The 44805-nt window shown below is 71.0% G+C and carries 44 protein-coding genes, 1 tRNA gene and 1 pseudogene; 11 read left to right on the forward strand and 35 right to left on the reverse strand.

The window, feature by feature from the left end; all coding sequences use genetic code 11:
• The 4 genes from JAO81_RS22180 to JAO81_RS22195 all read right to left on the reverse strand — a co-directional run.
• The coding region (locus JAO81_RS22180) for a hypothetical protein (RefSeq protein WP_199549655.1) at positions 1 to 278 on the reverse strand (278 nt) is incomplete at its 3' end.
• A 25-nt stretch (positions 279 to 303) separates the two neighbouring features.
• Positions 304 to 1539 carry an exo-alpha-sialidase gene (locus JAO81_RS22185; protein WP_199549656.1) on the reverse strand — a complete coding sequence of 412 codons (1236 nt, stop codon included), beginning with the start codon at positions 1537 to 1539 and terminating at the stop codon, positions 304 to 306.
• 137 nt (positions 1540 to 1676) lie between these two features.
• The gene (locus tag JAO81_RS22190; protein ID WP_199549657.1) at positions 1677 to 2522 is read right to left on the reverse strand and encodes an ABC transporter permease; all 846 of its coding nucleotides are present in this window, start codon (positions 2520 to 2522) and stop codon (positions 1677 to 1679) included.
• Complete coding sequence (locus tag JAO81_RS22195) at positions 2519 to 3559, reverse strand: ATP-binding cassette domain-containing protein (RefSeq protein ID WP_199549658.1); 1041 nt, start codon at positions 3557 to 3559, stop codon at positions 2519 to 2521. The genes JAO81_RS22190 and JAO81_RS22195 overlap by 4 nt, the downstream gene beginning before the upstream one ends.
• Before the next feature lie 319 nt (positions 3560 to 3878).
• Between JAO81_RS22195 and JAO81_RS22200 the strand changes: the two genes are divergently transcribed.
• Positions 3879 to 5834 (forward strand): WD40 repeat domain-containing protein, encoded by a 1956-nt coding sequence (locus JAO81_RS22200; protein ID WP_199549659.1) that lies wholly within the window; start codon positions 3879 to 3881, stop codon positions 5832 to 5834.
• A gap of 71 nt (positions 5835 to 5905) precedes the next feature.
• Here the strand turns inward: JAO81_RS22200 and JAO81_RS22205 are convergent, their stop codons facing one another.
• Positions 5906 to 6556: a PadR family transcriptional regulator gene (locus JAO81_RS22205; RefSeq protein WP_199549660.1), complete on the reverse strand. Its 651-nt coding sequence runs from the start codon at positions 6554 to 6556 to the stop codon at positions 5906 to 5908.
• Between the two features lie 126 nt (positions 6557 to 6682).
• On the opposite strand from JAO81_RS22205, the gene JAO81_RS22210 reads away from it, so the two are divergent.
• The gene (locus tag JAO81_RS22210) at positions 6683 to 7429 is read left to right on the forward strand and encodes a VOC family protein (protein ID WP_199549661.1); all 747 of its coding nucleotides are present in this window, start codon (positions 6683 to 6685) and stop codon (positions 7427 to 7429) included.
• Here JAO81_RS22210 and JAO81_RS22215 read toward each other — a convergent pair.
• The 3 genes from JAO81_RS22215 to JAO81_RS22225 form a co-directional block, all read right to left on the reverse strand.
• On the reverse strand, positions 7426 to 7974 hold the full coding sequence (locus JAO81_RS22215; RefSeq protein ID WP_199549662.1) for a DinB family protein: 549 nt from the start codon (positions 7972 to 7974) through the stop codon (positions 7426 to 7428). The genes JAO81_RS22210 and JAO81_RS22215 overlap by 4 nt on opposite strands.
• A 191-nt stretch (positions 7975 to 8165) precedes the next feature.
• Positions 8166 to 9623 carry an aldehyde dehydrogenase family protein gene (locus tag JAO81_RS22220; RefSeq protein WP_199549663.1) on the reverse strand — a complete coding sequence of 486 codons (1458 nt, stop codon included), beginning with the start codon at positions 9621 to 9623 and terminating at the stop codon, positions 8166 to 8168.
• An 82-nt stretch (positions 9624 to 9705) separates the two neighbouring features.
• Positions 9706 to 10569, reverse strand: coding sequence for a helix-turn-helix transcriptional regulator (locus tag JAO81_RS22225; RefSeq protein WP_199549664.1), 864 nt, complete (start codon positions 10567 to 10569; stop codon positions 9706 to 9708).
• A 276-nt stretch (positions 10570 to 10845) separates the two neighbouring features.
• Between JAO81_RS22225 and JAO81_RS22230 the strand changes: the two genes are divergently transcribed.
• Positions 10846 to 11346 (forward strand): ATP-binding protein, encoded by a 501-nt coding sequence (locus JAO81_RS22230; RefSeq protein ID WP_199549665.1) that lies wholly within the window; start codon positions 10846 to 10848, stop codon positions 11344 to 11346.
• Between the two features lie 59 nt (positions 11347 to 11405).
• Here the strand turns inward: JAO81_RS22230 and JAO81_RS22235 are convergent, their stop codons facing one another.
• From JAO81_RS22235 to JAO81_RS42645, 7 genes are all read right to left on the reverse strand, one after another.
• Entirely contained in the window at positions 11406 to 11627 is a 222-nt protein-coding gene (locus JAO81_RS22235) for a DUF397 domain-containing protein (protein ID WP_165335632.1), read from the reverse strand.
• A gap of 190 nt (positions 11628 to 11817) precedes the next feature.
• Entirely contained in the window at positions 11818 to 12300 is a 483-nt protein-coding gene (locus JAO81_RS22240; protein ID WP_199549667.1) for an SRPBCC domain-containing protein, read from the reverse strand.
• Between the two features lie 100 nt (positions 12301 to 12400).
• The gene (locus JAO81_RS22245) at positions 12401 to 12745 is read right to left on the reverse strand and encodes a helix-turn-helix transcriptional regulator (protein ID WP_199549668.1); all 345 of its coding nucleotides are present in this window, start codon (positions 12743 to 12745) and stop codon (positions 12401 to 12403) included.
• A gap of 17 nt (positions 12746 to 12762) precedes the next feature.
• The gene (locus JAO81_RS22250; protein WP_199549669.1) at positions 12763 to 13149 is read right to left on the reverse strand and encodes a VOC family protein; all 387 of its coding nucleotides are present in this window, start codon (positions 13147 to 13149) and stop codon (positions 12763 to 12765) included.
• Between the two features lie 75 nt (positions 13150 to 13224).
• The gene (locus JAO81_RS22255; RefSeq protein ID WP_199549670.1) at positions 13225 to 15402 is read right to left on the reverse strand and encodes an FUSC family protein; all 2178 of its coding nucleotides are present in this window, start codon (positions 15400 to 15402) and stop codon (positions 13225 to 13227) included.
• A 159-nt stretch (positions 15403 to 15561) separates the two neighbouring features.
• Entirely contained in the window at positions 15562 to 16695 is a 1134-nt protein-coding gene (locus JAO81_RS22260) for a DUF2786 domain-containing protein (RefSeq protein ID WP_307813551.1), read from the reverse strand.
• Positions 16692 to 17057 carry a helix-turn-helix domain-containing protein gene (locus JAO81_RS42645; RefSeq protein WP_307813552.1) on the reverse strand — a complete coding sequence of 122 codons (366 nt, stop codon included), beginning with the start codon at positions 17055 to 17057 and terminating at the stop codon, positions 16692 to 16694. The genes JAO81_RS22260 and JAO81_RS42645 overlap by 4 nt, the downstream gene beginning before the upstream one ends.
• A gap of 240 nt (positions 17058 to 17297) precedes the next feature.
• Between JAO81_RS42645 and JAO81_RS22270 the strand changes: the two genes are divergently transcribed.
• Positions 17298 to 18116 (forward strand): NAD(P)H-binding protein, encoded by an 819-nt coding sequence (locus tag JAO81_RS22270; protein ID WP_199549672.1) that lies wholly within the window; start codon positions 17298 to 17300, stop codon positions 18114 to 18116.
• Between the two features lie 104 nt (positions 18117 to 18220).
• Here the strand turns inward: JAO81_RS22270 and JAO81_RS22275 are convergent, their stop codons facing one another.
• Entirely contained in the window at positions 18221 to 19060 is an 840-nt protein-coding gene (locus JAO81_RS22275; RefSeq protein WP_199549673.1) for a nitrilase-related carbon-nitrogen hydrolase, read from the reverse strand.
• 254 nt (positions 19061 to 19314) lie between these two features.
• On the opposite strand from JAO81_RS22275, the gene JAO81_RS22280 reads away from it, so the two are divergent.
• Positions 19315 to 21012: a bifunctional 3'-5' exonuclease/DNA polymerase gene (locus JAO81_RS22280; protein ID WP_199549674.1), complete on the forward strand. Its 1698-nt coding sequence runs from the start codon at positions 19315 to 19317 to the stop codon at positions 21010 to 21012.
• A 67-nt stretch (positions 21013 to 21079) separates the two neighbouring features.
• On the opposite strand, the gene JAO81_RS22285 is transcribed toward JAO81_RS22280, so the two are convergent.
• Together JAO81_RS22285 and JAO81_RS22290 are read right to left on the reverse strand one after the other, a co-directional pair.
• Positions 21080 to 22477 carry a hypothetical protein gene (locus JAO81_RS22285; protein ID WP_199549675.1) on the reverse strand — a complete coding sequence of 466 codons (1398 nt, stop codon included), beginning with the start codon at positions 22475 to 22477 and terminating at the stop codon, positions 21080 to 21082.
• Between the two features lie 148 nt (positions 22478 to 22625).
• A complete protein-coding gene (locus JAO81_RS22290; RefSeq protein ID WP_199549676.1) occupies positions 22626 to 23141 on the reverse strand; it encodes a SigE family RNA polymerase sigma factor in 516 nt (171 codons plus the stop codon).
• A 243-nt stretch (positions 23142 to 23384) separates the two neighbouring features.
• Between JAO81_RS22290 and JAO81_RS22295 the strand changes: the two genes are divergently transcribed.
• A tRNA-Thr gene (locus JAO81_RS22295) sits at positions 23385 to 23458 on the forward strand.
• Between the two features lie 160 nt (positions 23459 to 23618).
• Complete coding sequence (locus tag JAO81_RS22300; RefSeq protein ID WP_199549677.1) at positions 23619 to 24170, forward strand: pyridoxamine 5'-phosphate oxidase family protein; 552 nt, start codon at positions 23619 to 23621, stop codon at positions 24168 to 24170.
• Between the two features lie 75 nt (positions 24171 to 24245).
• Here the strand turns inward: JAO81_RS22300 and JAO81_RS22305 are convergent, their stop codons facing one another.
• Complete coding sequence (locus JAO81_RS22305; protein WP_199549678.1) at positions 24246 to 25754, reverse strand: Ig-like domain-containing protein; 1509 nt, start codon at positions 25752 to 25754, stop codon at positions 24246 to 24248.
• 348 nt (positions 25755 to 26102) lie between these two features.
• On the opposite strand from JAO81_RS22305, the gene JAO81_RS22310 reads away from it, so the two are divergent.
• Entirely contained in the window at positions 26103 to 26819 is a 717-nt protein-coding gene (locus tag JAO81_RS22310; RefSeq protein WP_307813555.1) for a L,D-transpeptidase, read from the forward strand.
• A 32-nt stretch (positions 26820 to 26851) separates the two neighbouring features.
• Here JAO81_RS22310 and JAO81_RS22315 read toward each other — a convergent pair whose 3' ends face one another.
• From JAO81_RS22315 to JAO81_RS22350, 8 genes are all read right to left on the reverse strand, one after another.
• Positions 26852 to 27337 carry an ATP-binding protein gene (locus JAO81_RS22315; protein WP_199549679.1) on the reverse strand — a complete coding sequence of 162 codons (486 nt, stop codon included), beginning with the start codon at positions 27335 to 27337 and terminating at the stop codon, positions 26852 to 26854.
• Positions 27334 to 27747 carry an STAS domain-containing protein gene (locus JAO81_RS22320; protein ID WP_199549680.1) on the reverse strand — a complete coding sequence of 138 codons (414 nt, stop codon included), beginning with the start codon at positions 27745 to 27747 and terminating at the stop codon, positions 27334 to 27336. Before JAO81_RS22320 ends, JAO81_RS22315 begins: the two co-directional genes overlap by 4 nt.
• On the reverse strand, positions 27744 to 28835 hold the full coding sequence (locus JAO81_RS22325; protein WP_199549681.1) for a B12-binding domain-containing protein: 1092 nt from the start codon (positions 28833 to 28835) through the stop codon (positions 27744 to 27746). The genes JAO81_RS22320 and JAO81_RS22325 overlap by 4 nt, the downstream gene beginning before the upstream one ends.
• On the reverse strand, positions 28832 to 30613 hold the full coding sequence (locus tag JAO81_RS42650) for a PP2C family protein-serine/threonine phosphatase (protein WP_374194329.1): 1782 nt from the start codon (positions 30611 to 30613) through the stop codon (positions 28832 to 28834). Before JAO81_RS42650 ends, JAO81_RS22325 begins: the two co-directional genes overlap by 4 nt.
• A gap of 223 nt (positions 30614 to 30836) precedes the next feature.
• Positions 30837 to 31250, reverse strand: a complete 414-nt coding sequence (locus JAO81_RS22335) for an ATP-binding protein (protein WP_199549682.1) — start codon at positions 31248 to 31250, stop codon at positions 30837 to 30839.
• Complete coding sequence (locus JAO81_RS22340; RefSeq protein ID WP_199549683.1) at positions 31247 to 31609, reverse strand: STAS domain-containing protein; 363 nt, start codon at positions 31607 to 31609, stop codon at positions 31247 to 31249. Before JAO81_RS22340 ends, JAO81_RS22335 begins: the two co-directional genes overlap by 4 nt.
• Before the next feature lie 165 nt (positions 31610 to 31774).
• Entirely contained in the window at positions 31775 to 32635 is an 861-nt protein-coding gene (locus tag JAO81_RS22345) for a SigB/SigF/SigG family RNA polymerase sigma factor (protein WP_199549684.1), read from the reverse strand.
• A gap of 129 nt (positions 32636 to 32764) precedes the next feature.
• Positions 32765 to 33139, reverse strand: a complete 375-nt coding sequence (locus JAO81_RS22350; protein WP_199549685.1) for a hypothetical protein — start codon at positions 33137 to 33139, stop codon at positions 32765 to 32767.
• A gap of 206 nt (positions 33140 to 33345) precedes the next feature.
• Between JAO81_RS22350 and JAO81_RS22355 the strand changes: the two genes are divergently transcribed.
• On the forward strand, positions 33346 to 33696 hold the full coding sequence (locus JAO81_RS22355; RefSeq protein WP_199549686.1) for a PRC-barrel domain containing protein: 351 nt from the start codon (positions 33346 to 33348) through the stop codon (positions 33694 to 33696).
• Positions 33693 to 34277 (forward strand): DUF6817 domain-containing protein, encoded by a 585-nt coding sequence (locus JAO81_RS22360; protein WP_374194330.1) that lies wholly within the window; start codon positions 33693 to 33695, stop codon positions 34275 to 34277. Before JAO81_RS22355 ends, JAO81_RS22360 begins: the two co-directional genes overlap by 4 nt.
• 50 nt (positions 34278 to 34327) lie before the next feature.
• On the opposite strand, the gene JAO81_RS22365 is transcribed toward JAO81_RS22360, so the two are convergent.
• Positions 34328 to 35767, reverse strand: coding sequence for an MFS transporter (locus JAO81_RS22365; protein ID WP_199549687.1), 1440 nt, complete (start codon positions 35765 to 35767; stop codon positions 34328 to 34330).
• Positions 35768 to 35936: 169 nt separating this feature from the next.
• Here JAO81_RS22365 and JAO81_RS22370 point away from each other — a divergent pair, with 169 nt between their 5' ends.
• Complete coding sequence (locus JAO81_RS22370) at positions 35937 to 36584, forward strand: TetR/AcrR family transcriptional regulator (RefSeq protein WP_199549688.1); 648 nt, start codon at positions 35937 to 35939, stop codon at positions 36582 to 36584.
• Between the two features lie 52 nt (positions 36585 to 36636).
• On the opposite strand, the gene JAO81_RS22375 is transcribed toward JAO81_RS22370, so the two are convergent.
• The 7 genes and pseudogenes from JAO81_RS22375 to JAO81_RS42655 all read right to left on the reverse strand — a co-directional run.
• Positions 36637 to 38094 carry an MFS transporter gene (locus JAO81_RS22375; protein ID WP_233415739.1) on the reverse strand — a complete coding sequence of 486 codons (1458 nt, stop codon included), beginning with the start codon at positions 38092 to 38094 and terminating at the stop codon, positions 36637 to 36639.
• A gap of 116 nt (positions 38095 to 38210) precedes the next feature.
• Complete coding sequence (locus JAO81_RS22380) at positions 38211 to 38831, reverse strand: LysE family transporter (RefSeq protein ID WP_199549689.1); 621 nt, start codon at positions 38829 to 38831, stop codon at positions 38211 to 38213.
• A 168-nt stretch (positions 38832 to 38999) separates the two neighbouring features.
• Positions 39000 to 39929 (reverse strand): RNA polymerase sigma-70 factor, encoded by a 930-nt coding sequence (locus JAO81_RS22385; RefSeq protein ID WP_199549690.1) that lies wholly within the window; start codon positions 39927 to 39929, stop codon positions 39000 to 39002.
• A gap of 42 nt (positions 39930 to 39971) precedes the next feature.
• Positions 39972 to 41150 carry an NAD(P)/FAD-dependent oxidoreductase gene (locus JAO81_RS22390; protein ID WP_199549691.1) on the reverse strand — a complete coding sequence of 393 codons (1179 nt, stop codon included), beginning with the start codon at positions 41148 to 41150 and terminating at the stop codon, positions 39972 to 39974.
• Positions 41151 to 41254: 104 nt separating this feature from the next.
• Positions 41255 to 42787 (reverse strand): alpha/beta hydrolase, encoded by a 1533-nt coding sequence (locus JAO81_RS22395; protein WP_199549692.1) that lies wholly within the window; start codon positions 42785 to 42787, stop codon positions 41255 to 41257.
• An 83-nt stretch (positions 42788 to 42870) separates the two neighbouring features.
• Positions 42871 to 44076 (reverse strand): DNA polymerase III subunit delta', encoded by a 1206-nt coding sequence (locus JAO81_RS22400; RefSeq protein ID WP_199549693.1) that lies wholly within the window; start codon positions 44074 to 44076, stop codon positions 42871 to 42873.
• A 117-nt stretch (positions 44077 to 44193) separates the two neighbouring features.
• Positions 44194 to 44805, reverse strand: a pseudogene (locus JAO81_RS42655) (dTMP kinase); the annotation flags it as partial.

Genomic DNA, 44805 nt, shown 5'->3' on the forward strand with positions numbered 1-44805 from the left:
TCCTCAATCGCCGGAGGGGCTGGGTTTGCCGGACGGCTGGGCTTGCCGAGCCGTACGGGCTCGCCGGGCCGGCCGGAGTGGGGTGTCTCCTCCTCGTGTTCCGAAGAGGCCTGGCCAGCAGCGTGTTCGCGTTGTGCCAGCGTGCGCAGCTTGTGGGTGTGGCGGTGGGTGAGGCCTCTGGTGCGGGCCTCGGTGAGTTCGGCGCGGGTGCGTTTGGTGGTGGCGATCCGGTGGCGGGCCGCCTCGATGCGTTGCTGCACAAGGTCGTTGACGTTCATGGGTACGGCCTCCGGTGTGCGGGCGTCAGTCGGACAGTTGGAAGGTGTGCCAGTGCACGCCGTCGCTCGATATCCGGTACGTCCCCTGGCCGGTGCCGCTCGCCCAAAGCCAGCCGATCGGGGTCTTCCACGCCGAGCCCGCGACGCCGGTGGAGCCCTCCCCCTGATGGAAGGTGCGGCCTCCCGTGTCGCTGGTCCAGACGCCGTGTTCGCCGTAGACCGTGAGGGAGTTGTCGTCCGCGGCGATCGCGCCCAGGACCGAGCGCGGCTCCACACCGGGGCGGAAGGACCAGACCCGGGTCCAGGTCATGTCCGAGGCGTTCTGCTTGTGGATGGTCAGCAGACCGTTCTTCACGCCCTCCCCCTCCGGCAGTCCGCCGCGCTGCAACGCGAAGATCCCCGCACGGCCCGAGACCAGCGTGAACGTCCCGTGCTGCGCGGTCGCCGCCCCGGTCAGCGGGGACTCCTTCCAGGTGCGGCCCCGGTCGGAGCTGACCGCCAGCGTGGGTCGGCCGGAACCGGGAGCCTTGCCCTGGACGTACAGATCTCCGGCCGCCTCACCGGCCGGATCCACCACCCCGTCCAGCGGGGGCTGTTGGGCCAGGGCCCGGTGCTCGCCGGAGTCCGGCATGATCACAGCGAGGCGGGCGCGCCCGCAGCCGTTGCCCTCGGCGTCCTCCGCGCCGCAGACAGAGACCAGCTGACCGTGCGCGGGCACGGAGGCCACGGTGCCTTGGACGGACACCGTGCCCTTGCGCCACGTCCGCCCGCCGTCCGCCGTGTACCAAGTCCGGTCACCGATCATGCTCCTGCCCTCACGGATCAGCGCCCGGCCCGGTCCCAGGACCAGCACATCCGCGGTCACACCCCAGTCCGGAGCCGTGTTCGCCAGGGGCGAGGCCTTTGCCACCCGCCACTGGCGCGCGCCCTTGCCGAGGACCGCGACCCGCTGCACACAGCCGTCCCCCGTGCCCTCTTCCTCCCCCTCCGGGCACTGCGCGAGCAGCACGAAGCCCGAGCCGTCCGCCGCGAACCCGAGGGAGTGCGCCCAGCCGGGCAGCCCGTCGGCGGACGGGATCCGCGGCGGATCCGCCCCCTCCCCGGCCCCCCTCGAGGCCGCTCCGGCCGCCTTCGGCTGCGAAGCCCGCTCATCGCCCGGCTCCCCGCCACGCCTGTCGCCCACCTCGCCGCATCCCGCAAGCAGCAAGGCGAGCGCACCGAGCAGCGCGGCCAACACCCGCCGTACATAAACCCCGTTCATGGCACCCCCGGCCTGCGGCGCCGACCGCTTGGGGCGGTCGGCAGGTACTTCTGATACACCGCAGGCCGGTTCGGGGTTCCATGTCCGGGGACGGTTTCTTTGCCGATGCTCGGGACGGATTGCCTGCGAACCGCCGACTACCTGCTGAGCCGCCCGAACCTCCGTACCGCCAGCGGGAAGAACACCGCCACCAGCACCACAGGCCACAACACCGCAAGCAGCGCGGCGTGTTCGGAGGCCCAGGAAGCCGAGGAGACACCGCCCTCGTTGCCGAACAGGTCGCGTACCGCCGTGGCCGTGGCCGACATCGGGTTCCACTCGACCGTCGCGCCCAGCCAGCCCGGCATGGACTCCGGGGTCGCGAACGCGTTGGAGAGGAAGCTGACCGGCCAGACCAGGATCTGCACGGCCATCACCAGCTCCGGCTTGCCGGCCACCATCGCGAGGTGGATGCCCATCCACAGCATCGCGAAGCGCAGCAGCAACAGCAGCCCCATCGCCGCGAGCACCGCGCCCAACGAGCCGTGCCAGCGCCAGCCCACCGCGAGCCCCACCGCCATCAGGAGCACGAGCGAGAGCAGCGACTGGAGCATGTCCGCGACCGAACGACCCACCAGGACCGCCCCGTTGGTCATCGGCATGGAGCGGAAGCGGTCCACCACGCCCTTGTTGAGGTCCCGGGTGACGGCGACCATCGTGGCGTCCAGGCCGAATGCCATGGTCAGCGCGAACATGCCCGGCACCAGATACTCGCGGTAGTCACCCGCGATGCCGGTGCCGCCGCCCATCAGGTAGCCGAACATCAGGAGCAGCATCACGGGAAAGACCAGGCCCACCACGACCTGTACGGGCTGACGCGCCCAGTGCAGCAGTTCGCGCCGGGTCATGGTCCAGGAGTCGGCGAGCGCCCAGCCGAGCCGGGTACCCCCGGTGGCTCCGGATCCGATCCCCGTATCCCTGGCGTCGATCGTCGACGTACTCATGCGTCCTCCTTCTCGCCCTGCGACATCGCGCCCCGCGGCTCCCGGCCCTGCGACCGGCCGGCGCCCTCCGGCTCCCCGCCCCGCAGTCGGCCCGTGCCCTCCGGCTCCCCGCCCTGCGGCCGGCCCGTCAGGTCCAGGAACACCTCGTCCAGCGTCGGCCGCCGCAGCGCGATGTCCTCCGCCTCGATCCCGGCCTCCTCCAGCGCCCGTACGACCTGCGTGAGGGCCGCCATCCGATCCGCGACCGGGGCGCTGACCAGGCGCAGGTCCTCGTCGACCGAGGCCTCGCCGGGCAACAGGGCGGCGGCGCGCGCCAGTTGAGCCGGGTCGTGCAGCACCACGTCGATCCGGTCGCCGCCGGTCTTCGCCTTGAGCTCGTCGGAGGTGCCGTCCGCGATGACGCGGCCGTGGTCGATCACGGAGATACGGTTCGCCAGCTGGTCCGCCTCCTCCAGGTACTGGGTCGTGAGCAGCACGGTCGTGCCGCCGCCGACCAGCGAACGCACCGCGCTCCACACCTCGCCCCGCCCCCGGGGATCGAGACCGGTGGTCGGCTCGTCGAGGAACAGCACCTCGGGATCCGTGATCAGCGAGGCCGCGAGGTCGAGACGGCGCCGCATACCCCCGCTGTACTGCTTGACCGCCTTGCGCCCGGTGTCCTCGAGCCCGAACCGTTCGAGCAGTTCGCCGGCCCGCGTCCGCGCCCGCCGCGTGCCCAGGTGGTAGAGCCGGCCGAACAACTCCAGGTTCTGCCCACCGCTCAGGTCCTCGTCGACCGCGGCGTGCTGCCCGAGCAGACCGATCCGCCGGCGCACCTCGTCCGCATGCGTCCGTACGTCGAACCCGGCGACCCGCACCTGTCCCTCGTCGTGCCGCAGCAGCGTCGCCATGATGCGCACCGCGGTGGTCTTGCCGGCGCCGTTCGGGCCGAGCACCCCGTGCACGGTGCCCCGGGCGACGGTCAGGTCCAGGCCGTCCAGGGCCTTCTTCGCCCCGTACGCCTTGTGCACGCCCTCGGCGATGATCGCGTCGGTCATGAGCCTCCTTCGTTCCGTAGTCAAACTTGACTACGCCTGGAACGTACTCCCCGCTCTCACGTTAGTCAAACTTGATTACTGCCCCCTTCTGCGGCCGGCCCGGTCAACGCCGGAGGCCGGCCCGGTCAACGCCGGGGTCCGGCCGGGACCATGCCGGAGGCCGGTGTACCGCCTGAGCAGGCGGTTCGCGGGGAATCCCCTGTCACGTTGTCCGTGACATGCCTTAGTCTTCGATCTCCGCGCCCGGCTTCCCCGGCGCGCGCCGGTGCCCCGATCTCGGGCCGGGCGGTTCTTTGGTTCCGTGGGGGGATCTCTCATCGTGCGTAAGCGCATGCTTTCGACCGCGACGGCGTTCGCGGTTGTCTTCGCTTCGGCGGCACTGGCCGCCATTCCCGCATCTGCCGACACCGCCAAGCCCGTCGACGTCTCGGACGTCAGCGATACGGTCGTCGACAGCGTCAACCAGCGGCTGTACTTCAGCGACCGCTACCAGAACAAGATCGTCGTCACCGACCTCGGCGGCGGCACCGTCACCACGCTGACCGACCTGCCCCAGGTCCGCGACCTCGAACTGAGCCCGGACTCCGGCACGTTGTACGCCGCGCTGTACGGCGCCGACAAGATCGTGGCCTTCGACACCGCGACGCTCACGAAGACGGCCGAGTACCCGACCGGCGAGAAGACCATCCCGTCCCGGCTCGCGTACGCCGAGGGCAAGCTGTGGTTCGGGTACGGCGACCAGTGGGATTCGGGACTCGGCGTGGTCGATCTGACCGCCGGGACACCCGCGGTCACTCTCGACCTGGCCGCCGGCCACGATTTCGCCACCCCGCCCGCGCTCTACGCCGACCCCGACAACCCGGGCACGCTGCTGGCACTCGACCCCGGCATCAGCTCGGGCCCGATCATCGTCTACGACATCTCCTCCGGCACTCCGGTGATCCGTGCATCCGCCGAGAAGGGCGGCTTCTACAACGACGCGGCCCTCACCCCGGACGGCCAGAACGTCATCGTTGCCGGGCCCGGCAACCGGGCCCTCACCGAGTACCGCCTCTCCGATCTGGAGCAGGTGCGCACGTACCCGGTGCGCGATGAACCGGAGACGGTCAGCGTGGCACCGGACGGCACGGTCGCGGCGACCGTCCTCGACACCGACAACCTCGGCGACACCTACGTCTTCTCCGGCGGCGCCGACCAGCCACCGAGCGTCCGCAATCTCTCGCACACCTGGATGCCCTGGTTCGGCCACTCCACCGCCTGGTCGCCCGACGGCACCAAGCTCTACGTGCTGACTGAAGACTCGCCGAACCTCCATGTCGTCGACGAGCCGCGCAAATACGTCGGCACGCTGAAGGTCACCGCCCCGGCCAAGGCGACCCGCGCCAAGCCCCTCACCGTCAAGGGGTCGCTCACCTCGGGTCTCGCCCTGCCCGCCGGCACTCCCCTCACCGTCACCCGTACCGACATGGAGTCGCCGAGCGGCAAGTCGCTCGGGACCAAGTCGCTCGGGGCCGGCGGGGCGTTCTCGTTCTCCGACACTCCGCCCGCCGGCGGCAAGGTCACCTACAAGGTGGCGTACGCAGGGGACGCGACGCACACCCCCGCCTCGGCGACCGCCTCCGTCGAGGTCTCCCGCGCCGCCCCCACCCTCACCCTCAACAACAACGGCAAGCTCTACGACCACGGCAAGGATGTCGCCTTCGCCGCCCATCTCGGGTCGACGTACAAGAACCGCACGGTGGAGATCTGGGCGGACCCCTTCGGTGCCGACAAGCCCAACAGGCTGGTCAAGAAGGGCACGGTCAACTCCAACGGCAACCTGTGGGTCACCTTGGACATGAGCCGCGATGTCACGCTCACCGCGAAGTTCGCGGGTGACGCCCGCTATGCGCCGAAGACGGTCAAGTCCACGGCGTACGCGAAGGTGCGGGTGTCCACCACCGTGTCCAAGCACTACAGGACCGGCAAGATCGGCTCCACGACGTACCACTACGTCCGCAAGTCGGTCGACCCCGTCTTCACCACCACCATGACGTACTACAAGGGCCGCAAGCAGCGGCTCGAGATCGACGCCTACGTCAACGGCCGGTGGATCGATGCGGGAGCGGACTACTTCGCGCTCGGCACCAACGGGAAGTCCGCGGTCACCCTGACGGGCACCCCGCAGACCGGCATCAAGTTCCGTATGCGGTCTTCGTACATCAACAGCAGCTCGGGGGACACGGTGAACAGCACCACCCACGGCAGCTGGAAGTACTTCATCTTCACGAAGTGACCGTCATGAAGTGATCCACGCCCGCACCACGTGACGGTCGGTGTGCCTAGGGGGGCCGGGGGGCCGGACCTCTACTCCCGGTCCCCCGGGTGCACCTCATCCGACGCGTACGGGTTCTCCTGGTCCTCGGCGAGCACCCCCACGAAGGGCTCCCCCTCGCCCGAGAACGTGTAGGCCCCGCCCTCGATCCGTTCGATCAGCCCTCGCGTCCACTCCGCGCCGGCGTCCGCCGAGTGCACCCACAGGTGCATGATCTCGCCGATGTGGCCGAGCTGTCCGGGCCCGTCCTCGGGGATGTAGTGCTCGGTGACGCCGGCCCGCCACGCCTCGATCGCCTCCACCCGCTTCTTCAGGAGGGCGACCGCCTCCTCGCGCGGCAGGTCGACGATGAAGCCGATGGCCGACGAGAGCACGTCCACTTTCTGGTCGTACGCAACGAGGGAGTCCTTGAGCAGGGAGAAGTACTCCTCCGTGCCCTTGTCGGTCACCTCGTACTCGGTGCGCGGCGGACCGCCGGCCGTCGACGGTGCGACCTCGTGCGCTAGGAGCAGGCCTTGCTTCGCCATCTGCTTGAGCGCGTGGTAGATCGAGCCCGGCTTGGCGTTCGACCACTCGTTCGCGCCCCAGAACTCCAGGTCGTTGCGCACCTGATAGCCGTGCGCACGGCCGTGCATGCGGACGGCGCCGAGGACGAGCAGACGGATCGCGGAGGGGCCGGACATGCACGGGTCCTTTCCAGTACGGACGACGGAGTACGGGTGCACGAGTACGGGTGCACGAGTACGGATGCACGAGTACGGATGCACAAGCACGGGTGCGTTCTATTCAACTTTGACTAGGCTACCCGTATGGACAGGCACACCAAGAAGACGACCGCAAAGACGATCCCCATCCTCCCGTGCCGGACCCTCCAGCCGGTGCTCGACTTCTACTCGGCGCTCGGCTTCGAGATCACCTTCCAGCAGAAGAGCCCCAATCCGTTCGCCGTCGTGGCGTACGGGGAGATCGAGCTGCAGTTCTTCGGGCTGAAGGCGCACGACCCGGAGGCCTCGTACAGCACCTGCTACGTCCTGACCGATGACGTGGACACGTTGTACGAGACCTTCCGGTCCGGCCTCAAGGCGACGTACGGGCGGATCCCCACGCGCGGGCTGCCGCGGATCGGGACGCTCAAGGACATGTCGTACGGCGTGCGGCAGTTCCTGATGACGGATCCGGGCGGGAACTGCATCCGGGTCGGGCAGAAGATCAGCGAGGACCAGCGCCACCGGCCCGCGCCCGAGGAGACCTTCGCGCGGGCGCTGCACAACGCGTCCCTGTTCGCCGACTCCAAGGAGGACCCGGCCGGGGCTGCGAAGATCATCGACCGGGTGCTGAGGATGACGGACGAACAGCCCACTCCCGTACAGCTGTTGAAGCTGCTCGTCCTGCGGGCGGATGTGGCCCTGCGGCTCGGGGACGAGGACACCGCCCGTACGGCGGAGGCACGAGCACAGGCCGCCGCGGCCCGACTCACCGAAGAGGAAAAGGAGTCGGTACGCGACGACCTGGCGCGGCTCGAAGACCTGGAGCGCCCCGAGGACCTGAAGCCCTAGCCCCAGCTCTGCCCGCTCTCCTCGGCCACCAGGTCCCAGGCCGACTTGCCGTCGAGGGACTCGCGGATGATGTCGGCGTGGCCGGCGTGCCGGTTGATCTCGCGGATCAGGTGGAGCGCGACCCAGCGCAGGGAGACCGCCTCGTCCTTGGGGTACCAGGGCTCGTCCGGCAGCGCGAAGGTGGCGTTCAGGTCAGGGGCCGAGCGGATGAACTCCTCGGTCTCGTCGGCTACTTGCTTCCAGTACGCGAGCTGCGAGGTCACCGTCTCGTCGCCGACGAGCGTGAAGCACTCGTGCCAGTTGGACTCGTCGCGCTGGACGCGCTCCGGCTCGCCCTTCGCCTTGGCGATCCAGCCCTGCTCGACCTCGGCGACATGCTTGATCAGACCGGCGAGCGAGAGTTCGCTCGCGCTGGGCTTGGACGAGGCCTGTTCGTCGCTCAGGCCGAGCACCGAGCGGCGCAGGCCGCCGCGGGCCTCCTCGATGAAGTTGAGCAGCGCGCCGCGCTCGTCGCCGGGGGTCTCTGCCGATACGTGGGTGACCATGATCCGTCCGCCTTTCACTGCGCCTGTCCCTGCTGACAGAAACCACGCTACGGACACTTGCGGTCAACCGCTGTCCTAGATGCGCAGCGCCACGGAAGAGCTCCACAGCGCACACAGCGCACACAGCGCCACGGCAGAGCTACGGATCACACAGCGGCACGCAGGAGCTGTCGCACAGCGGCACGCGGGAGCTACAGCGGGAAGTGGCTCCGCCCGTGCTGCACCGAGATCCACTTCTGCGTCGTGAAGGCCTCGACGGTCGCGTCCCCGTTCAACCGCCCGAGCCCCGAGTGCTTCTCGCCGCCGAAGGCGACGAACGGCTCGTCGTGCACGGTCCCGTCGTTGACGTGCATCATCCCGGTCTCGATGCGCTTGGCGAAGCGCACGCCGCGCTCCACGTCCCCGGTGTGCACCGCGCCGCTCAGCCCGTACGGGGTGTCGTTGGCGATCCGTACCGCATGCGCCTCGTCCTCGAACGGCACGAGCAGCGCCACCGGGCCGAAGATCTCCTGGCGCAGGATCGGGGAGTCCGAGGGCAGACCGGTCAGGACGGTCGGCTCGACGAGATTGCCGATCGTGCGGCCGTGGATCAGGGCGGTCGCCCCCTCGTCGAGGGCCTGCTGCACGAGCGTGCCGAGCGCTTCGGCCTGGAACTCGTTGATCACCGGGCCGAGATCGGTCTCCGGGTCGCGCGGATCGCCGGTCTTGAGCGCCCGTACCCGCGCGAGGAACTTCTCGGTGAAGACCTCCCACAGCGAGCGGTCCACCAGGATGCGGTTGGCGGCCATGCAGACCTGGCCCTGGTAGACGAAGCGGCTGAAGACCGCTGCGTCCACGGCGTAGTCCACATCGGCGTCGTCGAGCACCACCAGGGCGCTGTTGCCGCTGAGTTCGAGGATGGCCTTCTTGAAGTGGGTGGCCGTGACGGCGCCGACATGGCGGCCGACGCGGTCGGAGCCGGCGAAGGAGATCACCTTGGGGACCGGGTGCTCGATGAGCGCGTCACCGATCTCCGCGATGTCCGTGATGAGGACGTTGAGCAGGCCCGGGGGCAGCCCCGCGTCCTCGAAGATCTTGGCTATCAGGCCGCCGCCGACCACCGGGGTGTTCTGGTTCGGCTTGATCACCACGCCGTTGCCGAGCGCGAGCGCCGGGGCGACGGACTTCATGGTCACCAGGAACGGGAAGTTGAACGGGCTGATCACGCCGACCACACCGACCGGATTGCGGTAGAGCCGGTTCTCCTTGCCCGCGGTCGGCGAGGCGATGATGCGGCCCTCGGGGATCAGCGCGAGGTGGATCGCCTCGCGCAGGAACTCCTTGGCCAGATGCACCTCGTAGCGCGCCTTGAGCCAAGTGCCGCCCAGCTCGTCGATGATCGCCTCGGCGATCTCGTCCTCGCGCTCCTCGGTGAGGCGCAGGGCCCGCTCGATGACGGCTCTTCTGGCATACGGTGAGGTCTCGGCCCAGTCCTTCTGGACGCGCTCGGCCGCGCGATAGGCCTCGTCGACCTCGAAGCGCGTGGCCACGGTCACCGCGGCGAGCTTCTCCCCGTTGTACGGGTTGAAGTCGATGATGTCCCACGAGCCGTTGCCCGTACGCCACTCGCCGTCGATGTACTGCCGGCCCAGGTCGGTGAAGAAGGACATACGACCCCCGCGTCTGGCTGTACTGCCGGGCGCTGGTGAGCACTTACGACAGTTCCTGATAGCCAGTCATCGTACTTGTGTTTCAGGACAGTTGGAGAAGTCCACGGAGCAGATCGCGGGTCTGGTCCGGATTCGGACTGTCGTGCTGCAGCCTCTCCATCGCCTTCTCGTACTGCGCGACTTCCTCGCGCTTGTCGAGGTACAGGGCGCTGGTCAGCTGTTCCAGGTAGACGACGTCGGAAAGGTCCGATTCGGGGAAGCGCAGCAGAGCGAAGGCGCCCGACTCCCCGGAGTGGCCGCCGAAGCTGAACGGCATCACTTGAAGGGTGACATTCGGCCGCTGCGACACCTCGATCAAATGCTCCAACTGACCGCGCATGACCGATCGGTCACCATACGGGCGGCGCAGCGCGGCCTCGTCGAGCACGCAGTGCAGCTGTGGTCCGCGCTCGTCGACGAGCAGCTTCTGGCGCTCCAGGCGCAGCGCCACCCGGCGCTCGACCTCCGCATGACCCATGCCCTCGGCGTTGCGCGTGACGACCGCCTGGGCGTACGCCTCGGTCTGCAACAGCCCGTGCACGAACTGCACTTCGTACGCGCGGATCAGCGAGGCGGCGCCTTCCAGGCCCACATAGGTCTGGAACCAGCCCGGCAGCACATCCGAGTAACTGTGCCACCAGCCCGCCAAGTTGGCCTCCCGGGCAAGGTCGAGCAAAGGCCCTCGTTCGGCCTCGGCCGTGACGCCGTACAGCGTCAACAGGTCCTCCACGTCCCTCGCCTTGAAGCTCACCCGTCCCAACTCCATGCGGCTGATCTTCGATTCGGAGGCACGGATCGAGTAGCCGGCCTGCTCACGCGTGATCCCGCGCGACTCCCTCAGACGCCGCAGCTGCGACCCCAGGAGGATGCGCCGCACCACTGAGCCGCTCGACTCCCCAGCCGTCACTGAACTTCAACCCTCCCCAGCCCCCATCGGGCCCCTACAGGTGCCGAAGTCTGCCATTAAACGCTCCGGCGCGTACTCATCTGGTTACAGAAACAGGTTCCTCACAGAACGACTACGAAAGAATACGCAGGAAGAAATAAGCAAGAACTGGTACTTGAAGGTCCAACTCCGGCACGTGCACGTGCATCTGCCCTTGCATCCGCCGTACGCATTCGGAACGATGGGCCCGCGCACCACCGCAACATCGCTACGGCCGCGGAACCGGGAGTGCCTCGCATGGGGACGAATGGATCGACCATGCTCGAGCCGTTACGGCAGGGGCTTCCCCCCATCGACCCCTCCGCGGTGTCGAATGCGGCCTCGGTCGCCTTGCCCGCCCGCTATGAAGCGGTGCGCGGGGCACGGCAGTTCACCCGCTCCACCCTCACCGAGTGGCAGCTCGACGAGCGTTTCGACGACGTCGCCCTGGTGGTCTCCGAACTCGTCACCAACGCCCTGCGCCACGCGCTGCCCGCCGACACGGTGCGCGACGACTCCGCCCCCGTACGGCTGCATCTGATGCGCTGGAGCTCGCGCCTTGTGTGCGCGGTCCGCGATCCCAGCCAGGAGAGCCCGGTCTCGCGCGAGGACGAGGCGTACGAGGACTTCTCGGCCGAGTGCGGCCGCGGCCTCTTCCTCGTCGACTCCTTCGCCGACGGCTGGGGCTGGCACCCGCTCGCCGGGACGCTGGGCGGCAAGGTGGTGTGGGCGCTGTTCCGGCTCGACGGTGCGGAATAGGGCTTGTTCATACGGCAGTCGGGCCGGGATGCGGATCACGCGTCCCGGCCGCTTCGCGTTCAGGCCCCGGCTATCAGGTGGTCGAACTCGCCGTCCTTCACACCGAGCAGCATCGCCTCTATCTCGGCGCGCGTGTACACGAGCGCCGGCCCGTCGGGAAAGTTCGAGTTGCGCATCGCGACCCGCCCCTCCGACAGCTTGGCGAACTCCACGCAGGAACCCTGGGAGTTGCTGTGCCGGCTCTTCTGCCAGACGACCCCGTCGAGCTCTGTGGCCGCCATACCGTTGTACGCGTGGTCCACAAGTCGCTCCCGTTGGCACTGTGACTGATGATGCGGTGCGGTCAACTGCCCCGGATCATAGCTGTGTTCACCTGCAGATGCATGGGCAGATGCACGTGCACGCGGGGTGCGCGCCTGGTTACAGGCCCGGGAGCGCTCCCCTCGATGCTCTGCGACGGGAGCGCTCCCGTCAGAGAGCGTCCAGGACGGCTTCCAGCGCGGTGATCACGGACGAACGCCAGCCGCCGCCCATGATCTTGCGGGCCATGAGCTGGGCCGGGTCGTCCGGGTCGAATCCCTCGTGCACAAGGAAGAGACGCGTCCCGTGCCCTTCCGGCTCCAGAGTCCAGGTGATCGTCCAGTCCACGGCGTCGGGACGGTCCGCGTCCTGCCAGCGGACGGCGAGCATCCGCTCCGTCTCGTACGCGAGGACCTCGGCCGCGACCGTCCCGGAGAACTCGGTGTTGGGGCGCGGGAGCCCGGCCATCGTGTAGCGGTGGCCGACCTCGAGCCTGAAGCATTCATCGGCCGGTCCGCGGCGGGCGCCGGGCATCATCCACTGGGCGAGCAGCTCGGGCTCGGTGAGCGCGCGCCAGACCTTGGCGGGCGGATGGGGCAGGAACTGGGCGACGCGGATCGTGGTGAGATCGTCGTCATCTTCGTACGCAGCCATGATCACGCTTCATCTCGTACGGGCAGGGCCACGTCATCTCGTACGGGCAGGGCCACGACTTCTCGTACGGGCAGGGCCACGACTTCTCGTACTGGAAGGGTCATGCCTCATCGTCGGGCAGCCGGTCCAGCAGAGCGCCCAGCTCCTTGAGCTTGTCGCGCCAGAACCGCTCGTACGGATGGAGCCAGTCCTGCACTTCGGCGAGCGGCAGGGCTTCGAGGCGGTAGATGCGCTGCCGGCCCTGGCGCTCCTCCGAGACGAGACCGGCCTCCCGGAGCACCTTGAGGTGTTCCGAGAGGCTGGGGCGTGCCATGTCGAAGTGGTCGGCGAGCGCCTGCACGGGCTGCGGTCCGTCCTCGCGCAGCAGCCGCAGCACCTCGCGCCGGGTGCTGTTGGCGAGGGCGGCGAAGACCCGGTCCTCGGGTGCGGCACTGGTGGTGGCCACTTCGGTCCTTCCGGTCACTAGGGGGCGTCGGTGCCGTACGCCTGCTCCGTCAGGAGCATGAAGCCGTTGCCGTCGGGGTCCTTGAAGCCCGCCATCCGGCCCCACGGCATGGGGTCGGGTCCGGCGACCTCGACTCCGGCGGCCCTGAGCCGCTCGGCGTCCGCGTCGACATCGGTCGTGAGGAACATGATCCCCTGCGTCTGGCCCGGGGTGAAGCCGCCCATGTCGGGGCCGGAGAGCGTGAGCACGGTCTGGGCGCCCTCGGGCGCGACCTGCAGCCAGCGGCCCGGCGGCATCTGCCGGTCTTCGGTGACCCGGAAGCCGAGGGTCTCGGTGTAGAAGCGCAGGGCGGCGTCCTGGTCGGAGACGGGGACGGTGATGAAGGAGGCGTGGGTGATGGTCATGCACTCCACGATAGGTAGGCAATTCCCTACCTGTCAAACGTAGGCGATTCCCTACGAATGAACTCGCGGGGTACGTCAACGCGGCGGCGCGGGCTCCAGGGCGTCCGACAGCTCCTCCAGGGCGTCGAGCAGCAGGCGCGCGCCGCGCAGCACCACGCGGTCGGGGACGCCCTCGCCGTCCCAGCTCTCCAGGCACTCCCGTACGGGCTTCCAGTCCGGAACCCTGCGCTCGCGCACCGCCTTCGCACCCTGGTCCGCCGACTCCCGCAGCGCGTCGGCGAGTTGGGCCGCGGCCGGCACCGGGGTCGCGGCGCGCTCCGGGAGGTGGGCCTCCATCAGCATCCCGATCCGGGCGATCTGGGCCAGCGCCTCCCCGGCCCCGTCCGCCGCCGCACGGGACAGGCCCCGGTGGCGCACCGGTTCGGTGGCGGCGCGCTTCAGCGCGTCCTGCCAGGCGATACGGGCCGCGCGGGAGTCGAGGAGTGCCTGGCGCACCTCGCCCTGGCCGGCCGGTTCGGCGTACTGGTGGACGACGGCCGCCGCGTAACGGCCGTCCGCGACCAGCCAGTCGGCCAGCTTGGTGCGCAGCCGCGGGGTCTCCCACGCCGGGTACACCGCGTACGAGATCATCGCGAGCACACCGCCGAGCAGGGTGAGGAGCACCCGCTCGTAGACGGTCTGGCCGACGTCCGCGCCGATCGTGCCGAGCAGGAAGACGATGTACGCGGCGACGAGGACCTGGCCGACGACGTAACCGGTGCGCAGGAGCAGGTACATCAGGCCCGCGCAGATGATGGCGAGCGTGACCGACAGCGGGACGCCCGGCTCGGTGGCGAACACCACGACGGAGGCGAGCGTGACGCCCACGATCGTGCCGCCGAAGCGGGCGACCGCGCGGCCGTACGTCTGCGAGAAGTCCGGGCGCATCACCATCACGGAGGCGAGGGGCGCCCAGTAGCCGTGGCCGAACGGCAGGAAGTGGCCGAGGACATAGCCGAGCACGACGACCGCGGTGACACGGATCGCGTGCCGCAGATACGGCGACCCGGTCACCTTGAGCTCGTCCCTCAAGGTGCGGGCGGCGCGCGGTCCGAGTGCCTGGACGCCGGGGCGGATCAGCGGGATGGGGCGGGTGTCGGACTGCACGGCCCGGGCGGACTCGGCGGGCGAGAGCTTCAACCGCCTTGCGGGGAGCGACAGTTCGGGCGACTTGCCGCGCAGCACCAGGGCGAGGCGTTCGAGCACCGTCCTCGGCGCGGCCGCGCCCGTGTCCGGGGTGGCCGTCTCCACCACGTCGTCGAGCAGGGCCGCGAGCCGCCGGGCCGCGCGGGCGGCCGGTCCGGTGAGGATCGCGCCGGTGTCCGGGGTCCGCAGGGCCGCGACCGCGCCCGGGGGCAGCGCGACGGGTTCGCCGTGGCGGATCGCGCGGGCCGCGGTGTCCAGGATCTCGCCCGCGGCGGCGAGCAGTTCGCGTACGCGGTCACGCTCGCGGCCCTCGTCGGCGGCGCCCACGGCCGGGTCGGCGAGGGAGGCGAGGACTGGGCGGATCCGTTCCGCGAGGCCGCGTGCGCCGTGCAGTTCGGACGGGCGCGTACGGGCCTGGCGTGCGGTGACGACCGCCGCCTCGCGCGCCGCCATCAGGGGCGCCGGGTCGAAGGGGGCGGTCGGGTCGTGGCGCAGCCGGCGCGCGTAGTCGGCCTCGGCGGCGAGCGCGTCCGCGAGCGCGTCACGCTGGGCGCCCCAGCGGCGGATGGGGAACAGGACGATCAGCGCCGCCTGTACGAGACCGCCGAGGAAGATCACGAACGCGTGGCCGGCCGCTTCGGCGACGGTGGTGGGCAGGGTGACGGTGACGAGCACCATGGCCACGTTCGACGAGGCGATCACCCCGACCGTCGGGCCGAGCGCCCAGCACAGGCCGGCCACGAAGGTCCATACGGCGAGCAGCGTGATGAAGACGGCGAGATGGGCGCCGGCGAGGTAGCCGAGGAACGTGGTGATCGCGAGGGTGGTACCGGAGGCGAGGGCGAGTACCGGACGCGGGCGCCAGCTGCGCTGGAAGGTGGCGATCGCGGCCTGGAACGCGCCGAACGCCGAGGAGACGGCGGCCTCCGGGCCCGACAGGGCGAGCGTCGAGCTGACGACCAGGGCGAGGCCGACGGTGGCGCGCAGGGCGAAGAGCGGTTCGAGACGGTGGCGCTCGACCTTCAGGCCCGAGCGGGTGGTCTCCTTCAGCGCTCTGAGCCAGCTCACCTGTTCAGGATACGGATGGATAGCGCGTATCCGGCATTACGGGCGCTGGGGTGAGCTGCGGGAAAGGGGCGGGTGGGGGTGTGGGCAGGGGGCGGTGGGGCCGTGGGCCAGGCGCCGGGAGGGCTGCGGGTGAGGCGCGGGAGGGGCTGCGGGCAGGGGCTAGGACGCTCCGGAGCCGCCCTGTACGCGAGCCCGGTCCGCCGCGGCGCGGCCGTGCTCCCAGCCCGCCGCGTCGTCCACCCCCCGTACCCGCGTCCGCTGTGTCGACGGGAACATCTCGTCCACCGCGCCCGTCACCGCGACCTCCCGCGCCGCGAGCACGGGAAGCAACGAGCTGTCCTCGGCGGCGACTTGGTCCGAGGCCGAGGCGAGACGCTCGCCGACCCGGTGCGCGTACGCCATCAGGAAGGACTGGCGGAAGGTCTTCGTGCGGCGGCGGCCGCCCGAGCGCTGGGCCGCCTCCGCCTTGGCCATCGCCGCCGTGCCCTGCACCAGGAGCGAGGTGTAGAGCACCTCGGCCATCTCCAGATCGGGCGCGAAACCGACCACGGTCGAGAAGCCGAAGGACTCGTTCCACACCGCACGGCAGCGGTTCGCCGTGGCCACCGTGTCGAGCAGGATCGCCTTCGCCGTCTCGTACGGTGCGTCCACCCCGATCCGGCACGCGGCCGGCGTCTCTGCCGAGTGCTCGCGGTGGGCGAGCAGCGCCTCGTCGACGCTGTGCCGGGCCATCAGCTCCTGGGCCTTGGCGGTCAGCGCCTCGGCCTCGTCCGGGAAGTCGGTCCCCTCGGCCTTCGCGAGCAGCGCGCGGATCCGGGTCAGCATGCGCGGCTCGTGGGAGGACGGCGGCGGCAGGTGGGCGGGGGCGCCCGGCGCCGGGCCCACCGGTTCGAGTGCGGGCAGGCGCAGGAGCAGCCGGTAGAGCTCCAACAGGGCGGTGGCGTGCAGGAACCGGTCCGACGGTTCGCCCCGGGCGGGCAGTGCGGCGAGCTGGTCGTCCCAGCGGGCCGGAAGGCCGTCCGTGTACCGACGGGTCTCGTCCAGGATCAGGCCGGCGGCCATCCGTGCGTGCTCCTCGGACAGCTCTCGGCGCACCATCCGTACGACATCGGCGGGCTGCCACCCGCGCCGCCACGTCTGCGTGACGAACTCCGCGCCCCGCGCGCGGGCCTCCCGTACGGAGGCGAGATCGGCCGCGAGGAGCGCGGCGCCCGTGTCGAGCGAGGTGTCGTCGGAGGCGTAAAGGGCGGCCTTGAAGGCGCGGGTCACCGGGTCGGTCACGGCGTCGGTCACGGGTGGCTCTCGTCGTACGCGCCGCGGGACTCGGCGATGGCCGGGCGGTGGGCGATCGACCAGTCGGCCAGGGACTTGAGGAGGTGGCTCATGCTGCGGCCCATGTCCGTGAGCGCGTACTCGACCTGGGGCGGGACCGTCGCGTAGACCGTCCGGGCCACCAGCCCGTCCCGCTCCAGGCGCCGCAAGGTCAAGGTCAGCATCCGCTGCGACACGTCCCCGTGGATCCGCCGCTGCAGCTCCTTGAACCGCAGCGTGCCCGCGGTCAGCTCGACCATGACGTACATCGACCACTTGTCGCCGAGACGGTCCAGGACATCGCGTACGCCGCACTCGTCCTGCGGGGTCTCGCAGACGATCACCGGGTCCTCCGTCCGGGATGCTCCGGAGACGGCAGAAGCTTTGGAGGCGGCAGAGGTTCCAGAGACGGCAGAGGCTCCGGAGACGGCAGAGGTTCCAGAGATGGCAGAAGCTCCAGAGACGGCAGAGGTTCCAGAGACGGCAGACGCTCCGGAGGCGGCAGGGGTGGTTACACCGGTGTGCCCTGGTGACATGAAAGTGCCTCCTTACGCGGACGACGGACCCCCGCAACGATAAGTCCCATGCTGCTCATCACCGGCGCCGCGGGCGCTCTCGGCCGTCTCGTCACCTCGTCCCCGCTGCTCGCGGACCGCTCCGACATCGTCGTGGGCACCCGCTCTCCGGGGCCCGGACAGCGCCGGGTCGACTTCGACGATCCGGCCTCGCTCGACTCCTCCTTCTCCGGTGTCCACACCCTGTTGATGATCTCCGCGGGCGCCGCCGAGGACGATGTGGTCATCGCGCGGCACGCAGCGGTGATCTCCGCCGCCGAGAGGGCCGGCGTGCGGCACCTCGTCTACACCAGCCTCAGCGGCGACGGCGACCACCTCACGTACGCACTGGCCCACCGCTGGACCGAACGCCGGCTCCGCGCCTCCTCACTGGAGTGGACGGTGCTCAGGAACGGGCTTTACGCCGAGTTCCTTGCGGCCGTCGCCGCACCGGGCGCGGACGGCACGATCGCGGCGCCGCTCGGGGACGGACGGCTCGCGGCGGTGGCACGGGAGGACCTCGCGGAAGTGGCGGTGCGGGTGGCGCTCGACGCGTCGGCCCACGCCGGGCGGACCTACGAGCTGGTGGGTGAGGTGGCGCTCGGGGGCGCCGAGTTGGCGGCCGCCGTCGACGGCTCGTACGAACCGGCGACTCTGGGGGCGGCCCGGGCGGCGGTCTCGGGGGCCGGGCCGGCCTTGCCGTTCCCGGTTCCGCTGCTGCTCAGCACGTACTCGGCGATCCGAGCCGGCTTCCTGGACGGCACCGGCGTCCCCGACGGCGACCTACGCCACCTACTCGGCCGAGCCCCGAGCCCGGCACTGGAGGTGTACGCGAAGGCAGCCCGATAGGGGGACCTGTTGTCCGACGGAAGTCCGGTTCATCCGGATTCTCGATGAACGATCGGTCCCCCGGTCGGGTGGGGCTGGGGCTGCGGGTGCGGCTGCGGTTGCGGTTAGCTGTCGCCGCCCTCGTCGATTAGGCGGCGGACCTCGCGGCCGACCATGCCGAGGCGTGCCTCCGCGACCAGCGGGACGGCGCGGCGCTGGCGGCGGGCCTCGTGCACATCGATGTCGACCGTGACCAGGCCGGGCTCCCATTTCGGGGCCTGGGCGACCACCGTGCCCCGGGGGTCCACCACTCTCGAGCCGCCCCAGAAAGTGGCGCCGTTCTCGTTGCCGACGCGGTTCACGAAGACCACCCAGCACTGGAGCATGCGGGCGGTGTACGACAGCAGGGTGTCCCAGTAGAGGCCCGTGTCCATAGCTTCCGGGTCGAGGCTGGCCGCGCTGTTGGTCGGCACGATGATGACCTCGGCGCCGTCCTGCACGGCGAGCCACGGGAGTACCGGCTGCCAGGCGTCGTTGCAGACCAGGGTGGCCGCGCGGCCGACGCCGCGGGGCAGGTCGTAGGCGCGCATGTTCTGGCCGGGGCTGACGTGCTTGCGCTCCTCCCAGGCCAGGTAGTTGGGCAGGTAGAGCTTGCGGTGCGCGTGCACCAGGGCGCCCTCGCTGTAGTACGCCGAGGTGTTGTACGCGCGCAGGCTCGTGTGCTCGTGCATCCCGACCATGACGTCCGCGCCGAGCGTGCTCAGCTCCAGGACGCGCGGGTCCTGCGCCGCGATGGACTCGTCCCGCTTCAGGCCGCCCAGGTGGTAGCCGTGCAGGCTGAGCTCGGGGAAGACGACCAGATTCGCCCCTTGCGCCACGGCCTGTTCGATCTGCTCACGCGCGATGGCCAGATTCTTCTCGACATCGCCGAGCTCGCAGTCGGTCTGGGCGAGGGCCACGCGCATGTCGGGGGCTCCTTGGGTGGTGCGGGCGGTCATGTCTCACGCACGGAACGGAAGAGATCACTCCGCTTCACCGTACGGACAAATCCTCGCAGAGGTGACGGTGCGCTGCTCCCACCACCGTGCCCTGGACAGACCCCTCCCTCCCGGGGGCCGAGCCCTTCCAAGGCTATCGGCGCCCACTGACAACGCCCGTCAGCGCGCCCACCCCGCCCGCCGCACCCCGATTGTCAGTGCTCACTGCGACCATCGGACCCATGACGCGGTGGGCGCTCGAAGCGACGGACGACGGGGGCGCCCGTCTCGTCCCGCTGACCGGGGACGGCCGCCCGGACGGCGAGATCCTGCGGGAGCCGGACCTCGCCGAGGCCGTGCGCAGCCGGCCCGAAGTGACCCGCTGGGTGTGGCGCTCGACCTTCGGGATCTACCCACAGCTGCTCGCGGCGGGCGTGCGGGTCGAGCGCTGTTACGACATCGAGGACGCCGAATCCCTGCTGCTCGCCCACGAGGGCCGGCTCGGCGAACCCCGCTCGGCCGCCGCGGCCCTCGCCCGCCTGCGCGGCGGCCCCGTGCCGCCGGACCCGCCCCAGCGGGCGGCCGAGCCCGGATCCCAGTCCTCGCTCTTCGAGCCCCGCCCCGTACCCGTAGCGCTGGAAGAGCTCCTCGAGGTGTACGCGGAGCAGCTGAAGCGCCATGACGCGGCCGGGCATCCGGGGCGGATGCGGCTGCTCACCGCGGCCGAGTCGGCCGGGATACTGATCGCCTGCGAGATGAACCGCTCGGGCCTGCCCTGGAGCGCCGACGTCCACCGCGAGGTCCTCACCGAGCTGCTCGGCGAGCGCTATGCGGGCGGCGGCGAACCGCGCCGGCTCGCGGAGCTGGCGGACGAGGTCTCGGCGGCCTTCGGCAGACGCGTACGGCCTGACCTGCCCGCCGATGTGGTGAAGGCCTTCGCGCAGGCGGGGGTGCGCGTGAAGTCGACGCGGCGCTGGGAGATCGAGTCGATCGAGCACCCCGCGGTGAAGCCGCTGATCGAGTACAAGAAGTTGTACCGGATCTGGGTCGCGCACGGCTGGTCCTGGCTGCAGGACTGGGTGCGCGAGGGCCGTTTCCGGCCGGAGTACCTGCCGGGCGGCACGGTGACCGGACGCTGGGTGACCAACGGCGGCGGCGCCCTGCAGATCCCGAAGGTCATCCGGCGCGCGGTCGTCGCCGACCCCGGCTGGAAGCTGGTCGTCGCGGACGCCGACCAGATGGAGCCGCGGGTCCTGGCCGCGATCTCCCGCGATCCGGGCCTGATGGAGGTGGCGGGCCGGCCGGGCGATCTGTACCAGGCCGTATCGGACAAGGCGTTCTCCGGTGACCGCGAGATGGCGAAGCTGGCGGTGCTCGGTGCGGTCTACGGGCAGACCTCGGGCGACGGCCTCAAGAACCTGGCCCTGCTGCGGCGGCGCTTCCCCCGAGCGGTCGCGTACGTGGACGACGCCGCCCGCGAGGGCGAGGAAGGCCGTCTCGTACGGACCTGGCTGGGGCGGACCTGCCCACCGGCGGCCGGAGCCGGGGAGGCCGAGGAGGCGGGCATTCCGCAGGAGGCCCCCGAACCGGCGGCCGGAGCCGGGGAGGACGAGGGCTGGGTCCCGGGCTATGCCTCGACCAACTCCCGTGCCCGCGGCCGCTTCACGCGCAACTTCGTGGTCCAGGGCAGCGCGGCCGACTGGACGCTCCTGGTGATGGCGGCCCTGCGCAGATCGATGCACGCGGACGGTCTCGCCGCCGAGCTGGTCTTCTTCCAGCACGACGAGGTGATCGTGCACTGTCCCGAAGCGGAGGCACCGGCGGTCGTCGAGGCGATCCGGTCGGCCGCGGAAGAGGCCAACCGGATCGCGTTCGGCGAGACGCCGGTGCGGTTTCCGTTCAGTACGGCGGTGGTGTCCTGCTATGCGGATGCCAAGTGATCGCCTGGTGTCCTGTCACGCGGACCCAAGTGATCGCTCGGTGGCCTGTCACGCGGACGCCAACTGATCACTGGCCCGCGATCTCGGCCCACTTGGCGCTGGCGGCAAGGGACTTGAGCTGCTCCTTGCTCAGGGCCGGGGTCTCACGGGACGGGGCGTCGTGCTGCGTACCGGAGTTGAAGGCGCTGACGACGACGCGCAGTCCGTCCTGACGCAACGTGTCCGCTGTCCACATCACGGCGCCGTCGACACCCTTGTCGCCACCGCTCTCACGCCAGCTGAAGACGGTGCCGTCGGGCAGCTCCTCGGCCCCGTTGAACAGCTCGCCACGGACGTCGTCCATGTTCGGCTGCACATTGATCTGTACGAGGCTCGCGCCCTTGCCGTCGTCGACCACGACATAGGCGAACCCGCCGTCGCCGCCCTGCGCGGTGACCTTCACACCCTGGGGAAGGAGCCCGATCAGCGTGGAGCGGATCGCCTGCTGCTCGGGCGAGGCGGGCGCCTCGTTCCCCCCGGATCCGCCCTTGCCGGAGTCGCCCTTGCCGGGGTCACCCTTGCCGGGATCGACCTTGCCGGGATCGCTCTTGGCCGGGTCATCACTGCCGGAGTTCTTCGGCTGCTGCTTCACCGGGGCGCCGAAGACCGGGTCCCACTTGTCGGAGGTGACGATCGCCTTCAACTGAGCCGCGGTCAGCGGTGGTTGGGGACGGGTGACGGGCGCGCCCTTTTCGGCGGCGGAGTTGTACTCACCCGCGTCGATGACATGGCCCTCGGGAGTGGCCAGGACGGCCTGCCAGTACTTCGTGCCGCCCTTCTCGCTCCCGTGCGTGTCGTACCCCTGGAAGATCATCAGCCGCGAACCGTCCGACAGCTTGTCGACCTCGCAAGTGTCGTACGCGACAAGGGCCCTGTCCGGGCAGGTGGTCATGTCCTCGGCCACCGACCGCTCCCCTTCGCCGAGCCGCGTGAACGCGATCCGGATCGCGGCCGCCCCCTTGCCGTCGTCGAAGGTGACCCCGGCATTCGGATTCGCCCGCTCGTCGTCGGTCCCGTGCCCGTACCCGGCGCTGACCTCCCCCTCGGGCAGCAGCGACGTGAGCGTGGCGATCAACTCCTTGGCGCCGACGTGGCCACCGGAGGCCTTCGTGCCGTCCTTGCCCTCACTGACCTTCTCGCCCTTGTCGGCCGCGGCGCCCTCCCCGCCCCTCGCGGTGCCGGCGCTCTCCGTGCTCCCCGCCGGAGCCGCGGACTCCATGCCCTGCCCGCCGAGCCCCGGCAGGACCACGGCACTCGTGACGGCGATGGCCGCGATCGCCGCCGCCCCGCCGAACACGGTGGCACGCCGCCTGCGCACCAGGCGCCGGCCGCGTACGTGCCCGGCCTCGACCAGCGCCCGCGGATCCGTGCTGAACTCCTCGCCGGTACGCCGCAGCGCCTCGCCGAACTCATCCTCGTACGACATACGTGACCAAATCCCCTCAACTCGACATGGCGCCGCCGCGCAGCCGCGTGGCATGACCGTCCCTCTGATCCCTCGCCGACCGATCCCCCTCACCGGCCGGCCCACTCCTCTACCGCGCGCCGTGATCCCCATCGCGCGGCACGCTTCCTCACCGCCCGGCGTACTCCCCGATGCCCCCGCCGAGCAGCTCCCGCAGCCGTGCGAGCGCCCGTGTGGAACGGGTGCGCACCGCCGCCGAGCTGACATGCATCACATCCGCGGTCTCCTCGATGGACCGGTCCTCCCAGTACCGCAGGACCACCACGGCCCGGTCCTTGGCGGACAGCCGCTGCAGGGCGTCCAGCAGCGTCAGCCGCAGAACGGCGTCCGCCTCCGGCCGCCCCGGACCGTCCGGTAGCACGGCCGCCGGCTGCTCGCCGCTGCTGCGCCGGCGGGCGTGCGCGAGATAGCTGCGTACGAGAACGGTCTGGGCATAGCCCGCCGGATTCCCGATCCGTGCGACCCGCCCCCAGACCAGGTACATCCGCCCGAGGGTCTCCTGTACGAGATCCTCGGCGAGATGCGTGTCCCCGCCGGTCAGCAGACAGGCCGACCGATACAGCTGGCGCGATCTCGCCCCCGCGAACTCCAGATACGCCTGCTCCGACTCCCCCGACCGCCGCATGCCCTCCCCGTCCGCCGCGCTGTTCCCCTACCTATGTGATGCGGCGGGCCCCGGAAATGTTTCACGCCGTCCGCCACAGCTGTCCGACGCCGGCCGTCCCCCCGCGATGGTCCTCCGGCACCGCCCGTCCGGCACCGGTCCGACGCTGGTCGAGGGCACTCGGATTAACCCTGTAGACTTGGCGTCGCTGCTGATGCGAACCTCTTCCCGCGGGGAGAGGTTCTTCCACGCATCACCCGCGGCGCCGCCTTAGCTCAGATGGCCAGAGCAACGCACTCGTAATGCGTAGGTCTCGGGTTCGAATCCCGAAGGCGGCTCGGATCAGCCCCAGGACTCACTCGCCGTGACCTGGGGCTTTTTCATGTCCGGGGGACGGCGACGGCCCCAAGGGCGATTCCTGCCGCATGTGCGGAGCAACCTCGCCGCCGCTCATCAATGACGACACAGGGTGTCGGGTTTACGGCCGACGATGGACGTATGCGCGAAACCCCTGAAGAACTCGACAGGCTCCAGGCCCTCCTCGACTCCTCCCTCTCCGGCTCGACCGCACATCTCCGCTCGATCGTCGAGGGCCGCACCATCGCGGCGGCGCAGCTCACCGGGGTCCTCACCGGCATGTGCACGCTCGCCCTCTCCACGGTGACCGCAAAGGGCGAACCGCGGATCAGCGGCGCCGACGGGCACTTCCTGCACGGCCGGTGGCACTTCGGCACGGCGCGCAACGCCGCCAAGGCCCGTCATCTCGCGGCCCGTCCGGCCGCCAGCGTCGCGCACATGCGCGGCGAGGACCTCGGTGTGTTCACCCACGGCACGGTGGAGGAGATGAACCCCGAGGACGCCGAGACCACGGCCGACTGGCAGGAACTCCTCGCCTACTTGAAGGACTTCTACGGCGACGACGACTTCGATTGGAACCGCGAGGTCGTCTACTACCGGCTGAACCCGCACTGGATGACCGTCTACGCCCCCGACCTCGACAGACTCACCCAGACGTCTCCCGACAACAAGCCGACAGCTCGTCATGCGTAGGTACGGCGACGGGGCGGCAAGGCGGAGGCCCCATCCGGTTCCGGATGGGGCCTCGTGCGCTGGACAGGGTCCGGCTTACTTCTTCCCGTACTTCGGCGGGCAGTAGGTCCGGGCCACCTTCGACGGCTTGGACGTCACGCCGTCCTTGGTGATCGTCGCGGTCAGCTCGGTGCACGGCGGGAGCGGCTTGCCGGGCGGGCAGGACCACTTGCCGTCGGCACCCACGGTCGTCGTGCAGACGACGTTGCCGTTCTGGTCGCGCACGGTCACCTTGCCGGGGGACTTACTGGTCCCCGTGGGCGGGGAGGGCTTGGTGATGACCGGCGGCTGCGGCGGGCTGATGCAGGGCTGGCCGGCGTTGAACGTGATCGTCTCCGGCTCGGAGGTGACACCGCCCTTCTCCTGCGTCGCCGTCAGCTCGTTGGGGCCGCAGGGCAGCGGCTTGCTCGGGGTGCAGGACCAGCTGCCGTCCGCCTGCACGGTCGCGGTGCAGATGGTGTTGCCGTTCTTGTCCTTCACCGTGACGGTCGCGCCGGGCTCGCCCGTGCCCTTGATCGGCCCGTCGCCCGGAGCGCTGGAGCCGTCGGCCGGGCCGGTGATGGCCGGGGGCGCCAGCTCCTTCCACTGGATCTTTACGGTGCCGTTGGTGCCGTTCGCCATGTTGGCGCCGCCCGCACCGCCGCCACCCTGGGTGGTGGTACCGGTCACGCCGGCGCTCGTGTTGACATAGCCGGAGCCGCCGCCACCACCGCCGTCGCCGAAGAGGGTGCCGGCCGGGGAGCAGGCGCCGCCGCCGCCACCGAACCAGCCGCCGCCACCGCCGCCACCTGCGTCGGGGGCAGCGGTGCCACCGCGCGTGTGACCGCCGTTGCCGCCCTGCAGCGCCGCACCGGCAGCGGGCGCGTCGACACAGAGAGGGTTGGAGCCGGTTCCTCCGGCGCCGCCGGCGCTCTGGGTACCAGGCCCACCCACCGCGGGCAGAGTCGCGGCGACGCCTGTCGTGCCACCGCCGTTGGTTCCTGCGACTCCGGCCTGGCCACTGCCGCCCGGTGCGCCACCGCCACCACCGGCGATTGCCAGCTGCGTGCTGCCGAGGGCGATCCCGCTGCGGCCGCCACCTCCGCCACCCGCACGCAACGAATTGCCGCCGTGGCCGCCGCCACCGAAGCCGCCTTCGCGGGCGTTGCTCCCGTCGGCCCCGGACTTGCCTCCGCCGCCCACCGTCACGGTGAGCTGCTGACCGGGCTCGGCCGGGATGACCGCCTTGGTGGTACCGCCGACCCCGCCGTTCTGGTTGCCACCAGTGGCCGGGCCCTCGAAGGTACCGCCACCGCCGGCGCCCTTCAGGTCGGCCGAGATCTCGATGACCTTGGCCGGAACGGTGAAGCTCTGGTCGGCGCCGGTGAACGTGAACTCCTGGCACCCCGTGTACGGAGCGGTGGGAGTACAAGCGGCCCGGCCGCGGGCCAGGTCGGTCTGTCCCGGCGCGGCCTGAACCGCCAGTGCCGACTGCCCGCCGGCCGCCAGGGCAGCCGCGGTGGTGATCGCCACCAGCACGGATCTGCGTGGCAACAACATGCGCATCTGTCAGCGTCTCCTGCGGATCGCAGGGAGGGGGGTTCGGCTGCCCCGCGGTATACCGCTCGGGGCACCTCGGTCCAACGCTGATCCCTCGCGCGCGGACCGGGTCGGATGCGGTGCCGTCGGGAGGGGCCCTTCGAGTGAGACAACAACCCGGTAGGCCCTGCCCCCGGGGCACCGGCGCGCCCCGTCCGGCCTACCCCTGCAGACGGTGCCACCTCGCGAGCGGAGGAGCCCAAACGAGAGGGACCGCCCCACACGTTCGGTGCGCCACCCCATCGGATGATCACACCGCAGTCTGTGATGGGCCGGTACCCGACCCGACGCCACCGCCCCCACTGGAGCCGCACCGTGTCCGTGTCCCACCCGGCAGCACTTCGCCCTTCGTTGTGGGCACCGCTCGCCCTCACCGTCGCCGGCGGCGCACTCGCCACGGTCCTCGGCTCCGCACCGGCCCAGGCCGCCGAGGCGCCCCAGCGGTGTGTCGTGGATGTGGCGGGCCCGTACCAGAAGGAGGTCGAGCGCCTGCTGAGGCTGCGTGTCGACGGGCACCAGTCCTCGGCGGACTGCGCTGCGATCCAGGCGCTGCAGCGGCGCGAGGGCATCACTCCGGCCAACGGCTACGCGAGCGCCACGACCCGTCATATGGCCGTGGTGGCGCAGGCCCGCAAGAAGCCCGGTGCCGGCTCCCGCTGCCCGGTCCGCAAGCGCCGGGTGGCCTGCGTGGATCTGACGCGTCAGCTCATGTGGGTGCAGAAGGGACGGAAGATCACGTACGGGGTGGTGCCGGTCCGCACCGGACGCCCGGGCAAGGAGACGCGGCGCGGCTGGCATCAGGTCTTCCGCAAGAAGAAGAACGAGATCTCCACCCTGTACGACAACACCCCGATGCCGTACTCCCAGTACTTCTCCGGGGGCCAGGCGCTGCACGGCTCGTACAGCAATCTCTTCTCCGGGCCGGGCTCGGCGGGCTGCATCAATCTGCGGCCGAAGGACGCGGCGCGGCTGTGGAGGGGGCTCGGCGTCCGGGATTACGTCTACGTCTTCGGGCGCAAACCTCTGCGGTGAGTATCGCGTTCGCCGAGTGGACCCGGCGTGGATCAGTGGAGCGGTACGTGGGCGGTGATGGTCTTGCCGCGGCCGTCGGCCCGCAGGTGGATGGCCGTGCGGGTGGTGACGCGTCGGACCAGTGCCCAGCCGAAGCCGCCCGGCTCGGCCGCGCTGCGCTCAGGGGAGAGCGGGAGTGTGCAGTTCGCGTCGCCCACGGCGATCACGACGTGGCCGTCCTCGGCCCAGATCCGCACCGAGGTGAGTCCGCCGCCGTGCCGGCGCGCGTTGGACAGCAGTTCCGAGCAGACCAGTTGGGCGTCGGTCAGGCGCTCCTGTGCCACGTCGGCCATCCCCAAGGAGGCGGCGTGCTCGAGCATCACCGTCCGCACCAGGTGACGGGCCTGCGCACCCGAGGGGAGGTCGGCCCCGTACGGCCCGGCACCCTCCCCGTGGTCCGATTCCGCTACCGATTCCGCCGTCGGCCATGCCGTTGCGTCGGGAGTCTCCCCGTGGTCGCGGTGGTCGGCGGGGGTCAAGAGGCCGGTCCGTGCCCGGAGTTGCCGGCGTACGAGGGCGCGGGTGTGTCCGCGGACCCGGTGGGTGCCGCGGCTCCGTCGTCGGACGACTCGGTCAAGTACTCGAGCGTTCCGGTGATCTCCAGAAGTCTTTGCAGGGCGGCTTTGCGGTGAGCGAGCCGCAGCTCGACACCCGCCGCCTGCAGTCCGCGCCGGAGCATCAGGAGTACGGAGAGCCCCATCGAGTCGACATGGTCGAGCTCGGCGCAGTCCACACACAGCGTGCGGACGCCGGGATGGTCGGCCAGCGCCCCGGACGCCCACCGGCTGAAGTCCTCGCCGGTGTCGAAGTCCAGCGCACCGACGACCCGCACGGTCAGCACCGGCTCGTGCCAGGAGACGGTCACCTCGAGGTCGGCCCGGCCGCTCATGCCGCCCGCCCGGGCGGGGGCACCACGAGGGCATGTCGTGCGGCCGTCAGGATGCCGACCGCGCGAGGGAAGTCGCCCAACTGGTGGCGCAGCGAGTCCAGGGCGGGGAGCAGGCACTGCGGCGGCACACCGCGGGCCGAGAGGATGCCGGCGGTCCAGGTGACGAACGTCGTGAACAGGTCGGCGTCGTCGACGTAGAGCGCCGTGGCCAGGAAGCCGACGATGTGGTCGAGGTCCTCCGCGGTCCGCTCGCGCCGGCGCTCGTCGTACGAGCGCATGGCGGCGAATCCGTGCTCCACGTCCGCGAGCGCCTGCTTGACGAGGTGTGTCCTCGTCCGGCGCACCATCGTGTACTCCTGGTCCTTCAGATGCGGAAGGTCCAGGTCGGGCAGGTGGGCCGCTTCGGGGCGCGGCCGCCGCAGCCCCTTGGCGAGCAGGTCGGCGGCTGCCGCGGCGTCGCCGGCCCACTGCGCCTTCAGCAGACGCGCGTACCGGCCGCCGGGCCCGAAGGCCGCTCCTCCCGCGACCACCGGGACTCCTATGGCCAGGCAGGCGCTGATCGCCGAGTGGGCGGTCGGCAGATGGCTGGGCAGGGAGGAGGACAACAGCACCGTTTCGGCACCGCTCTCATGGAGGTGGGCCACGAGGTGGTCGGTGGGGACCTGTGCGCCCAGGTAATCGACGCGCCACCCGCGCAACCGCAGCACCTCGGCGACCAGACGGGCGGGCAGCGCGTGCCATTCGCCGTCCACGCACGCCACGACGGCCCGGCCGCGGGCCGGTGCGGGCAGCGCGTCCGCCGCGTCGTCGACGAGGGCGGCCACGCACCGCTCGTTGATGGCGGTGGCCGCGTGCTCCTGGGCGACCGTGAGCTCGTTCGCGGCCCAGGCCCGTCCGACGCGCGCCTGGGCCGGCGCGATCAGTCCGAGCAGCACGTGCTCCACCGCCGCGCATACGTCACCGTCGAAAGCGGAGACCGCGGTACGCACCGTGGTGACCGCATGCGTCTCGTCGCAGTGGATCAGCGCGTCCCACAACCGGTCGCCCGCTTCGGCGAGGCCGACCGTCTCCCTGCTGATGGTGGTCATGCCGTGAACCTGCCCCTGGTGTGCCCGTCCACCGCCGTGAGGTGGGCGTTCCTCGGCGCCGCGACTGCCAGCAGCGCCATGTCGTCGTGCCGCCCGTCACCTACCCATTGGGAGGCGAGCATCTGCACCCGTTCCGTGACGGCTTCCGCCGGAAGTCCGGCGCATTCGGCGAGCGCCTGGCTCAGCCGCCGTTCGCCGAACATGGTGTCGCCGAGCGGACCTCCGCGGGCTTCCGCGATGCCGTCCGTGTACAGCAGACACGTCTCTCCCGGCGCCAGTTCGACCGACGCCGTCCTGACGCTGATTTTCGGCAGGGCGCCGATCAGCGTTCCCTTCGTGTCGGCCGCCTCGACGCTGCCGTCCGTACGGACGATCAGCGGCGCAGGGTGGCCGGCGCTGGTCACCCGCAGCCGCACCAGTCTGCCGTCGCGCCGCGCGGAGACCAGGGCGAGTGTGGCGAAGCGGGTGTGGTGGGAGGACAGGAGGGCGTTGTTGAGCAGCGTCAGGAGCCGCTCGTGGTCCGCCGCGAACGGGAGCAGCGCCTCCACGGTGTTACGGATCTTGCCCGTCAGGACCGCGGCCTCCAGGCCCTTGCCCGCGACGTCGCCCAGGACGGCGAAGGTCTCCGCCGCGTCGTCGTGTCCCGGATCCCGGCTGTCCTGTCCTGGATCCCGGCCGTTCTGTCCCGGATCCCGGCTGTCCTGTCCTGGATCCCAGCCGTCCTGTCCTGGACCCCGGCCACCCTGCCCCGGATACCCGGCTCCCTGCGCGGGATAGACGTCGTAGAAGTCCCCGCCGATCCGCTCGCTCGCCGTCGCGGCGCGGTAGCGGCCGGAGAAGTCGATGCCCTGGACCCGTTCGATCTCGGGCGGCAGCAGGTCCCGCATCAGCACGCCGGTGATGCGGGTCTGTTCCGCGTGGACGCGCGCGGCCGACAGGGCCGCCCCGGCCCGCGCCGCGAACAGCCGGGCGAACGCCTCCTCGGCCTCGGTGAACGCGGCCTGCCGGGAACGCCGCAGCAACACCACGGCCCCGGCCGGCAGTCCGTGCCCGGGCAACGGCACCACCGCCACGGAACCGATCCGGTCGCCGGCGCCGCCGAACCCCTCGGGGACGACCCATGCCGGAACCTGGAGCGGGTCGATCCAGCGGGAGGGCACGGGCGGGTAGCCGAGGAGCGCCTCGGGCAGGCCGGGCATCTCCTCCGGGTTCACCGCGATCCGCTCCTGCAGGGCCTCTCCCCCGGTGACGCACCACGTCACCGCGCGACTGCGTCCGCTGCTGACGCCCACGATGGCGACGGCGTCGGCCAGGTGCCGCGCCGCCAGACGGGCGGTGACCTCCATGCACCGGTCCACGTTCAGGGACGCGAGCAGTTCGCCCGAGACCTCCTGGAGCAGCCGCGACCGCTGACGTTCGGAGTCCAACTGCGTTCGCAGGGAGGTCACTTCGCCGTCGTCGGCCAGCCACCAGAGCAACGCCCCCTCCGCCGTACGGCCGGGGAAGGCGTCCACACCGCGGTCACCGATCCGACCGCGCGCCGGCTGCGGGAACGCCTCGCCGCCCGGGGCCGCGCGGTCTTCGTGGGCGCGCGCGAGCCAGTCCGGTGCGACATCGGCGAACCGGACACCTGGGCGTGCGGCGGGCAGCAGCACGCCCGCCCCGTCGCGGACGGACTCCACGATGCCGGCAGCGTCTATGGCGATCGACGGATGGCGTGCGGCCGTGCGCGGCTGCGGCACGTCACTGGCGTATGCCGGTTCCGGGAAGGAGACCATGGTCCGGGCGCCGCGACCGCGACTCCCACCGCCCTTTCTCGTACGAGAATGATGCCTTCCAACGTACGCGCCCGCCGGGAAGCGCACCCACCCTCCTCCGGGTTCACGTGCTTCGCCCCCGCACGACCAGCGCGGACGCGGCTCACGAAAACCCCTCGTTCACCCACGAGTTGGAGCCTTCGCAAGGACGCGCGACGGTCATCGGACCCGTCACCCGCACCCGTCACCCGGTGGATGCGGACGGCGAGAAGCAGGCCGTGACGTCCTTGCCCTTGGGACACGGGTACGCGGACCAGGTGTCGGCGAGCGCGTCGACCAGCAGCAGGCCCCGGCCGCCGAGCGCGTCGGCGCCCGGCTCGCGGGCCTCGGGCGGGAGCGGGGACGCGTCGTGCACGGTCACATGCAGACACTCCGCGTCCCAGGCGAGCACGAGTTGGGCGGCGCTGTGCGCGTGCACATGCGCGTTGGTGACGAGCTCGGACACGGCGAGCAGCACGTCGTCGGCCGTCTCCGGGTCGGTACGCCACCACCCGAGGTCGTCCAGGCGCTCGCGGGTCCAGTCGCGTGCCGCCTTCACCCCGGAGCCGATGGGAATGGACCGTGCCCACCCCACCGCCTTGATGGACCCGTCGCTCATGGCAGTTCCTCTCCGCCGGCCACCGCGTGCACGGCGTCCTCGACCCTCTCGAACATCTCCAAGTACCCGTCGGTCCCGGTGACTTCGAACAGCCGCAAAGCCGCCGGCGGCACCGCGACAAGCAGCACCCTGCGGCGGCGGGCCACGAGCAGCACATGGTTGAGCAAGGAGGAGTCGCAGAACGTCAACGCCTCCATGTCGAAGGCGATCGGGCCGTCGTGTTCCCGCGCGGCATGGGCCGTGGCCTCCGCGACGTCGTTGACGTTCTCGTGGTCGAAGTCTCCCTTGAGCTCGATCACCCACAGCGGGCCGCAGGCATAGGACGCCCCGACACCCAGCCAGTGATCACTGAGGTCCACTCCACTCTCCTTCGATCACCGTCACGTCTCCTTCGACAACCGTCACAACCCGGTTCCCAGCAGGGCGCGCCTCATGCCTCGTTCACCGCCCCGCGGGAAGTGCGCGGGCGCAAGCGAGGGGCCGCGGAGGGCATACGCGCCTCCGCGGCCCCTCGGCCGGGCGGGTCAGGTGGTGGCGAGCAGTTCCTTGCGGAGCCGCTTCATGATGCGGTTGGGCAGCCGGGACACATGCATCTGCGGGCAGCCGAGGGCCTCGCCGATCTCCTGCTGGGTGCGCTCCTCCACGAAGCGGAGGTGGATGATCGTGCGATCGCGCTCGTCGAGTCCGACGATCAGCGGGGCCAGCGTGTGGAAGTCCTCGATGCGTTCATAGGCGTCCTCCTCGGCACCGATGAAGGCGGAGAGCGGGGACTCGGTGTCGTCGTTCTGACCGGCCAGGGAGGCGTCGAGCGAGGACGCGTTGTATCCGTTGGCCGCCATCTGCACCTGCGCCACCTCGGCCGGCTCCAGCTGCATCAGCTCGGCCAGCTCCTGCACGGAGGGTGTGCGGCCCAGGCGGGTCTGCAGCTCCTCGGTGGCCTTCGACAGCTCGATCCGCGCCTCCTGCAGCCGGCGCGGCACGTGCACCGCCCACGTCGTGTCACGGAAGAAACGCTTGATCTCGCCGGTGATGTACGGCACCGCGAAGGAGGTGAACTCCACCTCGCGGCTCAGGTCGAAGCGGTCGATGGCCTTGATCAGACCGATCGTGCCGACCTGGACGATGTCCTCCATCTCCTGCGGTCCGCGGTGCTTGAACCGCGAGGCGGCGTACTGGACCAGGGAGAGGTTCATCTCGATCAGCACGTTGCGTACGTACTGGTGCTCCCGGGTGCCCTCTTCGAGGCTGTGCAGCCTGTCGAAGAACGCCTTGGAGAGCTCGCGCGCGTCCTTCGGTGCCACGGACGCGGGGTCCACGACAGGAAGATCGGCCAGCTCCTGGGGCGCGATCTCTCGCACGGGTGCTGAAACCGTGTGGGTGGGCATGTCCTTCCCCTCCGCTTGTGGGTCAACTGCCGCTTGCTTTCTGCTGCCGCCGGATTCAGTTGCCCCAGTCCATCGTTCTCACACATGTTCTGGCGGAACCGTGCGCATGGATGACGCGAATTGCTCGGATCAGATACGGCCACCGGTGAGGCGGGTGAACGGTCCGTGGGCGGCGCGCTCCGAGCGGCGGCCGACCGCGAAGGCTGTCGCGGCCACGGTGGCGACCCCCACCGTCCCTGCCGTGGTGATCAGCTTGCGTGCGCGGACAGCGGTCCACGCGGTCGCCGCGAGGGTGGTCGCCTGACTCATCACAGGCGCCGCCTTCGCCTGGACGCTGCCGAGGGCCGAGCCCACCTTGGTGGCCCCGGAGGCCGTGGACTCGGCCGCTGTCCGCTTCGCTGTGCGAGCGGTCGTCCCGGCCGTGCCCGTGGTCGTCTTGGCGGCACCCGCGCTCGTCTTGGCGGTGCCTGCGGTCGTCTCGTCCTTCTGCCGTGTGTTCGCCATGGCCTTCGAATAGCCGCCTCACGCCTCGGCAAACAATCAACCGCAAGACGCCACGCCCGACAGCACGGGTCCACACCGTCAACTCAGGTGCTTACAGGGCCACTTGGCCCTCAGATATACGTTTCGTCAGCGCTCGCCGGGACATCAGTTGTGCCATCCGAGCCATCGGCGCGTACCGCCCCCGTACGCGCCGGAGAGGAAGTGCCATGACGGACAGCCCGCTTCTCCCCCCTCCCGGGAACGCGCCCTTCGCGCCCGCCGACGTGATCGGCTTCGATGTGCAGGCCGGTGACGGGTCCGCAGGCGAGGTCGACCCGTACTCCGAGGAAGTCGCGCCGGACCATCTGGTCGTCAACACGGGCGGGACCCTGTTCAACAAGAAGGTGCTGCTGCCCTGTTGGGCCGTGCGCGACATCGACCGGATCGCCGGTGTCCTGCACGTCCCCCAGGAACGGGACCTGATCAGAGACGCTCCGCCCTTCGACCGGGACCTGCGCGTCACGGACCCCGGCTACCGGGCCCGCATCGACGCGCACTACGGCCGTGGTACGGCGTGACCGCGGATCCGCACTCCGTTCGTTCCGGTACTGAGGATCCCGGACTCCGGCCCGCGCTGCGCCTGCTGCGCCGGTGCGGCGCCGAGACCCTGGAGCACCCCGGCGGGACGCTGCTCGCCCATCTGCTGCGCGTACGGCAGCGGCTCGCCGAGTGGGGTGCGCGGCCCGCGCTGCAACTGGCCGGTCTGTGCCATGCGTTCTACGGGACCGACGGGTTCGCCTCGGCGTTGCTGCCCCTGGAGCGGCGCCGGGACCTGGCGTCCGCGATCGGCGGCGAGGCCGAGGAGCTCGTGTACTTCTACGCGGCGTGCGACCGGAAGGTCACGTATCGCGGACTCGGCGCCTACCGGGACCGGTTCACGGGCGGGACCCGTGCCCCCGCACCCCAGGAGCAGCGGGACTTCGCGGAGCTCACCGCGGCGAACGAGCTGGACCTCGCCGTCCTCGACGAGGACTTCCGGCGCCGTCACGGGGACGGTCTTCTGGAGCTGTTCACCAGGATGCGCCCCGCCCTGAGCCCCGCCGCGTGGCAGTCCTGCGTCGACGTGCTCGGGAGCGAAGGGCGCACGGAAGGGGCGTGACGGCCATACGGAAATGCCTGACGGCCGTACGGAAAGCGCCTGGTGGACCCTCAGTGCCCCACCCCCTCCGCAGCCCGGCGCGGCAGCAGACGCAGGGCCGGCAGGCAGGCGGCCGTGATCGCGAGGACCACGATCAGACTGACCGTCATGGCGTGCGCCGAGCCGTCGCCGAGGAAGTGGAAGTAGACCGTGGTGACGGTGGCGGAGCCGATGCCGTTGGCGAGCTGCTGGATCGCCGTGAGCGAGCCCGACGCGCTGCCGGCCTCGTCCGGGTCGATGTCGCCGAGGGCGATGTCGAAGATCGTGCCGAAGCAGGCGCCCATGCCGAGGCCGGTCAGGAAGACCGCGGGGGCCAGGGCCCAGAGGCTGACGGACAGGCCCGAGGCCAGGACGAGAGCGAGCAGCCAGCCCGCGCCCGCCATCGTCAGGAGCATGCCGATGAGGACCAGGGTGCGGCCGAGCTTCGAGGCCAGGGCCATGCCCGCGAAGGCCGCGACGATGATGCCGAGCGTCAGGGGCAGCATCCCGAGCGCGGTGTCGCCCGGATCCGCGTGCAGGGCCTGCTGCATGAAGAGCGAGATCACATAGGTGAGGCCGCTGGTCACCGCGAAGTAGAGCAGGCCGACGAAGAGGCCCGAGGTGAAGCCCTTGTTCTTGAGCAGCGTGGGCTTGATCAGGGGGTTGGCGGCGGTGCGCTGACGGTGGGCGAACAGCGCGAGGAAGACCGCACCGACGGCGAGTGAGCCGAGCGACAGCGCGCTCCAGCCGTATGTGGAGCCTTCGATCAGACCGAACATCAAGCCGAACATGGTGACGGCGAGCAGGCCCGCGCCCCGTCCGTCGACGGACGTGCTGTGGTCGCCGTTGTCCTTCGGCAGCAGCCGGGTGGCGGCGAAGAGGCCGACGACGCCCAGCACCAGGTTGATCAGGAACACCGGGCGCCAGGACAGGCCGCCGAAGTCGGCGTCGATCACGAAGCCGGCCAGGACCGGGCCGCCTACGGAGGCGAGGCCGAGCAGCGGACCGAAGAGCTGGAAGGCCTTGCGCAGCATGTCGCGCGGGAAAGTCCTGGTCAGGATCGCCATGCCCTGCGGAATCATCAGCGCGCCGAACGCGCCCTGCACGGAACGGGCCACGACGAGCACCGCGGGGTCGGGCGAAAGCCCCGCGACGGCGGAGGCCACGGTGAAGCCGGTCATGCCGATCAGGAAGAGCCGGCGCTGGCCGTACTTGTCGCCGAGCCGCCCGCCGACCACGAGCAGCACGCCCATCGCCAGGGCGTAGGCGGAGCCGAGCCACTTGATCAGGGATTCGCCGCCGCCGATGTCGTTGACGATCGTCGGCGCCGCGATGTTGGTGACGGTCGCGTCGATCATGTCGAGCGCATCGGCGAGCAGGACCAGGCCGAGGATCAGCCAGAGGGCGGTACGGGAGAGGGAGGCCGCCGTCCGGGGCGGCTCGAGAGATGGGGTTTCGGTCACGGCGGACATGGCAGGGCTCCTTTGCGCGGATGGACCGGGATGGTGCGGCGCAGGGGCGGGGCCCGGAGTCGGGCGGCGCGGTGGCCACGTATCCAGAAAAACACAGTCGCTACGAAACCGCAATCGCTACAGTTTTAGATCGGATACGAGAATGTGGTCGCTCCGCTAAGCTGGACGTATGGCGGAGACAGCAGCGAAGAAGCAGCCGGCGGCACAGAAAGGTCCGGCAGCACAGAAGGGCCCGGCGGCGCCGAAGGAGCCCGGGCGCCGCGAGCGCAAGAAGGCGGCGACGCGCAAGGCGCTGTCCGATGCCGCGCTCGAGCTGTTTCTGGAGCGGGGCTTCGACAAGGTGACCGTCGCGCAGATCGCCGAGCGCGCCGACACCGCGGTGACCACGCTGTTCGCGCACTTCCCCGGCGGGAAGGAGGCGCTGATCCTCGGCGACGGCAGCGAGCGCGCGGCCTCGCTGACGGCGGCGGTCCGCGAGCGCGGCGCGGGCGAGTCGGTGCTCGATGCGCTGGAGGGGTTCTTCGCCGGACGCGGGATCTTCTCGGAGGATCAGGACCACGCGTATCGCAAGCAGGTCGAGTTCGTGACGAGCACCCCCAAATTGCGCGCCTACGCACGGCAGTTGTGGGTCTCGTGCGAGGAGCCGCTGGCGAAGGTCATGGCCGAGGAGGCAGGACGGCCCGAGGGCGATCTCTCCCTGCGCGTGCTCGCCCGCTTCGTCCTGGAGATCCCCGACCTGGCCTCACTCGAACCTCACCCGCGCCGCGCGCTCGAAGCGGTCTTCGAGCATCTGCGGCGCGGGTGGCCCGACGTATAGCGGGTGGCTCGACGTATAGACGTATGGCGGGCGGCCCGGCGTACAGCGGTTCTCAGCGCGCCCTGCGTTCACGCAGGAACAGTGCGGCGAGCACCGAACCGGCCAGCACCAGCAGCGAGTTGACGAGGATCGCGAAGGTCACTCCGTCGAGCACCGCCGCCGAGCCGCTCGCCCCGCCCATCCGCGCGGTGGCAAGAGCGCTCATCACCGGGATGCCGAGGGTGATGCCGACCTGCTGGGTCATCGTGGCCAGCCCGGTGGCCAGGCCCTGCTCCTCGTCCGGCAGTCCCGAGGTGGCGGTGACCATGAAGCCGACGATCACCAGCATGTTGCCGACGCCGCCCACGAACGTGGCCGCGAGCAGCAGCCAGATCCAGCCGCCCGAGGCGCCGAGCGCGACCAGCGCCGCGGTCGCGACCGCCTGGACGATGCCGCCGACGACGATCGTGCGCCGGTTGCCGTGGCGGCCCACGAAACGGCCGCCGAGCGTGCCGCCGATGACGGTGCCGACGCCGAGGACGCCGAAGGCGAGGCCGGTGGACAGGGCGGAGTAGCCGAGGACTTCCTGCAGATACAGCGTGAGCAGGAAGACCAGCGAGGTCTCGGTGACAAACGCGATCAGGCCCGCGGTGTTGCCCCAGATCACGGAGCGGCGCTTGAGGACGGAGACGGGGACCAGGGGCGCCGCGGCCCGCTTCTCGACGAACCAGAACCCGACGAGCAGGGCGAGCCCCGCACCGAGCGCGAGCAGGGTGGCGGGCCGGGTCCAGCCGGTCTCGCCCGCCTGCGTCAATCCGTAGACGAGAGCGAGCAGTCCACCGGTGACGGCGATCGCGCCGGGTACGTCGAGGCGCGGGCGCCCGGCCGCGGGGGTCCCCCCTGCTCGGGGAAGGGGCTCGGTGATCACGGAGGGGGCGAGGACCAGGACGAGCAGGGCGACGGGAACGTTGACGAAGAACGCCCAGCGCCAGGAGAGCAGTTCGGTGAGCAGCCCGCCGAGGATCGCGCCGGCGGTGAAGCCGGCCGACATCAGGGCGCCGTTCAGCCCCAACGCCCTTGCCCTGAGCGGCCCTTCCTTGAAGGCAGTGGTGAGCAGCGAGAGCGCGGCCGGGGTGACGGCGGCGGTCGCGAGGCCTTGCAGGACGCGGGCGATCAGGAGCACCTCGGGTGAGGTGGCGAAGCCGCCGAGCGCGGAGGAGGCCCCGAGCAGGGCCATCCCGCCGAGGAAGAGCCGCTTGCGGCCGAAGAGATCCGCGATCCGCCCGAAGAGCAGGGTGAAGCCGGCGGCGGCGAGCGCGAACGAGGTGGCGATCCACTGCAGGTGCCCCAGCGAGAAGCCGAGCCCCTCGCCGACTACGGGCAGCGCGACATTCAGGATCGAGAAGTCCACGGCGATCATGAACTGAGCGCCGAGCAGCAGCGTGAGGACGAGCTTCTGCCGTCCGGTCATACGGAGTTGGGGCAAGGTCCCCGGCGCGGTGGCCGGGGACTCGGTGGTGGTGGCGGACATGGCGAGCAACCCCCTAAACGGTTCGGTCGTTCCGTTAAGCGATACCGGAACCGTAGCAGGGGATGGCTCGCTAATGGAACCTCAGAACCTTTTACGTGAGGGTGTGCGCGAAGGGCTCAGGCCACCACCCCCACCGCCAGCCCCGCGATCAGCACACTCGACGCCACCGCCGTCACCAGCCGCCCCCGCCGTCCGGTGAGCAGCCGGCCGAGCAGCGCTCCCCCGCCCGCGAGCAGCAGTTGCCAGCTGGCGGAGGCGAGGAACGCGGCGAGCACGAAGACGGTCTGCTCGGCGGCCCCGGTAGGTGATGCGGAGCCCGTACCGAGGACGAGCGCGGTGAAGTAGATGACGGTCACCGGGTTGAGGAGCGTGACGCCGAGGAGGGTCAAGTAGGCGCGGAACGCGGTGAGTTCGCGCACGTCGCGGCCGGTCGAGGCGGCGCCCCGGTACTGGCGGACGGCGGTGACGGAGCCCCGCAGGGCCAAAGCGAGCAGCACGGCGGCCGAGGTCCAGCGCAGCGGAGTGGTCACCGAGGCGAGCAGCGGGGCGAGTGCGGTGCCGCCGAGTGCGGCGATCAGGGCGTAGAGACCGTCGGCGCTCGCGACGCCCAGCGCGGCCGAGGCTCCGGTGCGCAGGGAGGTGCGGGCGGTGAGGGCGACGAGATAGGTCGCGACCGCGCCGACCGGAATGGCGATGCCATAACCGGCGAGCAGCCCGGCGACCAGGGCCGCCGTCACGCGAGCGACAGAGCGGGCCTCCAAGGACGGCCGGGCTGCTGCTGCGCGCGCACCGGGAGGGTGGAGGCGGTCTTGGGGCATCCCCTGGACGCAGTGCTTGGGGAAGACAGGGCAGCGTGAAGGGTTGTCATGCGGGGATGGTGGCCGCGGCCCGGCGCGAGGGGCAACTCAATTTCCGAGGGCCCCCGGCCGCTGTACGCCACCGAGCTTGTCGGGGTTGACCTGGAAACGCAGGTCATGGAGCAGTCCGTCGGACGACACCTCGTACGACAGCGTGCCGATGGTGGCGCCGTCCATGCCGAACAGCAGACCCAGCTCGCCGTTGATGACGGTCGGTGTCACGGTCATCGCCGCGTAGTCCGGCTTCGCGAGGACACCGAGCACCCAGCGGGCGACCGCATCCGCACCGTGCAGCGGGCGGCGGGCCGCGGTGACCTTGCCGCCGCCGTCCGACCAGCAGGTGACGTCGGGGGCGAGCAGCGCCATCATCCCGGTCAGATCCCCGCCGGAAGCGGCCTCCAGGAACAGCCGGGTGGCCCGTTCGCGCTCGGCGCCGTCCGCCTCGTAACGCGGCCTGCGGGCCTGGACGTGGGAGCGGGCGCGGTGGGCGGTCTGGCGTACGGACTGCTCGGACCTGCCGAGGACTTCGGCGATCTCGGCGTGCGAGTAGCCGAACACCTCGCGCAGCACGAACACCGCGCGCTCGACGGGCCCGAGGGTCTCGAGGACCACCAGCATCGCCATGGAGACGGACTCGGCCATCTCGGCCTCCTCGGCGACATCGGGGGTGGTCAGGAGCGGCTCCGGCAGCCAGGGCCCCACATAGGTCTCGCGGGTCGCGCGGGCCGAAGTCAGTCTGTTCAGACAGAGGTTGGTGACGGTGCGGACGAGATACGCGCGGGCGTTGCCCACATCGGAGCGGTCCGTCTTCGACCAGCTCAGCCAGGTGTCCTGGAGGACGTCCTCGGCGTCGGCGACGCTGCCGAGCATCCGGTAGGCGGTGGCGAAGAGCAGGCGGCGGTGTGCCAGGAACGGCTCGGAGGACGGGTCGGAGGACGGGTCGGGCAACGGGCCGGCGGTGGCGCGATCGTCCGTCATCGCGCCACCTTGGCAGCCAACCAGTCCTTCCCTCAAGACAGTTCACGCCTTCGTCGACCGGCCGCCCTGCGGCCAGAGGGCCGCACCGGCGAGCTTCTTGGTGAGCTTGTACGTCTGCACCGGGCTTGCGCTGACCGTCTCCTTGTAGAACACGGCGCTGCGGCCCTTGAGATACATCCGCCGCGGCGTCTCGTCGGGCCGGGTGAACTGGATGACAGCATCGCGCCGGCCGAGGCTGACGGGCTGGTGGATGTAGCCGAAGCGGAACGGCTTCACCGCCCGGCCGCGCAGCCGCCGCGCGATCGCGTCCGCGGTGTACGCGGCCGTCGGGATCCCCGACTGGCAGGTGCCGTGCAGGGTGCCCCAGGCCTGCTCGACGCGGGCCGCGTCCCCGATCGCGTGGATCTCGGGGTGCGAAACGGAGCGCAGCGCCTCGTCGACCAGGATCCGCCCGGCCGCGTCGACGGCGATCCCCGACTCGGCGGCCAGCCGCGGCACACGGACGCCGGCGGTCCACAACGACACATCGGAGGCGAGGAGTTCACCGTCGCCGAGCTCGACCGCGGCGGGCAGCACCTTCGCGACGGTCACACCCGAGCGGACGGTGACGCCGAGCCGGCCGAGGGCGGCCAGCAGATACGCCTGCGCCTTGGCGCCCATCATCGCACCGGGCACCTCACGACTGAGCAGCGTGACGTTCACCCCCGGGTGCCCCTCGGCGATCTCGGCCGCGGCCTCGACGCCGGTGAGCCCGCCGCCGCTGACCGTCACCGAGCCGCCCCGCTCCGCGAGCCGGGCCAGCTCCTGGGACACCCGGCGGGCGGTGCGCGGGTCGTTGAGGGTGTACGCGTGCTCGGCGGCGCCCGGCACCAGGCTCGTGTCGGTCGAGCTGCCGAGGGCGTAGACGAGGGTGTCGTACGCGAGGGGCCGCTCGGTCCCGGACACCTGGACCTCACGGGCTTCGGCGTCGAGCGCGGTGGCCCAGCCTTCGACGAACCCGATGCCGGTGCCGTCGAGCAGCTCGGTGATCCGGAAGTCGGCCAGCTCCTGCCCGGCGGCGATCTGGTGCATCCGCAGCCGCTCGGTGAACCGGGGTGAGGGGTTGACCAGGGTGATCCGTACGCCCGGAGTGCGGCGGGTACGGCGGGCGAGCCGGAACGCGGTCATCATGCCGGTGTAGCCGGCGCCGAGGACGACGATGCGGTGCGTGGTGGTGTTCATGGCGGGCTCCTTGGCGGTCTCTTCCGCTTGCGGTGTCGCCCATGGGACAGACGACACCGCGCGGATGTGACAGGAGCCCGGATGTGACCTGTGTCACGCGACCGTCAGCAGCGCTTTCCGTCCTCCGGGACCTTGCCCTCCAGGAGGTAGCGGTTGATCGCCGTGTCGATGCAGTCGCTGCCGCGCCCGTACGCCGTGTGCCCGTCGCCGTCGTACGTGAGCAGCGTGCCGGTCGCCAGCTGGTCCGCCAGGGACTCGGCCCACTTGTACGGGGTGGCCGGGTCGCGGGTCGTACCGACGACGAGAAGCGGGGCGGCGCCCTTCGCCTCGATGCGGTGGGCCGAACCGGTGGGCTTCTCCGGCCAGTACGCGCAGGTCAGACCGGCCCAGGCGAGGCCTTCCCCGAAGACGGGTGAGGCTTTCCTGAAGTCGGGGGCCGCCTTCTCGACCTGGTCGGGAGAGGTGAACGCGGCAGGCAGGTCGAGGCAGTTGACGGCCGCGTTGGCGAACATGATGTTGCCGTACTTGCCGTCGGGCGCCCGCTCGTAGTAGCTGTCGGAGAGCAGCAGCAGACCCGAGCCGTCCTTGTCCTTCATCGCGGAGGTGAGGCCGTCGCGCAGCTGGGGCCAGGCGCCCTCGTCGTACATCGCGGCGATCACGCCGGTCGTCGCGAGGGACTCGCCCAGCTCGCGGTCACCGGCCGGGATCGGCTTCGCGTCCAACTCCTTGAAGAACGCGGAGAGTCGACGGCTCGCGTCCTCGGGGCTCGTGGTGCCGAGCGGGCAGTCGCTCTCCTTGACGCAGTCCTTGGCGAAGGACTGGAAGGCGGTCTCGAAACCGGCGGTCTGGTCGAGGTTCATCTGCCCGGCGGGCAGGGACGGGTCCATCGCGCCGTCGAGCACCAGACGGCCGGTCTTCCCGGGAAAGAGCTCGGCGTAGGTCGAGCCCAGGAAGGTGCCGTAGGACGCGCCGACGTAGTGCAGCTTCCCGTCACCGAGGACCTCGCGCAGGAGGTCCATGTCGCGGGCGGCGTCGACGGTGGAGACATGGGGCAGGATCTGGGCCGAGCGCTTCTCGCAGGCCCGCGAGAACTCCTTGTACGCGGCGACCAGTTGATCCTGCTCACGGGTGTCGTCCGGAGTGACGTCCGTCTGCGTGTACGCGTCCATCTCCTTGTCGCCGAGGCACTCGACGGGTTCACTGCGGGCCACGCCGCGCGGGTCGACGGCCACCATGTCGTAGCGGGCGCGGACCGGGGCCGGGTAGGCGAGGGCGGCGTACGCCTGGAGGTACTCGATCGCGGAGCCGCCGGGCCCGCCCGGGTTGACCAGGAGCGAGCCGATGCGCTTTCCGGGGCCCGTGGCCTTCTTGCGCGAGACGGCCAGCTTGATCTCGCCGCCGTCCGGCTTCATGTAGTCGAGGGGTGCCTTCATGGTCGAGCACTCGAAGCCGGGGACGCCGCACTCGCGCCACTTCAACTGCTGCGCGGAGTACGCCTCGAGGGCGTCCTGGGCCGAGGAGTCGAGGGAGGACTGGGCCGAGGGATCCGGTGAACTCCCCCCGGAACAGCCGGAGATGAGCAGCCCCGCCGCAAGGAGTGCGGCGGCGGTACGGGCGAGGGGGGCGTTGGTGCGCATCCACCGAGGGTAACCGTGCGATCGCTGTACGCAGTCGGACGGCCTCGTACGAGTGAAGCGGGGCCTCGGCGGTCGACTCGTGCTCAGCCCGCCCGCAGCGCCATCGTCATCGCCTCCACCGCGAGCAGCGGTGCCACATTGCGCTCCAGGGCCTCGCGGCAGGCCGAGATCGCCTCGATCCGGCGCAGGGTCGCCTCCGGTGAGGAGGAGCGGGCCAGGCGCTCCAGATGGTCGCGCTGGTCGACGTTGGAGAGGGCCACCTGGGAGCCCAACTGCAGGGCGAGCACGTCCCGGTAGAAGCCCGTGAGGTCGGTGAGCGCGAGGTCCAGGGTGTCGCGCTGCGTCCGCGTACGCCGGCGCTTCTGCCGGTCCTCCAGATCCTTCATCACACCCGCGGTGCCGCGCGGCATCCGCCCGCCCTGGCCGCCGCCGAGCGCCGTCTTGAGGTCCTCGGTCTCCTTGGTGTCGACTTCCTCGGCGAGCTGCTTGGCGTCCTCACCGGCCGAATCGATCAGCTCCTGGGCGGCCTTGAGACAGCCGCCGATATCGTCGACCCGCAGCGGCAGCTTGAGCACGGCGGCCCGCCGCTCACGCGCCCGCGGATCGGTCGCGAGCCGGCGCGCCCGGCCGATGTGCCCCTGGGTGGCCTGGGCGACGGCGGCCGCGACGGGCGGCTCGATGCCGTCACGCCGGACGAGGATGTCGGCGACGGCGGACACCGGCGGGGTGCGCAGGGTGAGGTGGCGGCAGCGGGAGCGGATCGTGGGCAGCACGTCTTCGAGCGAGGGCGCGCACAGCAGCCAGACCGTGCGCGGAGCGGGCTCCTCGACGGCCTTGAGCAGCACATTGCCGGCGCCTTCGGTGAGCCGGTCGGCGTCCTCAAGGACGATGACCTGCCAGCGGCCGCCGGCCGGGGACATCTGGGCACGCCGGACGAGGTCGCGGGTCTCCTTGACGCCGATGCTCAGCAGATCGGTGCGGACCACCTCCACATCCGCGTGCGTACCGACCAGGGCCGTGTGGCAGCCGTCGCAGAACCCGCAGCCCGGTGTGCCGCCGAGCGCGCGGTCCGGGCTCACGCACTGCAGCGCCGCGCCGAAGGCCCGCGCCGCGGTGGAGCGTCCCGAGCCGGGCGGTCCGGTGAAGAGCCACGCGTGCGTCATCTTCGAGCTCGACGGCAGCTCGGTCCTGGCGGCCGCCGCCGTCACATACGCGTCGGCATCCCCCCCGGCAGCCCCCCGCTGCGCGGTGACCCGGTCCTGACCCACCAGGTCGTCCCATACGGGCATGGGGTGCCGCCCTTCTGTTCATGCCGGGTCCGTGTACTGCTCATGCCGGGGCCGTGTACTGCGGTGCCCGAGCCCTGCCCGTCCATTGTGGGGCAGGGGACTGACAGTCCGGTCAGGTCAGCGCCGCCGACCCCGCCCGCCTTCGTCGTCATCGTGATCGCCGAGCAACTCGTCCGCGAGCGACGGCAGATCGTCGAGCGGGGTCTCCTCGGCCCAGTCCGAGCGCGGGCGGCGCCGCGGCGTGCCCGTCTCGTCGACCTGCGGGAGCTCCCGCGTACGGTCCTCGCCGCCGCCGGCCGGCCGCTCGTCGCGGAACAGGCCCGGCGGGACCCGGTCGGCCGGGCCCTCGGCCCGTGCGTCGCGGGGCGCGGGCGCGTCCTCACGTACCGGAGGAAGCACCGCGGTCTCATCGGCCGCACCGGGCTTCGGCAGCACGGCGGTCTCCTCGGCCGGGCTCACCGCGGGCGCCTTCGCCCGCTCCGCGGGGGGCGGGTGCTCCCGTACGGGCGGGAGGGCAGCCGGCTCATCGGCAGGCGGGGGCGGCGGCGACTGCGAAGGCGACTGCACGGGCGCGGGCGCGGGGATCGGCGTGGAGACCGTGGTCTCCTCCGTGCCCTTCACGATCGGCGTCGGCACGGTGGTCTCGGCGTCGGGCATGGCCGCCGCGGCCCCCGCCCCCCCGGCCGCGGGGGGCGGGGGCCCCGGCCCCCCCCCCCCCCCCGGCGCCTC

The organism is Streptomyces sp. N35 (assembly GCF_016464295.1).
GTDB lineage: Bacteria > Actinomycetota > Actinomycetes > Streptomycetales > Streptomycetaceae > Streptomyces.

Excerpts from the sequence above, each read along its gene's own strand:
- JAO81_RS22275 (WP_199549673.1), bottom strand. The coding sequence starts at position 19,060 with ATGCGCGTGGCCCTCGCCCAGACCGACTGCGAGCTCGGCGATGTCGAG.
- JAO81_RS22185 (WP_199549656.1), bottom strand. The coding sequence starts at position 1,539 with ATGAACGGGGTTTATGTACGGCGGGTGTTGGCCGCGCTGCTCGGTGCG.
- JAO81_RS22375 (WP_233415739.1), bottom strand. The coding sequence starts at position 38,094 with ATGTCCGCCACCACCACCGAGTCCCCGGCCACCGCGCCGGGGACCTTG.
- JAO81_RS22195 (WP_199549658.1), bottom strand. The coding sequence starts at position 3,559 with ATGACCGACGCGATCATCGCCGAGGGCGTGCACAAGGCGTACGGGGCG.
- JAO81_RS22210 (WP_199549661.1), top strand. The coding sequence starts at position 6,683 with ATGGACAGGCACACCAAGAAGACGACCGCAAAGACGATCCCCATCCTC.
- JAO81_RS22355 (WP_199549686.1), top strand. The coding sequence starts at position 33,346 with ATGACGGACAGCCCGCTTCTCCCCCCTCCCGGGAACGCGCCCTTCGCG.
- JAO81_RS22285 (WP_199549675.1), bottom strand. The coding sequence starts at position 22,477 with ATGTCGTACGAGGATGAGTTCGGCGAGGCGCTGCGGCGTACCGGCGAG.
- JAO81_RS22220 (WP_199549663.1), bottom strand. The coding sequence starts at position 9,623 with ATGTCCTTCTTCACCGACCTGGGCCGGCAGTACATCGACGGCGAGTGG.
- JAO81_RS22395 (WP_199549692.1), bottom strand. The coding sequence starts at position 42,787 with ATGCGCACCAACGCCCCCCTCGCCCGTACCGCCGCCGCACTCCTTGCG.
- JAO81_RS22215 (WP_199549662.1), bottom strand. The coding sequence starts at position 7,974 with ATGGTCACCCACGTATCGGCAGAGACCCCCGGCGACGAGCGCGGCGCG.
- JAO81_RS22335 (WP_199549682.1), bottom strand. The coding sequence starts at position 31,250 with ATGAGCGACGGGTCCATCAAGGCGGTGGGGTGGGCACGGTCCATTCCC.
- JAO81_RS22190 (WP_199549657.1), bottom strand. The coding sequence starts at position 2,522 with ATGAGTACGTCGACGATCGACGCCAGGGATACGGGGATCGGATCCGGA.
- JAO81_RS22205 (WP_199549660.1), bottom strand. The coding sequence starts at position 6,556 with ATGTCCGGCCCCTCCGCGATCCGTCTGCTCGTCCTCGGCGCCGTCCGC.
- JAO81_RS22240 (WP_199549667.1), bottom strand. The coding sequence starts at position 12,300 with ATGGCTGCGTACGAAGATGACGACGATCTCACCACGATCCGCGTCGCC.
- JAO81_RS22385 (WP_199549690.1), bottom strand. The coding sequence starts at position 39,929 with ATGACGGACGATCGCGCCACCGCCGGCCCGTTGCCCGACCCGTCCTCC.
- JAO81_RS22230 (WP_199549665.1), top strand. The coding sequence starts at position 10,846 with ATGGGGACGAATGGATCGACCATGCTCGAGCCGTTACGGCAGGGGCTT.
- JAO81_RS22305 (WP_199549678.1), bottom strand. The coding sequence starts at position 25,754 with ATGCGCATGTTGTTGCCACGCAGATCCGTGCTGGTGGCGATCACCACC.
- JAO81_RS22325 (WP_199549681.1), bottom strand. The coding sequence starts at position 28,835 with ATGACCACCATCAGCAGGGAGACGGTCGGCCTCGCCGAAGCGGGCGAC.
- JAO81_RS22300 (WP_199549677.1), top strand. The coding sequence starts at position 23,619 with ATGCGCGAAACCCCTGAAGAACTCGACAGGCTCCAGGCCCTCCTCGAC.
- JAO81_RS22290 (WP_199549676.1), bottom strand. The coding sequence starts at position 23,141 with ATGCGGCGGTCGGGGGAGTCGGAGCAGGCGTATCTGGAGTTCGCGGGG.
- JAO81_RS22235 (WP_165335632.1), bottom strand. The coding sequence starts at position 11,627 with ATGGCGGCCACAGAGCTCGACGGGGTCGTCTGGCAGAAGAGCCGGCAC.
- JAO81_RS22350 (WP_199549685.1), bottom strand. The coding sequence starts at position 33,139 with ATGGCGAACACACGGCAGAAGGACGAGACGACCGCAGGCACCGCCAAG.
- JAO81_RS22370 (WP_199549688.1), top strand. The coding sequence starts at position 35,937 with ATGGCGGAGACAGCAGCGAAGAAGCAGCCGGCGGCACAGAAAGGTCCG.
- JAO81_RS42650 (WP_374194329.1), bottom strand. The coding sequence starts at position 30,613 with ATGGTCTCCTTCCCGGAACCGGCATACGCCAGTGACGTGCCGCAGCCG.
- JAO81_RS22320 (WP_199549680.1), bottom strand. The coding sequence starts at position 27,747 with ATGAGCGGCCGGGCCGACCTCGAGGTGACCGTCTCCTGGCACGAGCCG.
- JAO81_RS22365 (WP_199549687.1), bottom strand. The coding sequence starts at position 35,767 with ATGTCCGCCGTGACCGAAACCCCATCTCTCGAGCCGCCCCGGACGGCG.
- JAO81_RS22345 (WP_199549684.1), bottom strand. The coding sequence starts at position 32,635 with ATGCCCACCCACACGGTTTCAGCACCCGTGCGAGAGATCGCGCCCCAG.
- JAO81_RS22390 (WP_199549691.1), bottom strand. The coding sequence starts at position 41,150 with ATGAACACCACCACGCACCGCATCGTCGTCCTCGGCGCCGGCTACACC.
- JAO81_RS22250 (WP_199549669.1), bottom strand. The coding sequence starts at position 13,149 with ATGACCATCACCCACGCCTCCTTCATCACCGTCCCCGTCTCCGACCAG.
- JAO81_RS22270 (WP_199549672.1), top strand. The coding sequence starts at position 17,298 with ATGCTGCTCATCACCGGCGCCGCGGGCGCTCTCGGCCGTCTCGTCACC.
- JAO81_RS22400 (WP_199549693.1), bottom strand. The coding sequence starts at position 44,076 with ATGCCCGTATGGGACGACCTGGTGGGTCAGGACCGGGTCACCGCGCAG.
- JAO81_RS22280 (WP_199549674.1), top strand. The coding sequence starts at position 19,315 with ATGACGCGGTGGGCGCTCGAAGCGACGGACGACGGGGGCGCCCGTCTC.